Raw genomic sequence first — 55,940 nt, forward strand, 5'->3', positions numbered from 1 at the left:
ATATTATGTGTTGCTCTCGCTTACGGATATTATATTATCATGGCATATTAATTTACGTCAATACTTTTTCAAAAAAAATCATGAAATTTTAAATTTCATGATTTCCGTCTACTGGACATAATTCCGCTGCAAGCTGTACAAAATATTGTGTGCCATTTATGAGTGCTTTTTCATCTAAACGAAATTTTGAATGATGTAATGGATATGGATCGCCGAGTGCTTTATTATAAACCCCTAACAATTGCATTGCGCCTGGTACGACTTCTGTATATGCAGAAAAGTCTTCAGCGATAAACAAAGGTTCTTGAATAGGCACCGTCTGTTCCACACCGACAACCGCTTCAGCTGCTTGTTTCGCAAAATGTGTCGCTTCTTCATCGTTGATGACAGCCGCACACCCTAAATCCCACGTAATAATCGCAGTTGCCCCGTGCATTAAACAAATGTTGTGCACGATTTTTTCAAGCTGTTCACGTGACGCTACACGTACACGTTCGTCGTGTGAACGAATCGTACCACCAATTTTCGCAACATCATCAATAATATTCGGTGCTTGTCCGCAATGAAACATCGTCACCGATAAAACAGGTGTATCAAATGTTGGCATTTTGCGTGATACAATCGTTTGTAAAGCTGTCACGATTTCTGTACCGATAATAAGCGGGTCAATCGCTTTATACGGTTCTGATGCGTGTCCACCTTTCCCTTGCACAGTAATTGCAAAGTCATCGCCCGCTGCATTCATTTTCCCTGAACGAATCGCAATTTGGCCTGTCTCATATTCCGGGTGAACGTGTAGCGCAAAAATGTAATCAACGTTATTCATAATGCCTTGCGCAACTAAATCAACGGCTCCACCTGGTGCGACTTCTTCACCGTGTTGAAACACAAAACGGAGTTCCCCCGCAAATGCTTGCCCGCGTTCACTTAACACTTTTGCTGCGCCGAGCAACATCGCTGTATGCGCATCATGCCCACAAGAATGCATGACCCCATCATGTTTTGACTGAAACGGTAAATCGGTATCTTCTTGTATCGGCAACGCATCCATATCTGCACGAAAGGCAACTGTTTTCCCTGGTCTTTTTCCTTTTAATACCGCCAGTACACTCGTCGGCGTTAAACGCGTAATGTGAAAATGAGCCATTTGTTTTAATTGTTGTTCTACGTATTGTGCCGTCTTCACTTCTTCATATGAAAGCTCTGGATACATATGCAAATGACGACGCCACGTAATAATCTGTTTTTGTAAATCTTCCACGAATACCACTCCTAAAACGGTCCATAGTTTGTAAATTGTGCAATCAATAATAAAATAATAGAAGCTATTGTCATAATTAGACAGTATGGCCAAATCCATTTTAACCATTTCGTATACGGAATGCCTGCAATCGCTAAGCCCGCCATCAACACCCCACTCGTCGGGAAAATCATATTTGAAATCCCATCACCTAATTGGAAAGCTAATACGGCTGTCTGACGCGTCACACCAATCATATCAGCAAGTGGTGCCATAATTGGCATCGTGAGTGCAGCTTGCCCGCTTCCAGAAGGTACGAGGAAGTTCATTACCATTTGAATGAATAACATTCCAACTGCATTTAGCCACGATGGTAAATTGCCAATGAGTCCAACGATAAAATGTAAAATTGGATCAATGATTTGTGCATTTTCAGAAATGACTAAAATTGCTTGTGCAAAACCGATAATGAGCGCACCACTCACCATATCTTTTGCACCATCAACAAAACTATCACCCATTTCGCCTAGTTTCACAGAACAAATAAAGCACATAATAATCGCTGTCACTAAAAATAGCCCGCCAATGACGCTAATATACCATTGATATTTCATAACACCATAAATCAATAATCCAAAGTTTGCTAATAATACGAGTAACGCGATTAAATGACGGGTGTCCATTTTGTAGTTCAGATCGACTTCAAATTGATCTTCTCGATTAAATTTACCAAACACACCTTTTGAAGGATCTTTTTTTACTTTTCGAGCATGAATGACGATGTAGCTAACGGTAATGATATAAAAGACGATAAATGCGACAATGCGCAACCACATACCCGAATACATCGGTAATTCGGCAATCGTCTGCGCAATCGCTGTATTAAACGGATTCGTAATACCCGAAGCAAATCCTGTCGCCATGACGCCGAGCATCACCGTAGCAAAACCCGTTAATGCATCCATTCGGAGCGTAATCATCAATGGCACGACGATTGCAATATAGACGAGTGAATCTTCAGCAGCGCCAATAAGCGACCCTAACATGGCAAATACAAACACGAGCAACGGTAATAAAATCATTTCTCGCTTCCCGAATTTTGCAGCCATTTTTTGAATAAATGCATCAATCGCGCCTGTTTTTTTCATCATGCCAAGCGCACCACCGAATAAAAATACGAATAAAATGATTTCAGCACCTTTAACGAGTCCTAAATGAAAACTTGAAATGACGCCTATTGCATCAATTGGATTCGATGCGACTGTTTCATAACTTTCTGGATTCACTAATGTGCGTCCATCTTTTTCGACACGTTCATATTGTCCTGATGGTAACACATACGTTAAAATCGACATCGCAAAAATAATAGCTACCATTAAAACGAATGGATGTAAACTTTTTTTCTCTTTTTTTGTTTCCCCCATTGAATCACCCTTTCTTTTTATCTTTTTTACCCTATTTTGGAAAATTACACACAAAAAAAAGGACGAGGTTTCCCCCGTCCTTTTCGATGCCATTTATGCAGTTGGTTCTGTGAATGAGCGTTGTGCTAGTTCATCATCTAACATAATGACCGCATTTGAATCTTTGCGAATACGTTCTAATTTTGCAATTAACGTATCGAATGTTGCTTCTTCTTCGACTTGCTCGTCGATGAACCATTTTAAGAAGGCCATCGTCGCATGCTCACGCTCATCTAATGCGATATCTGATAATTCATAAATACGGCGTGTTACTTCTTTTTCGTGTTTTAACGCTGTTTTAAATGTATCTAATAAAGATGTAAAGTCATTTTTCACTTCTGGGAAAGCGTGAATTGTGACACGATAACCCATGTCACTTAAGAAATTATAAAATTTCATCGCGTGGAAGCGTTCTTCTTCCGCTTGTACTAAGTAAAAGTTTGCGAAACCATCATAGTTTTCATCTGTGCAATAAGCAGCCATTGCTAAGTATGCATGTGCTGAATAAAATTCAAAATTTAATTGGTCATTTAATGCTTTGTGTAGTTTTTCTGATAACATCAAAATGCCTCCTCTTCTATATCTCTACGGTTATTATACCCTAAATTACATAATTCATACATCAAATAAAATAGACAGATTTTTCACGTTCTCTATTCTGCTATACTAAAAAGAACGATTATAATTAGAGGAGTTATCATTTTATGATTACATTAGCGATCCATACGGCAAATCAATGGCGTGATAGCGTTTGTCATATTAGTTTAACAAAGGTGAAAGATGATACAATCATCGATACGCTTGATACGTATATTCACGCTACAGAGTTTGACCCTTTCTTTACGAGCCTACATGGGATCACAGCGCAAGATGTTCAACATGCCCCAACATTTGCGAAATTTGCGCCGATTTTAACGCAGTGGCTTACAAATGAAGATGTCGTTGCCTTTTATGCCCCTTACGAATCTCAAGTGTTGCACGATGTTTACGAAGCGCACGATTTACTGGCGCCTACTTGTCAAATGTATAGTGTACAACCAATTGCTAAAACGACGTATCCATCTGTCACACCAACACTTCCCCAATTTGCACTGCATATCACGAAACAATTAGCGCCGACAGAAAGTGAAATGCTTGCTCATATATTATGTGAAACGAAATGGCAACTGAGCGACTTTGTAGAACAGACGCCTGACGTAGCACATACAATAACGTCCCTTATTGGTGAAACAGTCGTGTTTACAGGTGGTCTAGCGGGTATGACACGTTCTACTGCTGCACGACTTATTCGTCAACAAGGTGCAATGTTTAGCAACACAATAACGAAACATACGACAGTACTTGTCGTTAGTGAAACGAGTATGTCTCGCTACGAGCAAACTGGTCATGAAAGCACGAAGTTACGCCGTGCGAAGCAATTGCAAGCGCAAGGACAAAACATTCGCATTATGAGTGAAGCTGAGTTCAAACAGTTGCTCTAAACAAAAAGAAGCTTCTTTTTTTATGTATTACATTGTATGACTTGTCATCATTTTCACGTAATAAATGGCGATACGATTTGGATCTTCATCTGCGCTATCTAGCCATTCAACGATACAAGAAACGAGTGTCGCTGCAGCTGATGCAGATAAATAATGTGCGGGGATATCTTCACTTAACATCATATAAGGGTGCGGACAACGCCCTTCTTTAAACCAGCTTTTAATAAGTGCTGTTAATGCATTCGTGAATGATAAACCTTTTCCTTTCGCCAATAATATTTGGAATAATTGACGGTGTTCACTAATGTACGCGAAAAGATTAATTGTATATTGTAAAAGTTCATGACGTTTTTGATATTCGAGAGAAAATTCAATTTTTGTTTGAAGAACACGTTTTTCTAAATTTATTAATGCCTCTGTTTGGATTAATTGAAGCAATTCATCTTTATCTTTAAAATGCAAATAAAATGTACCACGATTAATACCTGCTTTTTTCGCAATTTCGGCAACGGACACTTTTGCAAAATCTTTATCCATTAATAGTGCTAGTAACGCATATTGGATGTTAACTTTCGTCGATGTATTTACTGTATCATACGAGTTCATACCATCCCTCCTTTTTAAGCGTAAATCATAAAAACATAAACATTACTATTAATATCGGTTGTTCTTATCTTTTTTTTACTACAAACAGCCTAAAACAACTACTTTCTTTAAAAAAATAACATGTTTGGACACTCTACTTTAGACAGATGTCATCTATGACTAACTTATTACGTAGGACTAAACGATTTGTACTAGTCATAAAACAGTTATAATATGCAAAAATATACTAAATTGCATGCTAGAAATAACAAAAATTCCATCAACATGCTATTTAAGTACAGTATTTGTCATTTTAACAGAAAAAAGAGACTGGGACATAAGTGTAAAAACACGATCTCAAATGAGCATAAGAAAAACCGGAATCGCGCTGTGGCGCGGTTCCGGTTTTTTTTTGCGAACGATAAAAAAAGAAAATGAAATGTTTTGTCCCAGCCTCTTTTGCGTTTATGATTTAATCGCTGTTAATTCTTTTGCATGAAATCCTACTGCTTTACTCATTTCGATAAATTGTTGCTGTTGTGTTGTATCTAAAACTTCAAAAATTTGTGCGACCTTTTTTTCATGTTGTGGGAATATTTCTTTCATAAATGTAATCCCAGATGCAGTAATTGTCGCGAACGTTACACGTCGATCACTCGGACAAGCGACGCGTTCTACAAATCCTTTTTTCTCTAGTTTATCTACAACGTACGTAATACTGCCACTCGTAATCAGAATTTTTTCACCGATTTTTTGAATCGGTTGTTCTCCCTTATGATAAAGCAATTCTAGTACTGCAAATTCTGTCATATTAAGGCCATACTTTTGCATATCTTTGCGGAGTACTTCTTCGATAGACTGAGACGCACGTAGTAAGACTGTCAATGACTTTAAAGTCTGTTGTGACATAATAAGTCCCCCTATATCTTCAAAGAAAACATCTTAATTTAAAGACATTATAACAAAATATTTAATGATGGTCAACGAACAGAAAAAAACCAGTTATAAAGTACAACACCCTATAACTGATTTTGTTGAAATTTATTGAATATTCAATGCTTTTAGTAATTGTTCTACACATTCTTCGATTGTATATTGTTCTGTATCTAATACGATTTCAGGATTTTCTGGTTCTTCATACGGTGCAGATACGCCAGTGAAATTCGGAATTTCCCCACGTTTTGCTTTTTCGTATAAACCTTTTGGATCGCGTTTTGAACAAGCATCTACTGAAGCTTTTACGTATACTTCGATGAATTCTCCATCTTCTACTAGTTCACGTACAACTTGGCGGTCTGCACGATAAGGTGAGATAAACGCTGTTAAAACAATTTGACCGCTGTCGATGAATAATTTTGCTACTTCACCGATACGACGAATGTTTTCTTTACGGCTCACTTCATCGAAGCCTAAATCGTTATTTAAGCCGTGGCGAATGTTATCACCATCTAGTACGTATGCTTGTTTATTACGTTCAAATAATGCGCGGCTAAATGCATTTGCTAACGTTGATTTACCAGATGCTGAAAGACCTGTGAACCAAACGATTGCACTTTTTTGTCCTGATTTTGCTTCGCGTTCTTGTTTTGTAACTGAGGCTTGGTGCCAAACGATATTTTCGACCATTATGCTTTTACCTCCACTTGTTGCATGCCTTTAATTAACACTTCAACAACTTCTTTACGGCTGAATTCTTTTGGTGGTACTTGACCTGAACGTAACATTTCACGCACTTTTGTACCTGAAAGAATGATGTGATCTTCTTTACCGTGTGGGCAAGTTTTTGTTGTTGCCATGCCGCTGCAAGCGTTGCAATAGAAGCTATGCTCGAATTTAAGCGGTTGGATGCCTAGTTCTTCCGGTGTGAACTCATTGAAGATTTCTTGTGCGTCATACGTACCGTAGTAATCGCCAACACCTGCGTGGTCACGACCAACGATGAAGTGTGTACAACCATAGTTTTTACGTACTAATGCGTGGAAGATTGCCTCACGAGGTCCAGCATAGCGCATTGCTGCTGGGAAAATACCTAAGTGAACACGGTTTGAAGGATAATAGTTTTTCAATAATACTTCATAGCTTTCCATACGAACGTCAGCTGGAATATCATCTGATTTTGTTTTACCAACTAATGGGTTTAGGAATAAACCATCGATTGTTTCAAGTGCTGCTTTTTGAATATATTCATGCGCACGGTGAACCGGATTACGTGTTTGGAAACCGACAACAGTGTTCCAACCTTTTTCTGCGAACGTTGCACGTGTTTCTTGTGGTGTGAATGTATAAGCTTCAAATTCTGGTGTTTGGTGTTTAATTAACACAACTTCACCGCCGACATATGTATCTGGACGATTTAACATTTGTTTAACGCCTGGGTGTGCTTCATCTGCTGTACGATAAACGTTTACCGCTTCTTTTTGTTTATCTGGTGTGTAAATTGATGAAATTTTAATCGTACCGTATACTTCACCGTCACGTACTAATGTAGCTTCATCGCCGATTGCTAATGCTTTTAATTCGTCATCTGCTACTGGTAAAGCGATTGGAATCGACCATACTGTACCGTCTGCTAAGCGCATGTTTTCAACAACGCTTGTGTAATCTTCTTCATTGAAGAAACCAGTAATTGGGCTATAACCACCGATACCGATTAATTCTAAATCACTTTGTGCGATTTCATCAATCGTGATTGATTTTGTAATTGCTGTTGTGTCGTAGTTTGGATTGAAGCGGTTTACTAATGTACCGCCGTGTGCTGAAATTGTCATGAATATATTCTCTCCCCGTCATTTATATCTGAATATTACAAAAATTAACCGTGTAGACCACACTCTGTTTTGCCTTGCCCTTGCCATCTACCTGAACGTAAATCATCTACTGTCCATGCCGGTTTTGTACATTTTTCGCAACCAATACTTGGATAACCTTGATCGTGTAAAATGTTGTATGGTAAATCATGTTTTGATACATAGCGCCATACGTCTTTCCATGACCAATGAATTAATGGACAAACTTTAATCGACTTAAACTTTTTATCTTCGTTAATAAAATTTGTGTTGGCACGCGCGCCACCTTGCTCACGGCGTAAACCAGAAATCCACGCTGTCGCGTCTGATAGTACTTCTTGTAAGCCATCTAACTTACGTAATTGGCAACATTTATTCGGATCAACTTCCCATAACTTATCACCATATTGTGCTGCTTGTTCTTCAAGCGTTAATGCCGGTTGCTTCATTTCAATACGAAGCGCTGGATATTTCGCTTTTACTTTTTCAATTGTTTCGTATGTTTCTTTAAAATGAACATTCGTATCTAAAAATACGATTTTGGCATCTGGTTTCACTTTTGAAATTAAATCAATTAAAACGATTCCTTCGATGCCGAAACTACAACCGTAAACAATGTCTTCGCCGTACTCATTATAAGCCCATTTTAAAGTATTCAGTGCCCCTTTATATACTTCATCTACTTCAAAATCTGGCAAATCTGTTTGGTTGATTGTGTCAAACGTTAACATATCGTTTCACCTCTAATTGTATTAAAAAAGACACTACAAAGAATAAACGCACAAATGTCGCCTAAATGATTTGTAGTGCCTCCAGTTGTCTGGTCAGCATATCTATTCGGTTCATCATGATGAATTGCTCAAAGTATAAACCATTCTTTTCCGAGTTGTCAACTTGTATTTATGAAAAAACTTTCCAATTCATAGTTGACTTATCGGAAATAAACTTTTAAAGTATATCTAAAGCAATTACATATGGAAGCTGATCAGACGACTGAAGGCTACAAAAGTACATGTATTCAATTTACTGCGTATATGTCCTTTTGTAGCCTTCTGTCATTTTATACATACTTAAGGATGTGAAAATTTATGAAAAAACGCTTATTCGGTGTTGCGGCGATTTCACTTTCATTATTACTAAGTGGTTGTTCTTCAAGTGATGATCAAGCAAACGCAGATACCGTCAACCTACTAAATGTCTCTTATGACCCGACACGTGAGTTATATGAAGATGTCAACGCAGCGTTTCAAAAAGAATGGAAAGCAGAAACAGGGCAAACAGTTAAAATTCAACAATCACATGGCGGTTCTGGTAAACAAGGGCGCGCTGTCATCGATGGCTTACCTGCAGATGTTGTTACATTGGCACTCGCCTATGACATCGATGAAGTTGCAAAAAATCGTAGCTTAATTGATGACGGCTGGGAAGATGCTTTCCCGGATCACGCTTCACCTTATACGTCAACAATCGTTTTTCTTGTCCGTAAAGGCAATCCGAAAAACATTAAAGATTGGGACGACCTCGTCAAACGAGATGTATCTGTCATTACACCAAATCCAAAAACATCGGGTGGTGCACGTTGGAACTACTTAGCAGCTTGGGGCTATGCAGCGAAGCAGTACAACAATGATAGACAGAAAATTGAGAATTTTATGAAAGATCTTTACGGAAATGTAAAAGTACTAGATTCAGGCGCACGCGGTTCTACGACAACATTTACAGAACGCGGTATTGGCGATGTGCTCATTTCATGGGAAAACGAAGCGTATCTTTCGTTAGATGAGCTTGGTGCTGAAAACTATGAAATTATCACACCTTCGATGAGTATTTTAGCAGAACCACCCGTTGCGGTCGTAACAAAAAATACGAAGCGCAAAGGTACGGAAAAAGTCGCAAATGCTTATTTACAATTCCTTTATACGAAAGAAGGACAAGAAATTGCGGCTGACAATTACTACCGACCACGCGACAAAAAAATTCTTGCACAACATGCAGACCAATTCCCAGCAATTGATATGATATCAATTCGTGATTTCGGTGATTGGGATCAAGCGCAAAAAGAGCACTTTAGCGATGGTGGTACGTTCGACCAAATTTACACGAATAAATAAGAGGTGACTTTTTATGACGCTATCACAACCTGTCAAAACGAAGCAAAAGCCTAAAAAGATGACCGTCCTACCCGGCTTTAAGCTTACGATTGGCTATACGATTTTATACATCAGTATTTTAATTTTATTACCTTTATCTACACTTCTTTGGAATACGATGCAATTGTCTTGGGCAGACTTTTGGGCCGTTATTACCGATGAACGTGTCGTAGCATCTTATAAAGTCACATTTGGTACAGCGCTCGTTGCTGCTATTATCAACGTGATTTTCGGTACGATGATTGCTTGGGTACTCGTAAGATATGATTTCTTCGGTAAAAAATTAATCGACGGACTCGTTGACTTACCATTTGCATTACCGACGGCTGTTGCCGGTATCGCTTTAACATCTTTATATGCACCAAATGGCTGGATTGGCCAATTTTTACCGTTCCAAGTCGCTTTCACGCCGATCGGTATCATCGTTGCATTAACGTTTATCGGGTTACCGTTCGTCGTTCGTACTGTGCAACCGGTATTAGAAAACGTCGGTGCAGAAGCAGAAGAAGCGAGTGCTTCATTAGGAGCAAATCGCCTACAAACATTTACAAAAGTCATTTTCCCAGAATTAATTCCAGCAATTTTAACGGGATTCACTTTAGCATTTTCTCGTGCGCTCGGTGAATACGGTTCAGTCGTCTTCATCGCTGGTAATATGCCGATGGAAACGGAAATTACAGCGTTAATGATTATGACGAAGTTAGAACAATATGATTACGCAGGTGCGACTGCTATTGCGATCGTCATGTTAGTTGCTTCATTCGTGATTTTATTCGTTATGAATACGATTCAATGGCTCGTAAGCCGCAAATATACTGTGTAAGGAGTGAAACAGATGGTCATTTCTATCGATCAAACGAAAGAAAAAGTGAAAAATGAACCGACCGCTTTAAAAGAACCTTGGCTTGTCCGTTTCGGGTTAACAGCAGTTTCAATTCTTTTTCTATTTATTTTCCTCGTCATGCCATTAGCTGTCATTTTTATTTCAGCATTCCGAAAAGGGTTTGACGTCTACTTAGCATCTATTACCGAACCAGACGCTTGGAGTGCCATTAAATTAACGTTATTAGTTGCGGTCATCGCTGTCCCACTGAATACGATTTTCGGGATCGCTGCTGCTTGGTGTATTACGAAATTTAGTTTCAAAGGACGCAACTTATTAATTACGATTATCGATTTACCGTTTGCTGTCTCTCCTGTTATTGCAGGTTTAGTCTTTATTTTAGTATTCGGGGCACAAGGACTATTTGGCGAATGGTTTTTAAATCACGATATGCCGATCGTTTTCGCATTACCAGGTATTTTACTCGCTTCTCTATTCGTCACAGTACCATTCGTAGCACGTGAGTTAATTCCATTAATGCAATCACAAGGTACACAAGAAGAAGAAGCCAGCGTATCATTAGGGGCAAATGGCTTCCAAACATTTTGGCACGTCACATTACCGAATATCAAATGGGGTTTACTGTATGGCGTCATTTTATGTAATGCCCGCGTCATGGGAGAATTCGGTGCTGTGTCAGTCGTATCAGGCCATGTTCGTGGTTTAACGAATACAATGCCACTACATATCGAAGTGCTATACAACGAATATCAATTTACAGCAGCATTTGCTGTTGCATCATTAATGTCAATATTAGCGATTTTAACGATTATTATTAAAAATATCGTCGAATGGAAAACATCGCATCGTTAAGGGGGTCTTTACATGAGCATCACAATTCAAAACGTAAAAAAACAATTCGGTGATTTTAAAGCAGTCGATGACGTATCAATCGATATCGCATCTGGTGAATTAATCGCCCTACTAGGTCCTTCTGGTTCTGGTAAAACATCATTACTCCGTATCATCGCTGGCTTAGAACAACTAGATGAAGGTGCGATTTTATTCGACGGTGAAAATATTACGAGCATTCATGCGAAAGAGCGTAACATCGGTTTCGTCTTCCAACATTACGCATTATTCCGTCATATGACTGTATTTGATAACGTCGCTTACGGATTAAAAGTACGTCCTCGTAAAACACGTCCATCTAAAAAAGAAATTCGCGAAAAAGTGATGACACTATTATCACTTGTTAAATTAGATCATTTTGCAGATCGCTATCCGAACCAGTTATCTGGTGGTCAACGTCAACGTGTCGCTTTAGCACGTGCACTTGCGGTAGAGCCAAAAGTGTTACTACTAGATGAACCGTTCGGCGCACTAGATGCAAAAGTACGTAAAGATTTACGTCGTTGGTTGCGCAAAATGCATAATGAGTTCCACGTAACGAGCATTTTCGTGACACATGACCAAGAAGAAGCACTAGACGTTGCAGACCGTATCGTTGTCATGAATAAAGGCCGCATCGAACAAGTCGGACCACCTGAAGAAGTATACGACCATCCAAATAGTCCGTTCGTATACGACTTCTTAGGTAACGTCAATTTATTTAAAGGCCGTATGCAAAACGGTCAACTCGTCAACGGTAATTATGCTGTCAATGTCCCAGATGCTTCTACAACATCACAAGCCGAAGCGGTCGGCTATGTTCGTCCACACGATATTCATATCGAACGTACGAAAACATTTGAAGATGCTGTCCCAGCGAATATTATTTATATCCATGCGATTGGGCCAATCGTCCAAATTGAACTACACCGTGATGATATCGACGAATATTTAGAAGCCGAGTTACCGAAAGAACAATTCCGCACACTCGATTTAAAACGTGGCGAACAAGTTTACATTCGCCCACGCCAATTAAAAGTATTCGTGCCAGAAGATTTTTCAATTTAATCACATAAAAAGAGGCTGGGACAAAATATTTCACTTTCCTTTTTTAGTGTTCGCAACAAAAAACCGGAACCGCGCCACAGCGCGATTCCGGTTTTTCTTATGCTCATTTGAGATCGTGTTTTTACACTTATGTCCCAGCCTCTTTTTTATACTTGCATATTTAACAATGCTTCTAATTGTGCAACGAGTGCACGCGTTTGAAGCGTTTGCGCACATTTTTCACGTGCGTAACGTATTCCCATTAAATGATCTTCTTCTGAAAAATCAGCTACTGCATCTGTCACATAAAATGGTTGGATATCTAACATAAATGCTTCTGCTGCAGTAAGCATACAGCCAATATGTGCATAAATACCACAAATGATTAATTGATCTCGTCCCCAAACCTCTTTCATTAATTCTTCTAAATTGCTTTTCTTAAAAGCGCTATAGCGCCATTTTGCGAGAACGATATCTTTTTGCGTCGGTGCAAGCGCTGGTGTAATGGCTGTAATCGTATCATCTGCTACAAGACCTGTCCCCCAAAAATCTGTCAGCAATGCGCGCTCTGCTAACGGTTGGTCACCGGGCTGCGCTGTATAAACGATTGGAATATTTAATTGATGGCATAATGCTCGAATACGTTGAATGTTTGCAATCAATTCGGGAATCGGTGCTTTCGTTTGATCATAATAGCTTAAAAAATATTGTTGCATATCGTGGATTAGCAATACACTTCGATTTGCTGCTACTTCCCATTGGATTCGTTCATTTTGTTCTTCTACATGTGGCATATGATACGGTTGAATTTTTGGAATACTCATTTTGATATTACCCCTTTCGATTGTTGGTCGTGTATAGCATGAAGCATCGTTTGGAATTTAGCACCTGTTTCTGCAGCTTCGGCCGATGGAGAGGACGTATCAACAATACCTGCTCCTGCATAAAGCGTCATACCTGTTGCATGCACTTTCCCACAGCGAATTGCGACGACCCATTCACCATCTCCGTGTCGATCCATATAACCGACAATCCCCGCAAAATAGCCGCGGTCAAATGGTTCAATTTGTTGAATCGTTTCAAAAGCAGCTTGGCGTGGCTCGCCACAAACAGCAGGTGTCGGGTGCAACAAGCGAGCGAGTGAAAGTGACGACATAACTTCTTTCAATTCCCCTTCAATCATCGTAGATAAATGAATCATCGTATCCGTATAAATAATAGATGGCGTTGCCGGCACTACGAGTGTTTTTGCAAATGGCTCTAGCACACTTTTCACCATTGAAACGACAATTTGATGTTCATGTAAATCTTTTGCAGAAGCTATCAATTCTTCAGCTTGCGCGCGGTCTTTTTCCACATCAAATGTTCGTTTACGTGAACCAGCGATTGGATTTGCAACGAAATGTTGTCCGAATTTTCGGATTAACAGTTCTGGACTTGCGCCAATAAATCGTTCCCCGTTCGCTAAAGGAATGGCATACGTATAGCCTTTCGGATGATGTGTCGCTAAATATTGCAATATTGCTTTATATGGTATTTCATCTGCTTCAATTTCTAGCGTACGCGCAAGGACAACTTTTTGTAACGTACTTTGTTGCATACGCGATACTGCTCGTCGTACCATTTGTTCAAAAGTTTTTTTCGGTGGATAAGCTTGCACACGCGTTGCTGCAATCGTTGCTGCCGGCGCTTCTTCCCCATTGAATTGCGCGCGATTATTTATCTCGACATTGTCACAAAGGTGTAGCGCCGGAGATTGATGATGATCAAATGGTAAAGCGCCGATCACGAGCGTATGAGGTGAAGCTTTTTCGAAAGCTTGTCGTAACGTTTCTTCTAGTTTATCTAGCGATGAAACATGTAACGGCACCGTTTGTTTACCAATCATCGTTTTCATCGGCGTTTGAAAAAATAAATCTGTTTCCTCTAACGTAGCAATTTTTTGTTGTAATCGTTGCATCATAATTCCTCCTATACGCCTAATGTAGCGCCACCATCGACGACGATGTTAGCCATCGTCACGTGATTCGCTTTTGACGATAATAAAAATGAAATGACTTGCGCAATGTCTTCAGGTTCTGCGATTTTTTGCAATGGAATTCCGACTTTATAGCGCGCGAGATTGCCTTCAATGACAGACTTTTCTCCTGTATCGTCATGCCACATTCCTGTTTGCATTTGCGTACGCGTGGACCCCGGAGACACGATGTTACATCGGATATGGTACGGTGCTAATTCTAATCCGAGCGATTGACAATATCGAATAACTGCGGCTTTTGATGCACCATACGCTCCAATATCTAATCTCGGCGTCGACGCAGCATTAGAGCCGACAACGACGATAGCACCTTCTTCACGTTGCTTCATATAACGTCCGACTGCGGTCGTCGTATGAAAAACACCTTTCACATTCGTATCAAATAGACGATTCCAAGCATCTTCTGTACAAGTTAATAAATCACCTACTTCTAGCACCCCTGCAATGTGAGCAAGCGCCACAATCTCACCGATTTCTCGTTCGATCGTATCGATTGTGCGTTGTACGTCATTTCTTTTTCGAATATCGACACAAAAAGTCGTCACGTCCTGCAAAGTTTTTAATGCTTGTTCATCATAATCTAGCACAGCGATTTCATCGTATGCATTACGTAGTAACGAAATCGTTGCACGTCCAATACCTTGTGCGCCCCCAACAATGACACATACTTTTGTCATGATTTATCCCTCTTTCCTTTTTGGTAAAAATACGTACATACATGCGGCGATACAAGCCGGTATCGCAAACAATATGTAATGCCAATAAGATGCAACTTCAGCCGCTAACAACAAACCACCGATAGAAGGACCGATAATCGCACCGATGCGCCCAACAGATAATGCCGCACCTAAAGCAGCACCTCGGCTACTGGCGTCGTAATAAGAAGCATTGCATGCATTATTTAAATTTTGTGCACCGATTGATGCCGCACCACTAATAGCAATCAATATATATAGCCATGGCGATGAAAAATGACACATTAACAACAGCAATGACAGCGCACCCGCAGCATATAAAATAGTTTGTACACGTTTACTACCGAAGCGGTCAGCACATCGTCCTCCGACTAATGAGCCGATGATCGCACCTAAATTTAAGACGAGTAAAAAAAGAATACTCGACGTAATGCCATAACCTTCTGCGCGCATCATTTGTGGCAACCACGTACTTAACCCATATACGAGCAATAACCCCATAAAACAAATGGTCCAAAACGATAAGGTAATACGGCGATATTGTCGTGTAAATAACACGCGAAGTGGTGATTTAACACGTTGTTTGACCGTAATTTGTAAGTGCGTCGTATCGATATGCAAGCGTTGTAGCACGTGCTGCATTTCTTCACGATCCGTCGCCGCTAAAAATGGTAATGATTCCGGCAATGATTTCATCATAAAAGGCAATAGTAACAGTGGTAATGCACCAACGATAAATAACCCTTGCCACCCTGTATGAGGCATCATATACATCCCTAATAGTGCGACTAAAATGCCTCCTATTGAATAACCGCTAAACATAATGCCTACGAATTGATTTCGTAAATGTTTCGGTGCGTATTCAGCGGTGAGTGCGACGACGAGGGGTGGAATCCCACCTAACCCTAAGCCTGCGATAAAGCGGCAAACAGCAAAAGTTGTCATGCTTGTCGCAAATGCATTTACGAACGTAAATACGCTAAATAGTATGACACAGCAAGCGAGTACTTTTTTGCGTCCAACGTGGTCAGCCGCAACTCCCGCAACAAATGCGCCAATGAGGCTACCGATTAACGTTAGACTCGCAACAGAACCTAACATCACCGTTGAGATACCCCACTCTTCATGAAGAACTGGAATGACAACGCCTAAAATCGACAAATCATATCCATCAAATAAAATGAGAAACATTGTCCAAGCAAGCACCGTCACATGTAGCTTACCGACACGACTTTTTTCAATTAATGTTTCCGTTGAAACTTGTTGCATATGTAACGCTCCTTTTAAAATGTTCATATTGCGGCCGCTTCGATTGCGTACAACAAACAGTAATCGTAAATGATGCTAGCACTGTATGATAAATGTATGGTTTTAACCGAATATGACCTGTATATAAGCGATTTCGCGCTAAATACATTGTAGACAAATCATAATTCAGCCCGCATCCGCACCATTTTCCGTAAGCTTCTTTCATCGTCCAAATGTCACTAAAAGATGTGCGGCCGCTTCGAATACCTACTTGTTCAAATGGATGAAAAAGTGACACAATGTCCGCAATAGCTGGCGTTTTATCATGCTCACAATCAACACCAATTGCTTGATCGGATATTGCAACTACTACAAATCCATCGCTATGTGCAACACTAAAATGTGTCTCACTTACAGGACAATACGGTTTTCCAAGTGTCGTATAAGCAATCGTTGGACCGATAAGTTGTTGAATCATTAGCCCTGCTAGCAAACTACTTTGACGATCTATCGATGCTTTAAAACGCTTCGCTTTTTCGACGCGTTCCATTGGCAAACATTGCAACATCCATTGATAGTCTTGTGCGGTCCATTCCGACACATGACTCGTATATACAATTGTCATTTTCTTTCTCCTCTATGATTGTTGAATAAATGATGGCCAATGTGTTTCAACGAAAGTATCACATGCTTCTTTCTGCTCTGGTCCAAAAACAATTTGCCATCCGCCAGGAACAGTTACATATGAAGGCCACAATGAATATTGCAGCGCATCATTTTGGAGTACATAAAATAAAGCATCACTTTTTTCAAACGGATTATACATGAATCATCTTTCCTTTCTGCTGTAAAAACTGGGCTAAATGTTGACCAATTGTACGAATTGGTACGGGTTGACACATATCTTTATGACGGCAAGCGACTTCTTCTATATGAAGCGTCCCAACATACGGTTGCCAAATCATCGGATCGACTTTTTCAAACCACTCAGGTAAAATCGTTGATTGGTAAAACATCACTTCCGCTTCACAGCGACGTGGCTCGTGCGCACGTAATAACGTGATGGAATTCATATACGTTTTCAACAAACGTTGTAACGTATCGACCGAAAGACTTGCCAATGCGCTGCCTTCTCTTTTCAATAACGCGATGACATTGTCAAGGGTCATCTCCCCTTCTATAAGTTCTACATCTAACCCACCGAGTGCTAATAACGCTTCGACAGCCTCTTCTTCTAATGTTTGGTCACCTAGTTGATGATGCACTGGATAAGCATCTAAAATAATGAGCGTCACACATTCATGTGCTGCCTCTAATTGGCATGCCATTTCTTGTACGACATTTCCTCCGAGTGACCAACCGAGTAACGTATACGGTCCTTTCGGTTGAACATTGCGTAAAGCATCAACATAACCTTTCGCCATTTCTGTTAATGTGTTCGGTCTCGTTACCTCTTCGGCGATGCCGACTGCTTGTAAGCCATATAAAGCTTGTTCGGGTGCTAAATGTTGCATAAAGCCGGCATAACACCAGCTCAAACCACCAGCAGGATGCACACAAAATAGCGGCTGTTCAGATGCGGTTGGACGCAATGGAAGTAAAGTTTGCAATGAATGTTGTTCATCAAACGTCGTTAAATTGGCGCAAATTTTTGACACGCTCGGTGCTTCAAATAAATGCCCGATTGATAACGTCACATCAAACGTTTGTTTAATTTTCGTCATCAGCTGAACCGCTAATAATGAATGCCCACCGACTTCAAAAAATGAATCGTGAATACCAAGCGCATCATTTTGTAATGTTTCTCTAAACAGTTGTAACATTACCTCTTCTGTCGGATTCGTCGGATGATCTTCTGAAGTCGCAAATTGCGGCTGTGGCAATGCTTTTACGTCTAATTTGCCATTCGGTGTTAATGGCATTTCTTCTAGTGCAACATATGCATTTGGCATCATATAATTCGGAAGGAGCGTAGCCAAATGTTTGGTTGCTTGTTGCACGTCCCATTCATCAGCAACGACATACGCAATCATTCGCACGTCATCGTCACTATATTGCTTCGTCACTGCAATTGCTTCATGTACGTATGGTAATTGCAATAAAGCACTTTCGATTTCATCAAGTTCAATACGGAAACCACGAATTTTCACTTGATGATCAATCCGACCGATATATGCCAAGTTTCCATCTGTCGTCCATTTCGCTAAATCACCTGTACGATACATTCGAGAACCGTCTTGTTTAAATGGATTTGCAATAAAACGCTCTGCTGTCAGTGCAGGTCTACCTAAATAGCCATGCGCAAGTCCATCGCCCGCTACGTACATCTCTCCGATGACCCCTGCAGGTACTGGACGTAGCGCTGCATCTAGTACGTAAATTTCTAAATCAGGAATAGCTTCTCCAATTAAACTAGCCTGTTTTTGTTGAACGATATCGCGATTCAAACGTTGATAAGAGACGTGCACCGTCGTTTCTGTAATACCATACATATTAACGAGCGTCGTCGTTTCACCGTATTTGTCATACCATGGGCGAATACGTTCAAAACTTAATGCTTCGCCACCGAAAATAATATAGCGAAGTTGCAAACGTCTTGACGCTGTCGCATCTGCTATCAGTAATTGATAAAAAGCAGATGGCGTTTGATTCAATACGGTGACGTTTTCCGATATGAGTAATGCATGAAATTCACTCGGTGTACGACTCACCTCATATGGCACAATAACAAGTTTCCCACCTGTTAATAATGCACCCCAAATTTCCCAAATCGAGAAATCAAACGCATACGAATGGAAGAACGTCCAGCAATCATTTTCATTAAATTGATACCAATGTGCCGTCGCATCTAACAACCGTAAAACATTGCTATGTGGAATGACAACGCCTTTCGGTTTCCCTGTAGAACCCGACGTATAAATAATGTATGCCGGATCTTCTGGCACGACACATTTATCAAGGTTCGTCGCCATGTATTGCGCATATGGAATATCATCTAAAGCGATTTGTTGTGCTGTTGGAGTCGTTTCAACAATCGTCAATATAGGCTTTGCACTTTGTAAAATATACGCCACACGTTCTTCCGGATATTGCGGATCAATTGGTACGTATGTCGCCCCTACTTTTAATATCGCTAATAATGAAACGAGCATATCGTACTGACGTGATAACACTAACGCCACATGATCATGACGCTCGACACCTTGTGCTTCTAAATGACGTGCTAACTGATTGGCGCGCTCATTTAATGCAGCATACGTATAACGTTTTTCGCCATCAACGATTGCGATACGGCTAGCATGTTTCATCGCTATCGCTTCAAAGCGTTCTACAATCGTCATTGGTGTAAATTGAGCAGGCTGCGGAGTAGATTGTGTACGTAACGCTTCATATTCTCCGCTTAACAATAACGATACGTCTTCAATGCGTTGCGCTCCGTTTTGCATTTGTTGTATCACTTGTTCAAATCGTGCCATTAATTGCACGATAATTTTTTTACTAAATTTTGATGGGTCATATGATGTTAGCATTTTTAACGTTTGTGCATCGTTCATTACTTCCACTGCTAATGATACTTTTGACGTCGCTGTCGGCATTAATCGTACGGGTAATGTACGACCGTCTAACGTCAACGTTAATTCCGGGTTATTTTGCATCGTCATCATGACGTCGAATAACGGATTTTTCGCTGATGTACGGTCTGGATTCACACGTTCAACGACACGGTCAAACGGAACAAAGTCATATGCATACGCTTTTTCGTTCATTTGATGCGTCGCTGTGATCGCTTCTACAATCGTCTCGCCCGGTGTAAATTGATAACGATACACAACTGTATTCATCATTAATCCAATCATTTGTTGCAATGGCGCAATCGGACGCCCATTCGTTGGTGAGCCAATCGTAATGTCATCGCCTGCGCCCATTTTATGCAGTACGATACTAAACGCCGTTTGCAATACCGTATAAAGACTGACACCTTGTGCTTGCGCAATACGTTGTAACGTATGGAATGTTTCAGGCTTTAACGTATACCATTCATAATCTCCTGCTACTTCTGTAGATGATGCTTCAACCGGTAGCGTGATTTCTGTCGGTACATCTTTTAATTGTTGTCCCCAATAATCTAATCCTTTAGTTGCATATGACGTTTCTAATAATTTGCGTTGCCATTCTACATACGAGGCGTACGATAATGGTGTTGTACGTGGTTTTAACTGCTCATACGCAAAGGCCAAATCTTTTAAAAATACCGATAAGCCATAGCCATCAATCGCAATGTGATGCCACAAAAATTGAATCGTATCGTCGTAAACAAATACTTTTACACTTAATTCCGTCGCTAAATCAAATAACGTATGCGCATCATCGTCAATGTTTTCTCGTGATGAATGAATGATTGGTATTTGTTGATCCGTATAGCGTTGCATCGGCACACCATCTACTAGTTCATATACCGTACGTAAAATCGGATGTTGCTGTTGTAAAATGGCGAGTGCTTGCACTAATCGCGCTTCATCTAAAGACACGTTTTCAATAATGAGTGGAATGTTGTACGTAGCAGATGGCTGTGTATGTTGCATAAACCACATCCCTTTTTGCGTCGCACTTAACGGTACGTACGCAGATGAAGGTACTTGTTCAAGGACCGGCCAAATTGCTGTAGATTGTGCGTCATCGATTGCTTTTGCCAACGTGCGAACAGTCGGTGCCGCAAAAATCGTAGCGATCGTAATATCGCAACGCCAAATGTCACGGATGCGCATCATTAACGCTGTCGCTAATAATGAATGACCTCCTAAACGGAAGAAATGACTATCCGCGTCAACTGCTGACAAATTTAATATTTCTTCATATAGCTTTGCTAGTTGAACTTCTGTTTTTGTAGATAAGGCGGCGCCTGCTGTCGATAATGCAGGCATCGGTAATGCTTTACGGTCGATTTTGCCGTTGTTTGTCATCGGCCATTTATCCATCGCTACCCAATATGTCGGAATCATATACGCTGGCAACGTTTTTTCTAATAGCATCGTATACTTATCTACATCAATTGCATGAGCACTCATAACATACGCGACGAGTTGATCAGTATCGTTTATTTTTTGTGCGAGCACAAGCGCTTCTTGAACCCCTTGTATAGCAGTCAGTGCACGTTCAATTTCTTGCAATTCAATGCGGAATCCACGAATTTTCACTTGGAAATCCGTACGACCGATATAATGTAATTGCCCATCCACCATTTTCACAACGTCACCCGTTTGGTACATACGTGTGCCATCATTCGTAAATGGATTCGCAATGAAACGCGATGCGGTTAATGCTGGTCGATTGTCGTATCCTTGTGCTACACCCGCGCCTGCAATATATAAATGTCCTTCCGTCCCCGGCAGTACAGGTTGTAAATCATCGTCTAAAATATAAATAGCTGTTTGAGCAATCGGTTGGCCAAGTGTAATCGCTGCAGCTTCTTTAATCGGTGCAACCGTTGACCAAATTGTCGTCTCTGTTGGACCATACATATTAAATACCAATTGTGTGTGCGCCAACATTTTCTGTGCTAATCGTTCTGGTAATGCTTCACCGCCAACGAGCGCGACAACGTTATGTAGCGATGCCGGCATGTAATCGACAAGCATTTTCCATAAACTCGGTGTTGCTTGAATCATGTTGATATGATATTGATCGATGAGCATTTTTAACGCAAGTGGGTCGTGCACTTGTGATGCGGTCGACAACACTACTTTACCGCCAACTGTTAACGGTAAAAAACACTCTAACATCGAAATATCAAAGGCATTTGTCGTTACTGCTAGTAGCGACGTTGCATCAGATACTGGCAATACATCTTGCATACCGATTAAAAAGTTTGATAGCTGCGCGCGTCCGACAACGACGCCTTTCGGATTTCCTGTAGAACCAGACGTATAAATTTTGTAAGCGATATCCGATGCTACAAGCGCCACATCTTCATAGCGAGGACTATGTTGCCACGGTGATGACGTCACATCTAACTGTGGAACATTTAAGGCGACGTCACCTTCACAAAGTAACACTTTCGCCTGTGCATCTTGTACGATGTATTGAATACGTTCGAGTGGATATACAGGATCAAGTGGAATATAAGTTGCACGAATTTTCAGAACTGCAATCATACAAGCGATCAATTTTGGCGTTCTCGGTAAATAAAGTGCGACATCATCTCCTGGTTGCACGCCTTGTTGGCATAGCCAATAAGCAATCCGATCACTTTCCTCATCTAATTGCGCATAAGTAACCGCATACTGTTCAGATTGAATCGCAATTTTTTCTGGATACTTGCGGACTTGTCGGTGGATTTGTGTAAGGATATCCGGTTGTGATACGAACGGTGCAAGTGCCATTACATCGGTTTGTAAATAACGATATAATGGCATCTGTTGTTCATGTAAAATGGTTGTGTAATAAGATAACCACATCGATAATGTCTGTTCATCATAAATCGCACTATTCCCTAGTAATTCACAACGCATGCCATTCGCTGTTGCAAATACATTGAATGATAAATCATCAATGACACCGATTGATAATTTATGCGTTTCAGCTTGCGCACAACCGAATGTTAATACTTCATAAAATGGCATAAAATTAAATTGTCCTGTACAAATACGTTCATCATAAGCAAATCCCGCATCCCGACGAATATGTTCAAAACGATATAAACTATGTTGTTTAATACGTGCTTCTTCACGTTGAATTAATTTTGCTACATCAATTAACGTCATCGTTGGCGATAGTTCAATTTGTAGTGGCACCGTATTCATTTGTAAACAAGGCACCGTCGCAGCGGCGTGACCGAAGCGATTCATAAACGGCACATTGATCACAACCGATGTTTTATGCGTCACTTTATACGTTAAACAAGCAAAAGCGGCCATCAAATAATGCTGGGGCATTAATTTTTCAGCAAAACTTCGTTGTTGCCATCGTTGAACATCTTCTGCTTTAAAATCCGTCACTGCTTGATGAACATGGCCATCCAATGTAACCGGTCGTTGAGAAAATGTCGCCAATTCATCGTCTAATCGTAAATATTGTTGCCAAAATTGTTTGTCTTGCGCATATTGTTCATGCTTTGTATAAGCTAATTGCTCGGCGACAACGCGTTCATAGTCACCGAAGACACTTAACAACTCTCGCTCTTCTAACAATGCTTCATATTGTTGCGCCGCGGCGCGATAAATCAACTGATAACCAAAGGCATCAATCGCTATATGATGTACTTTGAAAAAGAAATGAACGTCATGTGTGTTGTCGTTACATACGAACGCCGCTTCGAACAATATCCCATTCTCAATATGTAATGGCGCTGTTAAACGTTGTTTCATCCAAGCAATGGCATCCGTCGTATGAATGACTGGAATATGTATGTCACGAGGGACCGTTTGCTGATACACCTTTCCGTCTCGTTCAACGAATTGCTGTTGTAATGACTCAACTTGGGTCAATGTTTTCTCAAAAGCTAATCGTAAGACACCTAATTGTATGTCTCCTTTAAATGTCACATATTCTGCTGTTATAAAATTTGTATGCTCCGGATTTAATTGGTGTGCATACCACATCGTTTGTTGTGCATCTGTTAGTAGTTGCATATGATTCGCTCCTATTTCACGACGCATGCAAGCCATTCTGCAAGCGTCGGTTTTTGAACAAGTTCCATAAACGTGACGTTACTTCCTTGGGCACGGAAAGCTTCAACAGCCATCATCATTCGCATTGAATCCATCCCAACGTAGTGAAGCGGTTCATCGTGTGGTATTTGTTGAATATCACCATCTACGTATTCATTCATAATCATTAAAAATTGTTGTTCACTCATTTTTTACACCCCTACTATTTGTTCGATTTTTTGACGTAATGCTTTTTTATTTACTTTTCCTAATGCTGTTTGTGGGAAAGCGTCGATCCATTCGATACGGTCTGGTATTTTATACGTAGCGATTCCACGATGAGCAAGAAAGTCGATTAATGCTTTCTTATCAACGGCTTGATGCTTCACAATAAAAGCACACGTTTTTTCCCCTAAAAAGCGATCAGGCATCGCGACGATTGCTGCATCTTTTACAGCCGGATGCGCTAATAAATGATTTTCAATTTCTTCTGCGGCAATTTTCTCTCCACCACGATTCACTTGATCTTTATCGCGACCTGTCACTGTAATATAGCCATCTTCATCGACTGAGACGATATCGCCTGTTCGATAAAATCCATCTGCGGTAAAAGATTTCGCGTTATGCGTTGGTGCCTTGTAATAGCCTTGAATTGTATACGGTCCGCGCGTGAGTAAAAAACCTGACGTCCCAATCGGTACTTCGCGGTCTTCTTCATCGACGACTTTAATTTCATCGAATGGTGATAATGGCTTTCCTTGCGTCGTCACGATTCTTTCGATTGGGTCATCTAGTCTCGTGTAATTCACGAGTCCTTCTGCCATCCCAAACACTTGCTGTAATCGACAACCGAACGATGGCTCAATTTGCTTCGCTACTTCTACACTTAATTTCGCCCCACCAACGAGCATTACACGTAAGCTCGATAAATCATCAGTGCGCATTTTTTTAGCAAATAACCAATGAATTGCAATCGGTGGTACGAGTGCAACCATCGTAATACGCTCTTGAGCAATTAACGGAAACGCTTCGTCTGGGCTCGCTGTTTGACTCATTACAATCGTTCCACCTGCGTATATGACACCTAGTATCCCCGGTGAACTCATCGGATAATTGTGGGCAACCGGTAATACGACTAAAAAATTTGTATCAGCTGTCACGCGACAAATTTCATTACTTTTTTTGAGCGTATATATGTATTCATCATGTGTACGAGGAATAAGTTTAGAAAGACCCGTCGTACCTCCAGAAAGCTGTAAAAAAGCGACATCGCTGCTCGTTGCATCTATATGTGTATAGCACTGTTCGCTAAATAACGTATCATATGATGTAAATGTCGTTTCACCTACAACGATGACATGTTGTAGTGAAGCCACTTCTGCTTTCACACGATGCGCAATTGTTTCATAATCAAATTGATCATACGTACGTTGCGTAATGTATGCTTTCGCCTCTGAAAATGCACAAAAATATTGAATTTCATTGTAACGATGCGCAGGCAACGCAAATACTGGTAAAGCACCGATAATGAACAATGCAAAAATCGTTTCTACAAATGCAATCGTATTAGGCAACTGTACGACAACACGATCTTCTTTCTCGATGCCTAACGATTTCAAACCAGCCGCTAATTGCTGACTACGCTGCCATAACATTTCATATGTACATTGACGTGTTCCTTCTTTCACAGCAATGTGTTGTGGATGGCGTAGCGCTTGGTCTGCTAGCAATTGCGCTAATGTTTTCCCTTCCCAACAACCTTGCTCACGATAAAATGTTGCACGCGCTTCTGGCCATGGTGTAAAGCCTTCTAACATAGTATTACCTCCTAATTTCATTGAGAATCATTTTCATTTGGGATTTGAACTCAGTATATGCCTCATTTTAGGAGGTGGTCAATAAACTCTAATCGAAATCATACAAATTACTCAAAATGACTTTTTCTCCTTTTTCATCCTTTTCGTCATGACGAGCAATAGCGTAAAAAAATGTATAAACTAGCGCTTTCCAACATGCATGAGTATGCGATTTTACGACCTGTACATATGCAGACAATTACGTGGCTAGATATCAAAAATACGTTCCGATAAATATCCATTTTTATTTGTATAAAACATTGTCATATCAATGTTTTTTCGCACTTAAAAAAATTCAAAAGATAAATGTCCATATCGTAATTTAGAGTCTTTTGATATAAAAATTTGATAGCGAATCATTTATGTCATTTTTCCTTAAATCTCCATATAAAAAGAAAAACCAATTTTTCTGGATCAAAATCATCAAGAAAAATTGGTTTCTATTATTAACGCCACATCATCTTTGCACTCATATGTGGCACTTGATTATGTTCTACTTCATCTACAAGCTGCATCACACCAGGAATTTCATGATGATGCCAAACGAAATGTTCTGGTGTCATACCGTGTGATAAATTAATACGATCGAGTTCGGTCATCATTAGCTTTTCTTGCAAACTTTCATCTGTCGCAACTGCTTTTTCAAGTTGTGCATTGCAGTAAGCGATTTGCTTTTTGTTTGCCACTTTATATAATTCTGACGGCAATCTCACTTCAAATACAGCTGTAAACTGTGGAAATGATGAATCGTCTTGTCGGGCTACATATGCCGGCTTCGTTGCGGGCGCGACATCTTCATCTACATCAAATGCTGTCCCCGCTGAACCAGCTACGACTGTTTTACCGAGTGACTTTAATCCATTCGTTGCACGAGGACGATCTTTGTAAGCAACACCTTTCACGATTTCTACACCTTGTTCTGTCACATTTGTGAGCGTACCAGCGATGTCACGTACGACATAATCACCCGCTTTTTTCAAATCGCCTAGCCCTTTTTCAACGTGCAATTCGTTACGACGAACGAGTCCAGAACCTGCTGTTACGGTACCATCAACGACCGTACCTGCTAGTTTCACCGTATTCCCCGTTGCTTGGCCAAGTAATGGTGCAACATCTTCTACCCATTTACCTGCTTCTTTTAACGGCGTTAATTGAATACCTTTTCCTGCAAGTGATACACCTGTTTTAATAGAGCGATCGACGACATTTCCTAATCCTTTACCGAGACGTTTTCCTAAATCCATGAAATCCCCCCTAGCTTGATTTGTTACCTCTATTTTACAACAGATGAAATTTAAATACATAACGAAAAGAAGAGGTGACGAGTTACCATCACCTCTTCTTTCTATGAACAGTTATACTTCTGCTGGGACAAATTGTTCGACGATAACACTATTGACTGCGTTAATATAAGCTTCTGCACTCGCGCGAATGACGTCTGTATGCGTCGCTTTCGCAATGTACGTTTTATCGCCGTATTTCACTTGTATTTTCACTTTACCAAGCGCTTCTTTACCACGTGTCACGCTTGAAATTTTATATTCCATCATTTCAAAATCAACGTCGATTACTTCTTTTAATGCTGTATAAAGCGCATCAATTGGACCGCTACCGACCGCACTTGATTTATATACTTCTTGACCTTTTGATACTTTAATCGTCGCTGATGGGAAAATCGGGTTACTAATTACTTGAATGTCATCTAATACATAGAAATCATCTGCATGCTGTTCGAACGTCACCGCTTTGTCTGTACGGCGTAAATAATCTTCAACAAGAATGAATAAATCGTGATCGTACACTTCTTTTTTCGCATCGGCTAGCGATAAGAAATCTTCAAATACACCTTCAAATTGTTCATCCGTAATATCAATTGAAAGATTTTGAATCGCATTTTTCACTGCGTGACGGCCAGAACGCGCTGTCAGCACTAGTTCCATATCGTCTAAACCAACTTCTGTCGGATGAATAATTTCATAAGCGTCACGAGATTTTAATAAACCATCTTGGTGGATACCTGATGAATGCGCAAATGCATTATCTCCCGTAATTGCTTTATTCACTTGAACATCTAATCCCATTAAGCTAGAAACGATTTTAGACGTATTCATAATTTCTTTCTTATTTACATTCGTAAATGCATCATAGTAATCACTACGTGTCGATAACGCCATGACGACTTCTTCAAGTGCAGCATTACCGGCACGTTCACCGATACCATTCACCGTACATTCCACTTTATCTGCACCATTTTTGACAGCTTGTAGTGTATTCGCTGTAGCCATTCCAAGGTCATTATGACAATGCACGCTTAACAATACATCTGGATTGACGTTTTTAATACGATCGTTCAGTTTATAAATTAACTCACCAAATTGTTCTGGTACTGCCCAACCAACCGTATCTGGCACGTTGATCATCGTCGCACCTGCTTTAATGACCGCTTCAATCGTTGACCATAAGTATTCAAAATCCGAACGAGATGCATCTTCTGTAGAATATTGCACTTGTGGTAAAAGCGTTTTCGCATATTTCACTGCGTCTACACCTATTTGTAAAATTTGCTCTTTCGATTTGCTAAATTTCTTTTCAACATGAATATCAGATGTACCTAGCACCATATGAATCATCGGATTTTCCGCATATTTCACTGCGTTATAAACGGCATCAATATCTCCTTTGACAGCACGAGCAAGTGCGGTAATCATCATATCATCTGTATGCCCAACTTGCTGTGCAATTTGTTTCACGGCTTGGAAGTCTCCTTCTGACGATGCCGGGAATCCTGCTTCAATAATATCAACTTGTAATTTTTTTAACTGCTGGGCCACCTCTAGCTTTTCATAAATATTTAGCTTTGCACCAGGTACTTGTTCTCCATCACGTAACGTTGTATCAAATAACCAAATTTTTCTCGACATCGTTCAACACTCCTCTTCCGTTTTCACATTTTTATAAACAAAAAACACCTCGCCTCTACAATAGAGACGAGGTGTTAACTCGCGGTACCACTCTAATTGAGCGAATGTAATATATCGCTCCACTTTATGAGCTTTTGAAAGCTCCATACGATAACGGGTATGACGCGCTTATCCTACTAATTTTTCAGATAATGTGCTCCCGGACGAGTTCAAAGTGCTTTCTTGCTAATTCTCACCAACCATTAGCTCTCTGAAAAGAAAGTTCACTTTTACTACTTCCGTTCTTTGCATGTAATATATTAGCTTGATATCATCATAGCGGTAAGTATTTTGAATGTCAACAATTTTCAGAAAAATAATAATAAATTATTTTCTCGTCATCGTCGGACGATCATTTTGCCACGTAATATCAACAGGCATTTGCACGAATTCTGACATCGTTTCTGACGTTAAAATTTCTTTCGTATCTCCCGCTGCGAATACTTTTCCATCTTTTAATAAAAGCGTTTTCGTAAATTGCGGTAAAATCTCATTTAAATGATGCGTCACGTATAACATCGTCGGACCATTTTCTAAATTCCCAATACGTTCAATCGTATCTAATAGTTGTTCTCTTGCAACGAAATCGAATCCTGTCGCTGGCTCATCTAAAATAAGCAACTCCGGCTCACCCATTAAGGCGCGTCCTAATAAAGCACGTTGTTTTTCTCCTTGTGATAATACGCTGTACGGTTGATTTGCGAAATCATAAGCGCCTAACTCACGTAAAATTTGAATCGCACGTGTACGCATCTCATCTGTTACTCGTTCGTATAAACCGATTGAAGCAAATGCACCACTTAATACAATTTCAAAAGCGTTATCATCTTCGTGCAACATTTGTTGAAGCCCTGCAGAAACGATACCAATTTTACGACGTAGTTCATCTCCTAAAATAGATTGACCGAATGTACGTCCACAAACTTCGACTTCGCCGGTAGACGGTAAATAATATGCACATAGCATATTCAATAGCGCTGTTTTCCCAGCGCCGTTCATACCATACACCGCCCAGTGCTCACCTTTTTCGACGTCCCAGTTAATACCGTCTAAAATTTGTTTACCTTCTCTACGAAGCGTAATATCTCGTAAATGAATGACCATGAAAATCCCCCTTTTTCTTTTCTAAAATTAGCGTACATCTGCTATTTTAAAAAATCAATGATTGCACAAAAAAGACGGTGCGCATTTGCACACCGTCTCTCTCATTCATTGATTAGCCAATTAAGTTATGTTTTACAACTTCGTACGCTTGGCAAATATCCATCATGTCTTCTTCAGAAGCTTCGATCATACCAGAAGCAATATCGTAAAGGCTAGCTTCGTCGTTCATTGCTAAGTCGTTTAGTAATTGGCCTTCCATTTGGTCTACATATTGTTGAATTGAATTGTTCATCATCTGTATCATTCTCCTTTTGTTTTCTGTATTATTATTTAACATCATCTACGATGTAACGTTCCTTCTTGTTACCTACATCATACAAGGTCTCTCATTTAAAATCTACTATTTTCGCTCGAAAAAATTTGACTTTGTGACACAAATATGTATATTACATTTTTTAGCCCTTTGATAACGTTTTCTTGTTATTTAAACCACTTTTTCTATAATTATTTTGAAAATTCCTTCCATATTTCCTAGTAATGATTTACTGTATGTCGAGGTTATCAATCAATGATGCAATTCTTTAATTGTCAGAATAAATAAATTAAATATCACATTTTTGATATATAACAGATTATCTTTAATTGCTATCTGTTATATTTTTTTAATGTTTTTATAGACTAGCGAGTACTATTTATTCAAAAAAAGGACACAAAAAAACGGATGTTATTAAAACATCCGTCTTTGAACACTATCCTAAGAACGCTTTTAACATCCATACGTGTTTTTCTAACTCTGTATGAATACCTAACAGTAAATCTGATGTCATTTCATCGTTTGCTTGTTGCGCTACTTCCATACCTTTTGTTAAATCTTCTAACAAACCTTCAAAGTCTTTTGTGATCGCAGCGACCATTTGTTTTGCATCTTCTTCGTAAGTGCCTTCTTCAATCGTTGAAAGTGCTAAATGCTCTTTCATTGTAGCAACTGGTTCACCTTTTATCGCTAAAATACGTTCTGCAATGACGTCAATATGCGCCCCTGCTTCTGTATACAGTTCTTCAAATTTCGCATGAAGTGTAAAGAAGTCGCTTCCTTTTACGTACCAGTGATAGTTGTGCAGCTTCACGTATAAAACGCTCCAGTCTGCTACTTGTTTGTTTAATACATCAATAACTTGTTGATTCATATCCAAAACCCCTTTTTTTAACTGATACTATACTGTTCCACAAATTACGCATCAAAAACATAAAATGACACACAAGCTAGTTCAAAATAGCGTATTTCCACAAAAAATAGTGAATACAGCATTTATTCATTAAATTTTTAACACGAATTTTTTTTACAACGATTCCACCGAGGTCTCATATGCAATATTTTAAATTCAGTCTTAACTGCTCATTGTCAAAAAATTAGACTTCAACGATAATGAGGGTATAATTAACAATTTTAGGAATAGATTTTTACTTTAAATAGATAGGTCGTGTTATGAAATGAAATATGTTTTATGTTATTTACTCATGTTTGGTGCTGTTGTCACTACAATGCCTCATCAATTAACAGCGGTTGCCGCAACAGAAAGCACTACAGAAGGCGTCGCTGTAACGAACAAACCGATTGAAGTAGATATTGTCGACGAAAAAAACCAAACTGTCGTGCGCTCATTTACGCTCAAAGAAAATAAAGTAGTCACACTGAAAGCGCCGATGTCTCAATTAGGAACACCTATTACGATTCATCATAAACGTCAACCAGCAGGTAAACTATTCGTTACAAAAGCAACAAACTTTACGTATTCAAATCGCGTTAAAACAATTACTACTGCTCAAAAGAAAAAGTTGGATCAGCTTGAAATCAAATGGCGACAAAACTTGACGAAAAATCAGGCTGTGTCGTTGAAAGATTACGCAGCGAGTGGCTTTATGGCAATCAACGGTTCGTTACGCGGCATTGAAAAGCCAACACCATATACAGACAACCGCATTAAAGCAATCGATCATGCACTTGCAAAGTTTCAAAACCCTTATGCGGTTACGCTTTGGCGTGGTACAAAATTAAAAACATTTAAATACGGTTTAGCAAAAGGTAAACTGCATATCGGTGCGCGTTATAGCGACCAAGGCTATTTATCTACCTCACTTATAAAAGAAGGAATTCTCGGTTTCGGGACGAATGCCGTCGTTAAAGTGCAACTGCCAAAAGGTAACTATGCAGCACCGCTTTATAAAATATCAGATTATGAAAATGAACAAGAGATGTTATTAAAACGTGGCACAAAATTTATCGTTACTGGAATTGAAAAAAAGACCGATCAAACATGGATTACCGTTCATGTGTTAAAAAATTAAGTACTAGTCTGAGATATTGTGTTAAAAATGGGTAGCCTTATGTAAAAGGAGTAATAAAACAGTAGACAAAAAAATAGACAAATGGGTATATATGTATAAAATGATATCTCGTTAAAATCAGGTGAAAGGATGCTAAGGAATGAAGCGGGCTTATAAGCTGGAAATAAAACCAACTGACCGGCAACGTGAAAAACTTATCAGAACTTTTGGTGTATGTCGTTATGTCTACAACATGTATATTGCAACAAATATAACTGCCTATAAAGAAGGCAGACCCTTTATGAGTGGATATGATTTTTCAAAATGGTTAAATAATGTGCACGTGAAGCAGCGTCAACAAGATTTGTGGATTAAATCCGTATCAAGTAAGGCTGTTAAACAATCCATCATGAATGCAGAACGTGCGTATAAAAACTTTTTTAAAGGGCTGAGTAAATATCCTCGTTTTAAGAAAAAGGCACGTCAAGATATAAAAGCTTACTTTCCCAAAAATAATCAGACCGATTTTGAAGTGAAACGCCATCAAATCAAAGTGCCGACGCTCGGCTGGGTAACATTGAAAGAATATGGTTATCTTCCGAAAGATGCTGTCATCAAAAGCGGTACAGTATCACAAAAAGCTGACCGATTCTATATTTCTGTTTTATGCGAAGTGCCTGAGTGTTCTAAGCAAACATATGAATCAGAAGGTATTGGTATTGATTTAGGGATCAAAGATTTTGCCATTATGAGTAACGGTAAGGTTTATAAAAATATCAATAAAACAGATAAAGTAAGAAAGCTTGAAAAACGATTGAAACAAGCTCAACGGAAATTGAGCAGAAGTTATGAACAAAACAAAAAGGTAGGTGAAAACTGCTACTTTAAAAATAGACAAAAACAAATTTGTCGCGTACAAAAGTTACATCAGCGTCTAGCGAATATTCGAGAAAACTACCAGAAGCACATTGTGAATGACTTGGTAAAAACCAAACCAGCATTCATTACACTAGAAGATTTAAATGTTCGAGGTATGATGAAAAACAGACACTTATCAAAAGCGATTGCACAGCAAGGCTTCTTCAATTTTAGAACGAAGTTGCAAATGAAGTGCGAAGCGTATGGCATTGAATTGCGCCTTGTGAATCGCTTTTATCCGAGTTCTAAATTGTGTAGCGTCTGTGGTCATAAAAAAGTAGATTTAACATTGAAAGAACGCGTTTATGAATGCACGAACTGTCATAAAGTGTTAGATCGAGACTTGAACGCTGCCATGAATTTAAAACAAGCTACACAATATGAATTGCTCGTGTCAGTTTAAATGAATATAGTACGGTGGGCTACATCGGAATTGAAGCCTGTGGAGAGTGACACGAAACGTTAGTAGGGAGCAAGTGCCGAGGACGCATTCTGAGAAGCAGGAAAAAGCTAGATGTATACTTTTGTATATGTTTTTAGTAGCAGGCACTAACTATATGGATATGACACCACTTATTTCGAGTCACATTATTGCAACAGGCTATGACGAATCATCTAACACATTACGCATTCAATTTAAAAATGGCACCTATGATTACGCAAACGTTCCAAAAGAAGTGTACGAAGCATTTTTAAAAGCCCCTTCTCATGGGAAATATCATATGAAAAATATTCGGGGTCAATATACATTCGAAAAAATAAAAATAGCTGATAATGAAGAAAAAGCAGAACACCGAGATGTGCACATAACGCCTCATCAAGACGGTGGTTGGCAAATTAAAATTGCAGGAAATGAACAAGCGTTTCGCGTCGTCGATACGCAACAACTTGCCATTCGTATCGGTCGTGCACGTGCTAAGTTAGAACGTGCTGAATTAGTGATTCACGGGAAAGACGGGCGTATTCGTCAAAAAGATAGCTATGGTAACGATCCTTATCCACCAAAAGGGTAACGCCCTACTTTACAAAGAATCTTTTAAAATAGCTTCTCCTGCGGGCAATATTTTGACTGTATTCAACGAAATCATTTGAATTTCCCCACCATCTTTTTGAATATGAGCGTCACGAATTAAGTTTTTTCGTTCTAACGTTTCAACGACTTGTGCAATCGTTGCTAAATCTACTTCGGTATTCGCGTAAATAGGCGCTATCTGTTTATGAGCGTCTTCTTTCTTTTGATATAGTGCTAATAATATAGACTTTTCAATGTCTTCTTTATGCATAAGTATCATCTCCTTTATGAACGTTATCCTTTATGTATGTACCCAACTACGTTCATGCTAATCCATTTATATGCACACAAAAAAGCCCCCGATTGCTCGGAGGCTTTCTTTTTTATGAAATTACGAGAACGCATTAACCTTTATAAAGGAAGTCAAGCTAAGTTCGCAAACGTCGTGTTTGCAACGCTTGACTAGCCTTCATCCTGTCGGCTAATTAAGCTTCTAATAATAAATCTTCTGGGTTTTCGATTAATTCTTTAACCATTTTTAAGAAACCAACAGATTCTTTACCATTGATGATACGGTGGTCGTAAGAAAGAGCCACGTACATCATTGGACGAACTTCAACTTCACCGTTTACAGCGATTGGACGTTGAACGATGTTGTGCATACCAAGGATTGCAGCTTGGTCGCCGTTGATGATTGGTGTAGACATTAATGAACCGAATACACCACCGTTAGTGATTGTGAATGAACCGCCTTCAAGGTCAGATAAAGCTAATTTTTTGTTACGTGCTTTAACAGCTAAATCAGCGATGTCGCCTTCGATTTCAGCGAAGTTTTTGCGATCAGTGTCACGTACGTTTGGTACTACTAAACCGTCTGGAGTTGAAACAGCGATACCTACATCGAAGAATTTGTTGTAGTGGATTTCATCGCCAACGATTTTAGCGTTTACAGCTGGGTATGCTTTAAGTGCAGCAGTTACAGCTTTAGTGAAGAATGACATGAAGCCAAGTTTAGTACCGTTGTGTTTTTCCATGAAAGCATCTTTTTTACGTTTACGAAGTGCCATAACATTAGTCATGTCGATTTCGTTGAATGTAGTTAACATTGCAGTAGTTTGAGATACTTCAAGTAAACGAGTAGCAGCAACTTTTTGACGACGAGTCATTTTTACTACTTCTACGCGAGATTCGTCTGCAGCTGGTGCAGCTTTTGGTGCTGGTGCAGCAGCTTTTGCAGGTGCAGCTGGAGCTGTACCGTGAGCAGCAACGTCTTGTACGCGTACGCGGCCTTGAGGATCAACTGGGTTGATTGCAGCAAGGTCGATACCTTTTTCACGAGCTAATTTACGAGCAGCTGGAGAAGCGATTACACGGTCGTTTGAAGAAGTTTCTTCTACTACTGGTGCAACTGGTGCTGGTGCAGCTTTTTCTTCTTTTGGAGCTTCTTCTTTAGCAGGTGCTGGTGCAGCTTTTTCTTCTTTAGCTGGTGCAGCAGCTGGAGCTGAAGCAGAACCGTTTGGATCAACGCGTGCGATAACAGCGCCTACTTCTACTACGTCGCCTTCTTGTGCTAATACTTCTACAAGTACGCCAGCTTCTTCTGAAATGATTTCAGCATTTACTTTATCTGTTTCTAATTCAACGATGAATTCGCCTTTTTCTACAGCGTCACCTACGTTTTTAACCCAACGTACGATTTCACCTTCTGTGATAGATTCTGCTAATTCTGGTACGATAATATCGATCACTTTAATTTCCTCCTGTTCGGTCTTCCCGAAAATTATTTAGATAATGAGTCTTCGATTACGATTGCTTGTGCAGCTTTATATGCGTCAGCTTCGCCTTCTGCTGGAGAAGATAATGCTGGACGGCCGATATATTTAACTTCTTGAGCATCTGTAGCTAACTCGCGTAAGTATGGATCTGCAAGGAACCATGAACCCATGTTTTTAGGTTCTTCTTGAGCCCATTTGATTGTTTTAGCATTCGGGAATTTCGCGAATACTTCAGCAATTTCTTGTTCTGGGAATGGGTAAAGTTGTTCAACACGTACAAGGTGTAAGTGGTCGAAGCCTTCGCCGTCACCGATTTTTTCAGCAAGGTCAATTGCCATTTTACCTGAAGCAAGTACGATGTTTTCCACTGCATCAACGTTTTTACCTGTAGTTGGGTGTTCGATGATTTTTTGGAATTTACCAGTAGTTAATTCTTCAACATCAGCAGCTACGATTTGGTTACGTAGAAGTGATTTTGGAGACATCATAACTAATGGACGAACTTCGTCTGTGCCAAGGATAGCAGCTTGTTGACGTAATAAGTGGAAGTAGTTTGCAGCGCTTGAAAGCATAACAACTGTCCAGTTATTTTCAGCTGATAATTGTAAGAAACGTTCTAGACGAGCAGATGTATGTTCAGAACCTTGACCCTCTGCAGAGTGAGGTAATGATAATACAACACCTGAACGTACGCCCCATTTAGAGCGAGTTGCAGAGATGAAGTTATCGAACATCACTTGCGCCATGTTTGCGAAGTCACCGTATTGTGCTTCCCAAATTGTAAGAGCGTTTTCGTTTTGTAAGTTGTAACCGTATTCGTAACCTACGATAGATGCTTCAGATAATGGGCTGTTGATCGCTGTGAATGAAGCTTTCGCGCCTGAAATACCGTGAAGTGGTGTGTATTCATTACCGTTTTTCTCATCGTGTAATACTAAGTGACGTTGAGAGAACGTACCACGTTGTGCATCTTGACCAGTAATACGTACTGGGTGACCATCTTGAATGATTGTACCGAAAGCAAGTGTTTCAGCGTGACCCCAGTCGATTTTACCTTTACCTTGGAAAGGATCTTGGCGACGGTTTAAGATTTTCTTTAATTTTTTGAACACGTTGAATCCTTCAGGGAATTGAAGTAATTCTTCGTTCATTTTTTCTAAGCGTTCGCGTTCAACACCAGTTTCAACGATTTCGAAACCTTTTGCTACTGCTTCAGGCATTTCTGAATGAGCGTGTTGGCCAGCGCCTTGTTCTTTAATGTAGTCAAGATCAGCTTGTAATTCAGCTTTAATATCTTTTTGAAGTTGTGCAACGTGTTCTTCAGTTACAACGCCTTCAGCGACTAATTTTTTACCGTATAATGCACGAACTGTTTCATGGTTGTGAACGATGTTGTACATTGTAGGGTTTGTGATCATTGGTTCATCCATTTCATTGTGACCGTAACGGCGGTAACCGATTAAGTCGATTAAAATGTCTTTACCGAATTTAGCGCGGTATTCTACTGCGAAGCGTGCAACTTGTACAACTGCTTCTGGTTCGTCAGCGTTTACGTGGATTACTGGTACTTCGTAACCTTTTGCAGGGTCTGAAGAGTAAACTGTAGAACGAGAGTCGAAACGTTCAGTAGTGAAACCAATCATGTTGTTAGCGATGATGTGGATAGAACCGCCTGTACCGAAACCTTTTGTACGAGAGTAGTTCATTGTTTCAGTTACAACACCTTGACCAGCGAATGCTGCATCACCGTGTACTAAGATAGCAAGTGCTTTTTTAGCGTCTTGTTCTGGTGTACCTGGTTTAGAAGTGTCGTCTTGTGCAGCACGAGTTTGACCAGTTACAACTGGGCTAACAACTTCTAAGTGAGATGGGTTGTAAGCAAGACCGATTGTAGTGCCTTTTGGTGATTTGTAAGTAGCACCTAAATGGTACTTCGCATCATTTGACCAACCAGTTGTTACTTTTAATGAACCGTCTTCAGGAACGAATAGTTCAGCAGGAACGTGAGCGAAATCAGAAAGCATCATTTTGTATGGTTTGTGAACGTTGTGAGTTAACACGTTTAAGCGACCACGGTGAGCCATACCGATTTGGATGTTTTTCGCGCCATTGTCTTCTGCGCCTTTGATAATTTCTTCGATTAACACAACTAGTGCATCAACACCTTCGATAGAGAAACGTTTAACCCCTACGAAAGTTTTGTGTAAGAATTGCTCAAAGCCTTCAACTTTATTTAACATGTCTAAAACTGCTTTTTTATCGTCAGCTGATAGTGGAGCGTTTAATGCGCCGCTTTCAATTTTAGATTGGATCCAAGCGCGTTCGTCTTGACCGACAACTTGATTGAATTCGTAAGCGATTTTGTCAGTGTAAATAGCTTTTAAGTAATTAATAGCATCTAAACCATTTTTAACGTTTGCAGGTACGTTATTAAGAAGTACTGATGCGTCAATCGCACGTAAGTCAGCGTCTGATAAATTGTAAGCGCTAGCTTCAATACGAGTTGTATCTAATTCTTGGTTGTGTAGAGGGTAAATATCAGCTGCTAAGTGACCGTGTTGACGGATTGCATCTGCGTATTGTACCGCTGCTAATACTTTTTGGATATCGCCTGTATTTGCCGCTGCTGTTGTAGTTGCTGCTGTTGCAGTAGTGTCTACAGGTGCACCGTATTGTTCGAATAAAGCGACAAGTTCTGCATCTACTTCTTCTGGTGAAGTTAAGTAAAGATCATACATATCCATTACATAACCAAGGTTAGGACCTGAGAAAGCAGACCAAGGATTGCTGTTTGTCATGAGATTACCTCCAACTATTTTGCCTAAGTGGCACTTCGATTAAATCAAAAAATCCACTATATATTATTTTACCATTTGTACGTATAGGCATATTAAGCCACTACAATACAAACGCTTTCACACTTCAATCTTACTACTCCTCACAAAAAATTCAATAATTTAATTCAAAACTAGCATATTTTCTCTTGAAAGACTTATTTCGTTTAGAATTAACCGGATTCTTGCAGGAAAAAAAGAGGCAGTGAAATTGTGAAAGTTGTACCTTCGTTTAATACGCTAGAAACTTTCATTTTTCCATCGTATTTCTCAATGAGCATTTTAACGATGCTTAGGCCAAGACCCGTCCCACCGTGTTCTCTAGAACGAGCTTTATCGACGCGATAAAACCGTTCAAATATGTGCTCTAAAGATTCTGGTGACATCCCTATCCCATTGTCTTCGATTACGATTGTGCAATTGTTAGAATCAAAAGTCAAGTAAATGTTAATGCGAGGTATAGAAGAATTGTATCGAATCGCATTTTGAACTAAATTGTGCAAAATTTGACGATACGCATTTTCTGAAATCGCAACGCGTTGCATACGATCGTTTTCATTATTATAATGAAGGTTTATTTCACTATTTGGTGAAATTGTTTGCAATTCATCAATGACATTTTCAGTTTGTACTACGACTTCTACCGCACTTGTGTTGTCTTTCGGTTCCCGTCTTGCTAATGAAAGTAATTCTTCTATTAACTGTTTCATACGATGCACTTCTGTAATCGATGTTTCTAATGATTCTTCTAACACATCTGGTTCATCTTTTCCCCATCGTTGAATCATTGATAAATGTCCTTCTAACACTTGAATCGGTGTGCGCAACTCATGACTCGCATCAGCAATGAAACGTTGTTGTTGCAAAAAAGCACTTTCCAATTCTGTCATCATTTGTTTATATACTCGTACAAGATCCCCAATTTCGTCTTCACTTTCTACAGTTACTTGAATCGGTTCTTCAAATTGATGCGCTGCAACACGTTTCATATCTTTCGATAAACGCTTAATCGGTTGCAACATTATCGAAGCGAGAGCCGCACTAATCAACCATGAAGCAATTAACGCAATAACGCCCATCAATAGCATCGCTGTTAATAAATATTGCATTAACGACTGGAGTGATTTTAATGGGTGCGTTAATTGTAAATAGCCTTGAAAACTTCCTAATTGTAAATGCCCTGTTGCGACGAAACTTTTTTCACCATCTACTTTTACTTGCTGTATCGTATAGCCTGTCGCTGGCACGCTCGTTGGAATCTCCGGTATTTCTTCACTTGTATCATTTAGTCGTAAAATTTCAATGCCATCGTGATTTAAAATACGTACTGTTTGATTTTTATCAATAATCGAATTCATAAGCCCTCGATTGCGCTCAATTTCATCTAATGTAACATTTGTGCCTCTCGACTCGAAAAAGCTCGTTAAATCATCCATAGAACGGCTTACCGAACTCTTTTCTTCGTTCAACAACCAACTATGAATACCGACGTAAAACACACAACAGACGATTGTAAAGCTAATAAACAATACAGTTGCCGACATAAACGCCCATTTTTTCCGAAGTGACAAGCGACGTACTTGCTGTTGCCACTGTCTCATTCGCGAATCACATACCCGACGCCACGTACCGTTTCAATCATATTGGGTGGCAATTTTGCACGTAAATGACGAATGTACACATCGACGACATTCGTCTCTACATCTGTATCATACCCCCATACAGTGTCTAAAATGATTTCTCGCGTACATACTTTGTTTTTCGCACGCATTAATAATTGTAGTAAATCAAATTCGGTTTTCGTTAAGTTCAATGGCTGACCATCGACAGTCGCGGTATATCCCGCTTCATCTAATATGACATTTCGAATTGATAATGTAGGTGTTGCAATCGTCTCTACGGTTGATCGTCTCAATGAAGCGCGAATGCGCGCCAATAATTCTTCAATGGCAAACGGTTTAACGATATAATCATCTGCACCTGCATCTAATCCTGCTACACGGTCCATCACAGCATCTCTTGCTGTAATTAAAAGAATAGGGACCGAAGATTGTGCACGCACTCGGCGGCACACTTCAATCCCATTTAATTCCGGTAGCATCACATCAAGTAATATTAAATCAAATGTCTGTTTTAATGCCGCGTCTAAACCATTGCGTCCGTCATAACATACTGTTACATCATATCCTTCATGCTTCAGTTCTAATTGTACGAATCGTGCAATGCTTTTTTCGTCTTCGACTAATAAAATCGACTTACTCAAAGTCCTGCCTCCTATTAAATTCATCTTGCTCTGCAAAGCGGTATGAATTTTTACCGTTTACATTTTTCGCTAAATACAATGCCGCATCCGCTTTCTCCAATAACTCTTCTACTTTACGACCATGTTCTGGATACGTAGCAATGCCGATAGAAGATGTCGGTGAAAAATGATCGCCGTTAATTTCCCAGCCTGTAGACAATATTTTTTGAACGCGATTGATTGTATTTAAAATTTGTGCGTCACGCTTTGTCGCATTCCTTGTCATACGCGTTAAGACGACAACGAACTCATCGCCACCAATTCGGCAGACAAAATCGCTATCGCGCACGCTAGATTTTAATGCCCGGCCAAACTGACGGATAAATTCATCCCCTACATCATGGCCATATTGATCGTTAATCGCTTTAAAATTATCACCATCGATATACATGACAACGATTGACTGGTTCAATGCTTCTGCCTCTTCTTCAATATTTGCCGATTGCAGCGACAAATAACGTCGATTCGGTAACATTGTGAGCGCATCATGATAAGCAAGGAAGCGTAGCTCATCTTCTTTTTGTTTACGCTCGGTAATTTCTCGAGCAATCGATACAAATTGGTAAACTTCTTCTCGAATTGGATCTTGCACACCTGTAATGTAAGCTTCTGTCCAAATCGTTTCACCGTTGCGTGCTTTCATCTCAAGTTCGATATTTAACTCTTGTTCCTCCGTTATAACATTTCGCATTTCTCGACATAATAACGCTCTACTTTCATCTGCTAAAATGTCGGTATAAAACTTGCCGATTAATTGATCTTTTGAATATCCTAAATAGCGTTCATGATTCGGCGATACATATAAGATAATACCATCTTCGTTTGCAATCGAAATAAAATCATTCGTATTTTCAGTGATCAAATTAAATGTTTTTTCAATGCTTTGTAGACTTGATAATAGCGCACGACGTTCTGTAACGTCGACACAAACGGAAACAAAGTTTTTAATATGGTCATCTTTATCTCTCACAGGAACAATCGTCGTATGCGCCCAATAATGTGTCCCTTTTTTAGAACGGTTACAAATCTCACCTTTCCAAATTTCGCCACGATTAATCGTATCCCATAACTGCTTAAAAAATACATTGTCGTGTTGACGAGAGTTTAGCAACGATGTCTTTTTACCGATTAATTCACCTGGACTATAGCCTGCTAAATGTACATAGCCATCGCTCACATATTCAATGACGCCATCTATATCGGTAATACAAAAGTTCGTTGCAGATTCCAGCGCTTGTTTATAACTTTCTAGTAAAAAACTCGTTTCTTTTAACGTATCTTCTAAATGTTGCGCATCTGTTTGCTCAATCCATTCAAATGAAATGGCGACGAGCTTTTTTTCCATGATGATCGGCATGACGACAACTTTGTATTGAATTTGAGAGCCGTCATATACCCCATGCATACGAATTGTTTCTCGTGTACTTCCATTTTTTAAACGTTGTACACATTCTGATAGACGTTTTAATACACTACGTTGATGTTCATTATAGGCTTTTAACTGCTGCCCTTTTTTGATTTTATGTTCCGTATCAAATACTTTTGAAAATATTTTATTCGCTTTCAACACAACGCCATCTGGTGTGATGACGATCATTGGATTGTGCTGTTTTAAAAACAATGTCGATAAAAAATGTTGTTCTTCTTCTAACACTTTATGTGTGGACATTTCTTTTGAGATTGCTAACAGATAGGTAGCATCTAACATGTTGACCGGCCAAACTGTCGTTTCATTTGTATATTTTGCATCTGCAAACAAATAAAAATCACGATATGTCACTTGACGGTTTTCTGTAATGGATTGCTCATAATAATTTGCAACCGTTGCAATTGTCTCTTCACTTAAATGAACTTCTTGTAACGTTTTCCCGATTGGGGACGTATCAAATATTTCTAATGCTACAGGATTGACGTAAACATATTCATATATCGAAGGTTCTCGACGCTTCATCAAGAAAACCATTTGATCACAATGTTCATATAGTGCCGTCATTTGTGCCTCAATAGACAGAACACTCATATTTTAATGTCTCCCTTTTCTGATCTCAAACTTATGCGAATACTGCTAATTTACTCGCTGTGTAATCAACAAGTGCCTCATAAGCTTGTTGCTCTTTTGTATCTTCTAACTTTTGTAATACCCACTCGTCTTGTTGTGGTGTAAATGTATAGTGCGCTGTAAATGTCGCATTCCCAATAAGACGTAAACGATAATCCCCATTATCATTCTGTACTTCACATTTTACGAAGCCGCCTGGGTTAAATACAGTAATCGTACCTTCTCCTACTAAATGTAGTAACGTCGCTACTAACGCAGAGGCTGTCATTGCCGTACCGCAAGCGTTTGTAAAACCGACGCCACGTTCAAACGTACGAACATAAATCTCCTGCTCTCCTAATGGATACATATAACTCACGTTGACCCCATCTGGCGTATAGTCATTTTCTCCATTGAGCATCGTTGCTAATTGTTGTTGATGTTGTTTTGATGTAATCATTTCTTTTGGCACTAAACCAATTAAATGTGGATTTGGCACAGATACTGCTGTAAAGCGAATGTCCGTTGAAAAAGTTGGAATGCATTCGTCAATCAGCGTTGTTTGTGCGTTATATTGCATTGGTAAAGATGTTAAATCAAATGATACAGGTGCAATTTCTACTGCATATGTCGGTACATCATTCATTAATGATGGCTCACGTGTCACGAGTAAGTTTGCTTTCATCGTTTCGATGATACATTCATCTACACCTTCACGCTCTAACACGTAGCGTGCGACACAACGTAGGCCGTTCCCACACATCGAAGCCTCAGAACCGTCCGCATTAATAACACGCATTTTCGCAGTTGCAACGTCTGAAGGGGCAACTAAGAGTAGGCCATCTGCACCGCCATCATTACTTTCGCGGCATAACCATTCACCAAATTTAAACCAATCCATCGATGCTTCATCTTTTGTTTCATATAAATAAAAAGTATTGCCTGAACCGTGTACTTTTAATAAATTTTCTCCCATTGTTTACCCCCTACTTTCCTTATATACAATCATAATCGTAAATGGCGTTTCATACAACTAACTTCCTTCTCGCTTATAACAGAAAAATACTGATTTTTACAATTTTCTATATCCTTATACAAAAAGAACGATTTTATTTTTTGAGTTAATAGACCTATTTTTATCAAAAAGCAGTCATTTTTAATTTTTTTGATGTCTTTTGGTATATTTCTTGCAGATGACGGGTATATATCATTGTCGGACTTCCTGTATCGACACAGTTTTAAAAGAAAAGCGCTATTACAAAACAATTACACATTATCGTCACAAATTGCTATTTTAAACAAAAAAACTCTATTTGAACTATTCCAAAAAACGATATTTTTCTATATAGTTAACTTACAATCCAATAGAATTTTAGAAGGCAATTGGTGCGCCACTAACTAATGTTAGGCTTAGTAGGTTCGATTCCTGTCCTGAAATTTTTCATTGTGAAATTTTTTGATGATGATTCATCTTAAAGGAGGCGTTCTTTATGTTAAAAAAACGTGAACTTCACGAAAGCGCAGAATTATTCGAGTTAATGACTCATCCAGAAGTGTTCCCTTACGTACGGCAAAAAGCTTCTTCAGCAGAGGAATATGCTTTTATGACACGGCAAGTAATGGTAGAGGAACATTTCGGAAAAACGGTATCACGTACGATTACCGACGATTGGGGAAAACCAATTGGCGTCATTACACTGTTCGACGTTGCAGATGGCGCTGGTTTCTTAGGCACTTGGATTGGCAAGCCATACCAAGGCAAAGGATACAACCAGCGCGCAAAAATCGAATTTTTCAAAGAGTTGTTTTTCGAACTCGGCTTTCAAACGGTCTTCATGAAAATTAGAAAAGTGAACAAACAATCTCAACGTGCCGCACAAAAATTAGGCTACGTGACTGATGCACGCGAAACACACCCAATGTTGTATGCGCAAGTCAATAGTGGAGACATTCCTTTCGAGTTATTTAAAGTCGACAAAGATAACTTCTACTTATACCTTGCAACACATCAAAACGAGGAGGAACAAGCAATCTAATGGATACCACAAGTCAGATTATACCGACCTAAAGGCAGCTCAGTAGCAATACGCGACGGAGCTGCCTTTCATATTGCCTGCTAATAAAAAAAGAGCCGCGCATGGCGACTCCATCGATGATTATTTTTTTGCGTATTGTAAGATCAATTGCATCATATCATCTGGTAATTTTGGTTTTTCTGCTTCTTGCATCGTTTGTTTTAATTGTGGCTCTGCATCACGTAATTCGTGTACCGCTTTTAAGAACGATTCTTTATTCACAGACTCTTCTTCTAATACTAAAGCTAATCCTTGTGATTTAAATAAACGTGCATTTAAAATTTGGTCACCGCGTGATTGTGCCGCAGAAAGTGGAATTAATAACATCGGTTTTTCAAGTGCAAGGAATTCAAAAATTGAGTTTGAACCAGCACGAGAAATGATGTAATCCGAGGCGTATAGTAAGTTCGGTAATTCTGTCGTTACGTAATCAAACTGTTTGTATCCTGCAAGACGGTCTAACTTCGGTTCTAAATTACCTTTACCACATAAGTGAATAATATTGTACGTTTGTAGTAATTCTTCTAAGTTGTCACGAACAGCGTCATTAATGAATTTCGAACCTAATGAACCACCCATGATCATAATTGTTGGTTTACCGTTTGTAAATCCGCAATATGTAAGACCTGATTCGCGGTTACCTGAAAATAGTGCTGGGCGGATCACTGAGCCTGTGCACGTTGATTTTTCACTCGGTACATATTTTAATGTTTCTTTAAAGACAGTGAAGATGTGTGAAGCAAATGGCAATGCTAATTTATTCGCTAAACCAGGCGTTACGTCTGATTCATGCGCGACAACGGGAATGCCGGCCATTTTTGCTGCCATTACGACTGGAACAGATACGAAACCACCTTTTGAAAAGACGATTTGCGGTTTAATCTTACGTAATAGCGCTTGTGCTTGTGCTAAACCTTTCAATACGCGGAACGGATCTGAAAAGTTTTTCGTTGAGAAATAACGACGTAACTTACCGCTTGAGATCGCGTGGTATTCGATTTGTGGGAATGCTTGAGGAATGATTTCTTTCTCAATCCCCATTTTTGAACCGATATAATGAACTTCATATCCTGCTTCTAGGAATGACGGAATAATCGCTTGGTTAAGTGATACGTGGCCTGCTGTACCGCCACCTGTGAAGACGATTGTTTTCTTCATAATATTATATAACTCCTATCAATTGAAACGTATCTATTTAATAACCTCGTCATTATACACTACTTCAAAAAAAATGCACGACTTCTGACAAAATTATTATGACAAATTTCATTGTAGCACACGTCGTGGCGTAAAAAAAAGAGCCGCATGTCGCGACTCTTCTAGGAATTAATGATTACCAAGCATCGGAATTTCATTCACGCCATCACCAATAATGACTAGATTTGGCTCCATTTTCATGTATTCTGGCATCCATTGTGTAAGACCATATGCGTATTGGAAAAGCATTGGATGACTATTGCCTGCAATCGGCACATACCCTTTCATACGATAAATCGTTTCTGGTAATGAGCGTACCCAATCTTCTACTTCTTCCATCGTGTATGACTCGCCTTCTTCAAAATGCAGTAAACGCGAGCTTAAATGTAAGTGATGACCAATATCTGCTTTTTTTACTTCTCCTGTAGCCGTTGCTTCCATTTTTTCAAAATAGCCGAATGGAATTTTCGCATTAACGGTTTGTAAAATCGGCGCATGACCATTGAAGCTTTGTAATTCATATGTCACTTGTGCCATTTCTGATTCTGTTAATAAATCTGATTTATTCGCTAAAATTAAATGTGCATGGCGGATTTGTTCTAAAAATAGTGAACGTGTTTGTGGCGTCATTTCATTACGATGTAACCAACGTTTACTATCCGCGATTGTCACGATTCCTTTAATGTTTAAGTCTTTTGCAAATAATGGGGAGTACACTGCGTCTAATGCTTCTACTGGATGCGCAGCACCTGTCGTTTCAATTAGTAAAACGTCCCATTCTGACTCCGCTAATAATGATTGTACTTGCGCTTCTGTTTTTTCAGCGCCTGAACAGCAAATACAGCCGTTCAACATTTCTTTTAGTGGTACGCCTTCTTCTACCGCTTGCGAGTCAAAGTTTAAGCTACCTAATTCATTCATAATAACGGCTGGTTTTAAATCGCGTGCTTTTAATTCACCGATAAAGTTCGCAAGTAATGTCGTTTTACCGCTTCCTAAAAACCCACTTAATAAATATACGTCTTTCATCATTTATCCCTCCAAAGGGAAAAGGAGCCGCAAGCGCAGCCCCTTTTCGTCCATTATTTCGCTTCTTTTAATACGAGATCTTTCGCTTTTTTCAGCTGTGGATCGTCTTTTTGAATTTTATTACGTAGCGCTGTCATTAATTCAGTTGTTGTGTCACCTTTTAATACGCCATCTACGTCTAAATTATGCGTTTGTTGGAATGCTTGTACAGCTAGAGCTGTTTGATAATCATAAAGACCATCTACTGTACCTACATTATAGTCAAGTGCTTCTAACATTTGTTCTGCTACTTTAACGGTATCAGAAACATCGCCTTGTTTTAATGTTTTTTCTGTATCAATGTAAGGTAGGCTCGCATAAGATGGATATTTCACTTTCACATCTGGCTGAATACCTTTTTCATGAATCCAGTGACCATCTGGTGTTAACCATTTTGCAGTCGTATATTTCAACGTTGCGCCGTCTGATAAGTTTTCGACTGTTTGCACAGTTCCTTTGCCGAACGTTTTTTCACCAACAATTTTGACATTTGCTGATTCACTTAATGCACCCGCTAAAATTTCAGAAGCAGAAGCGCTACCGCTGTCGACTAAAATCGTCATCGGTACGGTTACTTTACGACCGTCTTGTGCACTTGCTGATTCTTTTTTACCGTTGCGGTTTTCAACTTGTAGGACCGTTTTACCTGTATCGATAAACAGACTTGCAATATTGATTGCAACATCTAAACGACCACCTGGGTTTTGTCGAACATCAAGGACTAATCCTTTCATGCCTTTCGCTTCCATGTCATCTAATTTCTCAAGTAACTCTTTATACGTATCATCTGAGAAACTTGTAATTTGAATGTGCGCAATTTTGCCTTTTGTCATTTTCGCATAAACCGTTTCCACTGGAATCTCGTCACGTGTTAACGTAAGTTTATGCATCGTTTTTTCATCACCGCGTTGGAATTCAATTTTCACTGTCGTTCCTTTTTTACCACGGATTAATTTTACAGCTTCGTCCGCTGTTTTGCCGACAATCGATTTACCGTTTACCGTTTTAATAATATCGTTCGGTTTAATACCTGCTTTTTCAGCAGGTGAGTTTTTAATCGGTGAAACGACGACAATTTGACCATCTTTTTCTTGAATTTCTGCCCCAATACCTTCGAAGCTTGAAGAAATTTGGTCATTAAATTGCTCGGCTTTTTCTTTTGGCATATATGTAGAATATGGATCTTTTAATGCACCCATCATTCCCTCCATAGCGCCTTCTACCATTTTGTCTTCATCGAGCTCTTTATAGTATTTACTATCTAGCTCATCATAGACGTCTAATACTTTTTGGAATGCTGGATGTGTATTCGTTCGAACTTCTACGACTTTATCCTCTCCAAATGTTAGCGCTAAAATGGTTAAACCCGACGTACCGATAATTAGTACAATTACGAGTATAATGAGCGTAAAAGGTTTCATACGAATATATTTTTTCGCTGGTTGTACCTCTTGCTCATCATTTTGCGAATGTTTCTCGTCCAATATTTTCACCACTTTCACTATTCAAGCGTTCGCACACTACGTCTATTTTAGCAGTATTATTGGCATCCGAAAAGGAAACTAACCGAAAAATGTATATAACTAAAAAAAACAGTCTTCTACCATTTTGTAGGACGTATTCATGCGTTTATTATCAAAAAAAAGACGCCTCTATAAAAGAGACGTCTTCATATGATGATTACTCAGCGATTGCAGCTTCTAATGCAACAACCATCATTTCTTTGAATGTTGATTGGCGTTCTTCAGAAGATGTTGCTTCACCCGTAATTAAGTGGTCAGAAATTGTTAATACTGATAATGCTTGTGCACCGTATTTTGCAGCTAATGTGTAAAGTGCTGCTGATTCCATTTCAACTGCTAATACACCGTAGTCAGCTAATAGTTGGTTTGGATTTTTCTCACCGTAGAATAAATCTGCAGTGTACACGTTACCAACGCGTAAGCTTAAGCCAGCTTCTTTACCTGCGTTGTATGCTTTTAATAATAAATCGAAGTCTGCGATTGGTGCGTAATCGATACCACCAAATTGGATTTCGTTCATTTTAGAGTCAGTTGTCGCACCTTGCGCAAGTACAACGTCGCGTACTTTTACGTCTTCTTTAAGCGCACCAGCAGTACCGACACGGATTAATTTTTTACAGCCGTAATCTTTTAATAACTCTGTTACGTAAATAGAAATTGATGGTACACCCATACCTGTACCTTGTACAGAAACACGGTGACCTTTGTAAGTACCTGTGTAACCGAACATGTTACGTACATCATTGTATTGAACTGGGTTTTCTAAAAATGTTTCAGCGATAAATTTCGCACGTAATGGATCCCCTGGTAGTAAAACGATATCAGCGATTTCGCCTTGTTGTGCATTAATATGAATACTCATTGAATTCATTCCTCATTTCATTCGTTTTGGAAAGCCTTTTCAAAGCTAATTAGATTGTACTAGAATGTCTGACCTCTGACAATTAATATGTTAAGGTTCTAACAAATATTTCTCTTCATACATACCCCATAAGTCGTCAAACGTAACGGCATTTAAGTCATCGCTTGCTAATTGTTCAATATATAAAGAAAGCGGTTCAAACGTATCGGCTTGTTTTGGGAAGCTATGATCGTTAAACATCGCTTCTGCAAAAGTACCGTAAGCATCATCTGCACCACGGAACGTTAACACGTATAAATAAAAACTAGGTCTCATATGATTCGCCCCTTTCCTGTTATTTTTGCTAAAAATGTATATTTAATCACGATTGCTTACTGTATAATTAGTACTACAAAGGGGGAATATTTATGACAATTGTAGCAAATGACACATCTAGCGATACATCAATCGCAGCGAAACCTTCACCAAAAATAAATGCATTTCATTTCATTTCATTCGGTGGCGCATCGTCACGACATTCTTCGCCTTATGTATGTTACTCGTAGCGATGTTGATGTTAACGTATCACAATTTAGAAACGTTAAAAGATGAATTGAAAATGTTTAATGATGAAACGTTAAAAACTCAATTACAAGTCAATAGCTTATCCGGTACACTCGCGGAAATGACAGCACTCGCTCAAACGTATGTCATTACAGGCAAAGAAAGCGATGCCGCACTTTACAATGATCAGAAGCAAGCATTTGACGAACGTATGTCACAACTCCAACAAACATTTAAACATGCTCCTACTGAAGCGAAACATCTTGAAACGATTTTAGCGTATTATTCCACTTATGTGAATACAACAAAACAAGCGATGGATATTCGTCAATCAGAAGGTTTAGAGGCTGCGCAGTCATATGTCACGCGTGGTAGCGGTCAAAAAGCGATTAACAACGTTAATCAGCAAATTGATTATATGACAGCATCGCTGAATAAACAAAGCAAAGCGAAATTAACGAGCCTAGAAAAATCAACAACTGTATCAGAAGTCATTTTCTTCTCTTTAACATTACTCGCAATCATTGTGTTATCAATTACAGGTTTTTTCTTATTTACTTCTATTAAACGAAACACATATCGCATTCAGCGTACGATCGTTGATATGGCCAATAACAACGGTGACTTAACGCGTCGCATTCATATTTCGACGAAAGATGAGTTTGCACAAATCGGTCAGAGTACAAATCACTTAATCGAGGCAATCGGTCATCTCGTTGAGCGAGTCGACACACTTGCTAATGAAGTCGCAACGAGTGGCGAACAATTAAAAACATCTGCCTCAAAAAGTACAGACGTTATGCAAGCACTCGCTGATTCTTCTACAACGATTGCGACGAGCAGTGATCAAACGATTACCTATATGAATGAAGCCGCCGCTAAAATGGATGTACTCCATCAAGCAGCGACAGATTTAGCAACAAATACAGCAGATGTGAAACAAAGTTCTGCAGCGATGATCGGTGTGGCGCAAACAGGTTATCACGCTGTTCAGAAATCTGCCAATATGATGATGGATATCGAAGAAACGATTGCACAAACGACTGAAACCGTTCAAAAACTTGGCGAACGTTCGTCTCAAATCACCTCTATTATTCAGACAATTACGAATATTGCTGATCAAACAAATTTATTAGCATTAAATGCCTCCATTGAAGCTGCACGTGCAGGTGAAGCTGGTAAAGGCTTCTCTGTTGTCGCAGATGAAGTACGTAAGCTTGCCGCTTCTTCGCAAACAGCGGCAAATGAAGTCGCGCAAATGATCGTAGCCATTCAACAAGAAATCGAAACAATCGTAGCACAAAATGATGACGGTGTTGAAAAAGTCATTGCGGGCGTAACGGTTACAAATGAAATGACGACTTCCCTATCGTCAATTGTTGAACAAACAACAAATACATTAGCTATTATTGATGATATGGCGCAAAAAATTCAATTATTTGAAACGCATAGTCATGACGTGACGCAATCGTTTATCGAAGTAAATACGATTGCTGAAGAAAATGCCATTCAAGCAGAAGCAAACGCCAAAGCAACGGTTGAAGGCGCCAAATCGATTGACTATATGTATGATGCGATTGATGACTTATCTGACCAATCACATGCGCTGCAACAGATGGTGAGTACTTTTAAAATTCGCTAAAAAACATGCAACTTTTCTAATTCCGACGACGTCCTTTAAATCGATTGACCCACTAAACGTAAAAACGCTACACATAAAAAGCATTTAGTGGTACTATTGCCTAACGGGAGATGAATTTACAATGAAATTAACAAAATACGCATTATCTTTAGGCGTTTTAACAGCCGGTACATTATCAGCTGCAACACCATCATTTGCAGCAAAAACAACTGCAGAAGCAACTTTATCAGGTAAAATTTTAAACCCTGTTACCGTTCGTGAAGGTGCAGACGTCAAATCAAAATCACTTGGTACACTTAAAAAAGGCGATAAAGTAACCGTTTATTCTACAGACAAATATGGCTGGGTAAAAATCCAATTTAACAATAAAAAAGCTTACATTTATAAAGATTATGTTAAAGTAAGCGACGCTAAAACAACGTCTACTAAAAAAGAAACAACAAAAAAAGACACTACATCTGCCAAAGATACAACGTCTTCAACTACTAAAAAAACAACGACAAAATATATCCAACAACCAGGTGCGAACGTTCGTTCAAAAGGCAACGTTACAAATTCTAAAATTTTAGGTACATTAACACCTGGTACAAAAGTTTCAGCATATAACACATCAAAAGATGGCTGGGTAAAAATCAGCTACAAAGGCGGCGTAGGCTATGTTTATAAAGACTACATCGGTGCTAAAAAACCTTCAAAAACAACAACTACTACAAAACCTTCAACTTCTACAACGACAGCAACACCTGCAAAAACAGGTTACAACGTCCAAGTAGGTAAAACTTACACATATACATTAAACGGTTCTAAAGTGACGCTTTCTAGCAAAGGTAAAAAAGCATCTGGTTACACTGTATGGACATTAAAAGATAGCAAAACGAAAAAATCTTCTACTGTATATATGAAGGAAGTCGCTGGTAAAGGCTTATACTACAAAAAAGCTGGCGAAAAAGCCGTTCAATTACTAGGCTACCCATTCGCAGTTGGCGATACTTATAAAAACGGTTCAACTACTTATAAAGTAGCGGCTGTCAACGTTTCTGTAAAAACAACTGCAGGCACTTTCAAAACAGTGAAAGTTAAAGCTGGTAATGAAACATACTACATCGCACCAACAACTGGTGTTGTGAAAGTAACAAAAGGTTCTAAAACAATTTTCAAATTAACAGCAATTAAATAATTGCGACTTTTTAAGAGCATTGCGCTACGGCGTAATGCTTTTTTTGTGTTGTTCCATCTTCTTATTCTTCTGATTTTTGTCATTTTTCTGAATTTATATTGTCACACGTAAAATTTAGTGTTAGAATTCCATTAATTGATTATATCTTATTAACTTAATAGGTTTTCTTATCGAGAGAAGCTAAGGGACGTGGCCCGTTGACGCTTCAGCAACCCCATTGGAAGGTGCTACATCCACGAAGACATAGTCTTGCAGATAAGGAAGGTTGACACTACGCCCCTTTCTACTGCATAGATTGGGGCGTTTATTTTTTTATAAAGGATGATGACAATGACAAATATTGAAACGAAATTAGCACAGCTAGGCAATAATTCAGATGAGCGCACAGGTGCCATTAACGCACCGATCTATTTATCTACCGCTTATCGCCATCCAGGCCTTGGACAGTCAACTGGATATGATTACACACGTACGAAAAATCCAACACGCGATATTTTAGAAGCTGGGATTGCAGATTTAGAAGGCGGCGATGCAGGTTTTGCCTGTAGCAGTGGTATGGCAGCTGTCGGCTTAGTCTTTTCTTTATTTAAGTCTGGCGACGAAGTCATCTATCCGGACGATTTATACGGTGGCACGTACCGTTTAGCGAAGCAATACGAAAAACAATACGATATTAAAGCGCATTTCAATCCATTTACGAATATTGATGAAGTCACAGCATTAATTAACGACAAAACGAAGGCGATCTTTATCGAAACACCGACGAATCCGTTAATGCAAGAAATTTCTATTCGTGATTATGCAAAATTAGCGCACGATAACGGCTTATTATTAATCGTTGATAATACATTTTTAACACCTTACTACCAACGTCCGATTGAGCAAGGTGCAGATATCGTTATGCACAGTGCGACAAAATATATCGGCGGTCATAATGACGTTTTAGGCGGACTCGTTGTCACAAAAGGTGAAGAACTAAGCGAAAAACTATTTTTACTACACAATGCGAGTGGTGCTACATTGAGCGCATTTGATAGTTGGTTATTAATTCGTGGTTTAAAAACGCTACATTTACGTATGAAACAACATACGAAAAATGCCCAAGCACTCGTAGCATTTTTAAATGAACAACCTGAAGTAAAAGATGTATTATATGCTGGACTTGGCGGTATGATTTCGTTCCGTTTACAATCGGCCGAATGGGTACCGAAGTTTTTAGAAGAAATTGAACTAATTGCATTCGCTGAAAGTCTTGGCGGTGTCGAAAGCTTTATTACTTATCCAACGACGCAAACACATGCAGATATTCCAGAAGAAGAACGCAATACACGCGGTGTAGATGCTTCTCTATTACGCTTCTCTGTCGGCTTAGAAGACATTGATGATTTAAAAGCGGATTTAGCACGTGTATTCGCTTCATTAAAAGGAGTGGTTATTTCATGACTAACAACAACGAAAATTTCGAAACAACTTTAATTACAGCATCAACACGCGGGGACTATGAAGCGAAAACGGGCGCCGTGAACATGCCGATTTACGTTTCATCTACGTTTGACCAAGAAAAATTTGATAGCTTCGGCCCGTACGACTATAGCCGTTCAGGTAACCCGACGCGTCAAGCACTTGAAAATACAATCGCAGAACTTGAACACGGTACACGCGGTTTTGCATTTGCCTCAGGCATTGCAGCAATCGCCTCTGCCCTACTAACACTTGAAGCTGGTGACCATATTGTCATTACTTCAGAAGTGTATGGTGGTACGTATCGCTTCGTCACAAAAGTATTAACGAAATATAACATTACACATACATTTGCAGATTTCACAAACTTAGCTGAAGTAGAAGCTGCCATTCAACCGAATACGAAAGTGTTATATGCAGAAACGCCTGCCAATCCATTACTAGGAATTACAGACTTAAAAGGGATTATTGCCATTGCGAAAAAACATAATCTTTTAACATTCGTCGATAATACATTTATGACGCCGCTTTATCAAAAACCGTTAGACCTTGGTGCTGACGTCGTTTTACATAGCGCGACAAAATTCCTCGGTGGTCATAGCGACATTATCGCCGGTCTTGCCGTAACGAAAGATGAAGCGATTGGTGATGCGATCTACTTCATGCAAAACTCAATGGGTGCAATTCTTGGCGCACAAGATTCATTCTCACTGATTCAAGGTATTAAAACGCTAAATGCTCGTTTAACGTTAGAGAGCGCTTCTGCCGCAAAAATTGCGGACTACTTAGTAGCGAATGAGCACGTAACGGCCGTTCATTACCCTGGTTTATCAACACACCCAGGACATGATATTCATTTCGATCAAGCGACAAGCGCTGGCGCTGTTTTATCATTCGAATTACCATCAAAAGAATTTACGAAAGTATTCGTTGAAAATGTACAAATCCCAATTTTCGCGGTCAGTCTCGGTGGTGTCGAATCGATTCTGTCATATCCAGTGACAATGAGCCACGCAGCCATTCCGAAAGAAGAACGTGATAAACGTGGGATTACAGAAGGTCTACTACGTTTATCAGTCGGCCTAGAAAACGTTGACGATTTAATTGCAGACTTTGCACAAGCTTTCGAAAAAGCAGTAGAAGTAACAGCTGTAAAATAATCAGCATATAAAAAA

General features: G+C 39.4%; 48 protein-coding genes, 1 riboswitch and 1 other annotated feature. Of the genes, 14 read left to right on the forward strand and 34 right to left on the reverse strand.

Going from position 1 to position 55,940, the window contains the following annotated elements:
• Positions 1–88: 88 nt before the first annotated feature.
• The 3 genes from KMHG_RS00530 to KMHG_RS00540 form a co-directional block, all read right to left on the reverse strand.
• Positions 89–1,261, reverse strand: a complete 1,173-nt coding sequence (locus tag KMHG_RS00530; protein ID WP_010285847.1) for a M20 metallopeptidase family protein — start codon at positions 1,259–1,261, stop codon at positions 89–91.
• Between the two features lie 11 nt (positions 1,262–1,272).
• Positions 1,273–2,664: a YfcC family protein gene (locus KMHG_RS00535; protein ID WP_010285849.1), complete on the reverse strand. Its 1,392-nt coding sequence runs from the start codon at positions 2,662–2,664 to the stop codon at positions 1,273–1,275.
• 93 nt (positions 2,665–2,757) lie between these two features.
• Positions 2,758–3,264 (reverse strand): ferritin, encoded by a 507-nt coding sequence (locus tag KMHG_RS00540; RefSeq protein ID WP_010285851.1) that lies wholly within the window; start codon positions 3,262–3,264, stop codon positions 2,758–2,760.
• Positions 3,265–3,407: 143 nt separating this feature from the next.
• Here KMHG_RS00540 and KMHG_RS00545 point away from each other — a divergent pair, with 143 nt between their 5' ends.
• Complete coding sequence (locus KMHG_RS00545) at positions 3,408–4,184, forward strand: BRCT domain-containing protein (RefSeq protein ID WP_010285854.1); 777 nt, start codon at positions 3,408–3,410, stop codon at positions 4,182–4,184.
• Between the two features lie 27 nt (positions 4,185–4,211).
• On the opposite strand, the gene KMHG_RS00550 is transcribed toward KMHG_RS00545, so the two are convergent.
• From KMHG_RS00550 to KMHG_RS00570, 5 genes are all read right to left on the reverse strand, one after another.
• Positions 4,212–4,790 carry a TetR/AcrR family transcriptional regulator gene (locus tag KMHG_RS00550; protein ID WP_010285870.1) on the reverse strand — a complete coding sequence of 193 codons (579 nt, stop codon included), beginning with the start codon at positions 4,788–4,790 and terminating at the stop codon, positions 4,212–4,214.
• 444 nt (positions 4,791–5,234) lie between these two features.
• On the reverse strand, positions 5,235–5,678 hold the full coding sequence (locus KMHG_RS00555) for a MarR family winged helix-turn-helix transcriptional regulator (RefSeq protein ID WP_010285879.1): 444 nt from the start codon (positions 5,676–5,678) through the stop codon (positions 5,235–5,237).
• Positions 5,679–5,810: 132 nt separating this feature from the next.
• Positions 5,811–6,395, reverse strand: a complete 585-nt coding sequence (cysC, locus tag KMHG_RS00560; protein WP_010285880.1) for an adenylyl-sulfate kinase — start codon at positions 6,393–6,395, stop codon at positions 5,811–5,813.
• On the reverse strand, positions 6,395–7,537 hold the full coding sequence (gene sat, locus KMHG_RS00565; RefSeq protein ID WP_010285883.1) for a sulfate adenylyltransferase: 1,143 nt from the start codon (positions 7,535–7,537) through the stop codon (positions 6,395–6,397). The genes cysC and sat overlap by 1 nt, the downstream gene beginning before the upstream one ends.
• A 44-nt stretch (positions 7,538–7,581) precedes the next feature.
• The gene (locus KMHG_RS00570; protein WP_010285885.1) at positions 7,582–8,286 is read right to left on the reverse strand and encodes a phosphoadenylyl-sulfate reductase; all 705 of its coding nucleotides are present in this window, start codon (positions 8,284–8,286) and stop codon (positions 7,582–7,584) included.
• A 357-nt stretch (positions 8,287–8,643) separates the two neighbouring features.
• Between KMHG_RS00570 and KMHG_RS00575 the strand changes: the two genes are divergently transcribed.
• From KMHG_RS00575 to KMHG_RS00590, 4 genes are read left to right on the forward strand one after another with little or no spacing between them, the layout of a single operon-like run.
• Positions 8,644–9,666, forward strand: a complete 1,023-nt coding sequence (locus tag KMHG_RS00575; protein ID WP_010285887.1) for a sulfate ABC transporter substrate-binding protein — start codon at positions 8,644–8,646, stop codon at positions 9,664–9,666.
• A 13-nt stretch (positions 9,667–9,679) separates the two neighbouring features.
• Positions 9,680–10,528, forward strand: a complete 849-nt coding sequence (gene cysT, locus KMHG_RS00580) for a sulfate ABC transporter permease subunit CysT (protein ID WP_010285888.1) — start codon at positions 9,680–9,682, stop codon at positions 10,526–10,528.
• 12 nt (positions 10,529–10,540) lie between these two features.
• The gene (gene cysW, locus KMHG_RS00585; RefSeq protein ID WP_010285890.1) at positions 10,541–11,401 is read left to right on the forward strand and encodes a sulfate ABC transporter permease subunit CysW; all 861 of its coding nucleotides are present in this window, start codon (positions 10,541–10,543) and stop codon (positions 11,399–11,401) included.
• Between the two features lie 12 nt (positions 11,402–11,413).
• Positions 11,414–12,487: a sulfate/molybdate ABC transporter ATP-binding protein gene (locus KMHG_RS00590; protein ID WP_010285892.1), complete on the forward strand. Its 1,074-nt coding sequence runs from the start codon at positions 11,414–11,416 to the stop codon at positions 12,485–12,487.
• Between the two features lie 146 nt (positions 12,488–12,633).
• Here the strand turns inward: KMHG_RS00590 and KMHG_RS00595 are convergent, their stop codons facing one another.
• From KMHG_RS00595 to KMHG_RS00660, 14 genes are all read right to left on the reverse strand, one after another.
• Complete coding sequence (locus KMHG_RS00595; protein WP_010285894.1) at positions 12,634–13,290, reverse strand: isochorismatase family protein; 657 nt, start codon at positions 13,288–13,290, stop codon at positions 12,634–12,636.
• Entirely contained in the window at positions 13,287–14,426 is a 1,140-nt protein-coding gene (locus KMHG_RS00600) for an isochorismate synthase (RefSeq protein ID WP_010285895.1), read from the reverse strand. Before KMHG_RS00600 ends, KMHG_RS00595 begins: the two co-directional genes overlap by 4 nt.
• An 11-nt stretch (positions 14,427–14,437) precedes the next feature.
• A complete protein-coding gene (locus tag KMHG_RS00605) occupies positions 14,438–15,181 on the reverse strand; it encodes a 2,3-dihydro-2,3-dihydroxybenzoate dehydrogenase (protein ID WP_010285896.1) in 744 nt (247 codons plus the stop codon).
• Positions 15,182–15,184: 3 nt separating this feature from the next.
• Positions 15,185–16,468, reverse strand: coding sequence for an MFS transporter (locus KMHG_RS00610; protein WP_010285897.1), 1,284 nt, complete (start codon positions 16,466–16,468; stop codon positions 15,185–15,187).
• Positions 16,437–17,072 (reverse strand): 4'-phosphopantetheinyl transferase family protein, encoded by a 636-nt coding sequence (locus tag KMHG_RS00615; protein ID WP_010285898.1) that lies wholly within the window; start codon positions 17,070–17,072, stop codon positions 16,437–16,439. The genes KMHG_RS00610 and KMHG_RS00615 overlap by 32 nt, the downstream gene beginning before the upstream one ends.
• 12 nt (positions 17,073–17,084) lie before the next feature.
• Entirely contained in the window at positions 17,085–17,273 is a 189-nt protein-coding gene (locus KMHG_RS00620) for an MbtH family protein (RefSeq protein WP_010285902.1), read from the reverse strand.
• A complete protein-coding gene (locus tag KMHG_RS00625; protein ID WP_010285906.1) occupies positions 17,266–24,075 on the reverse strand; it encodes a non-ribosomal peptide synthetase in 6,810 nt (2,269 codons plus the stop codon). The genes KMHG_RS00620 and KMHG_RS00625 overlap by 8 nt, the downstream gene beginning before the upstream one ends.
• A gap of 11 nt (positions 24,076–24,086) precedes the next feature.
• Positions 24,087–24,302, reverse strand: coding sequence for a phosphopantetheine-binding protein (locus KMHG_RS00630; protein WP_010285907.1), 216 nt, complete (start codon positions 24,300–24,302; stop codon positions 24,087–24,089).
• Positions 24,303–24,305: 3 nt separating this feature from the next.
• Positions 24,306–25,910, reverse strand: a complete 1,605-nt coding sequence (locus KMHG_RS00635) for a (2,3-dihydroxybenzoyl)adenylate synthase (RefSeq protein WP_010285910.1) — start codon at positions 25,908–25,910, stop codon at positions 24,306–24,308.
• Between the two features lie 485 nt (positions 25,911–26,395).
• The gene (locus KMHG_RS00640) at positions 26,396–27,193 is read right to left on the reverse strand and encodes an HNH endonuclease (protein ID WP_010285913.1); all 798 of its coding nucleotides are present in this window, start codon (positions 27,191–27,193) and stop codon (positions 26,396–26,398) included.
• A 111-nt stretch (positions 27,194–27,304) separates the two neighbouring features.
• Positions 27,305–28,870, reverse strand: a complete 1,566-nt coding sequence (locus KMHG_RS00645; RefSeq protein ID WP_010285915.1) for a 2-isopropylmalate synthase — start codon at positions 28,868–28,870, stop codon at positions 27,305–27,307.
• 59 nt (positions 28,871–28,929) lie between these two features.
• Positions 28,930–29,165, reverse strand: a binding site (T-box leader).
• A gap of 71 nt (positions 29,166–29,236) precedes the next feature.
• Complete coding sequence (locus KMHG_RS00650; protein WP_010285916.1) at positions 29,237–30,013, reverse strand: ABC transporter ATP-binding protein; 777 nt, start codon at positions 30,011–30,013, stop codon at positions 29,237–29,239.
• 112 nt (positions 30,014–30,125) lie between these two features.
• Positions 30,126–30,308: a hypothetical protein gene (locus KMHG_RS00655; protein ID WP_010285918.1), complete on the reverse strand. Its 183-nt coding sequence runs from the start codon at positions 30,306–30,308 to the stop codon at positions 30,126–30,128.
• Positions 30,309–30,762: 454 nt separating this feature from the next.
• Positions 30,763–31,200, reverse strand: coding sequence for a Dps family protein (locus tag KMHG_RS00660; protein WP_010285920.1), 438 nt, complete (start codon positions 31,198–31,200; stop codon positions 30,763–30,765).
• Between the two features lie 304 nt (positions 31,201–31,504).
• Here KMHG_RS00660 and KMHG_RS00665 point away from each other — a divergent pair, with 304 nt between their 5' ends.
• The 3 genes from KMHG_RS00665 to KMHG_RS19500 all read left to right on the forward strand — a co-directional run bounded on the left by KMHG_RS00665 (position 31,505) and on the right by KMHG_RS19500 (position 34,269).
• Entirely contained in the window at positions 31,505–32,359 is an 855-nt protein-coding gene (locus KMHG_RS00665; protein ID WP_010285924.1) for an ADP-ribosyltransferase, read from the forward strand.
• A 139-nt stretch (positions 32,360–32,498) separates the two neighbouring features.
• Positions 32,499–33,659 carry an RNA-guided endonuclease InsQ/TnpB family protein gene (locus tag KMHG_RS00670; RefSeq protein ID WP_010285926.1) on the forward strand — a complete coding sequence of 387 codons (1,161 nt, stop codon included), beginning with the start codon at positions 32,499–32,501 and terminating at the stop codon, positions 33,657–33,659.
• A gap of 154 nt (positions 33,660–33,813) precedes the next feature.
• Positions 33,814–34,269, forward strand: a complete 456-nt coding sequence (locus tag KMHG_RS19500) for a KTSC domain-containing protein (RefSeq protein ID WP_010285930.1) — start codon at positions 33,814–33,816, stop codon at positions 34,267–34,269.
• 9 nt (positions 34,270–34,278) lie between these two features.
• Here the strand turns inward: KMHG_RS19500 and KMHG_RS00680 are convergent, their stop codons facing one another.
• From KMHG_RS00680 to dapF, 7 genes are all read right to left on the reverse strand, one after another.
• Complete coding sequence (locus KMHG_RS00680; protein WP_010285932.1) at positions 34,279–34,539, reverse strand: hypothetical protein; 261 nt, start codon at positions 34,537–34,539, stop codon at positions 34,279–34,281.
• A gap of 214 nt (positions 34,540–34,753) precedes the next feature.
• Positions 34,754–36,016 carry a 2-oxoglutarate dehydrogenase complex dihydrolipoyllysine-residue succinyltransferase gene (gene odhB, locus KMHG_RS00690; protein ID WP_010285935.1) on the reverse strand — a complete coding sequence of 421 codons (1,263 nt, stop codon included), beginning with the start codon at positions 36,014–36,016 and terminating at the stop codon, positions 34,754–34,756.
• A gap of 32 nt (positions 36,017–36,048) precedes the next feature.
• Positions 36,049–38,841 (reverse strand): 2-oxoglutarate dehydrogenase E1 component, encoded by a 2,793-nt coding sequence (locus tag KMHG_RS00695; RefSeq protein ID WP_010285937.1) that lies wholly within the window; start codon positions 38,839–38,841, stop codon positions 36,049–36,051.
• Positions 38,842–39,050: 209 nt separating this feature from the next.
• Positions 39,051–40,478, reverse strand: coding sequence for a HAMP domain-containing sensor histidine kinase (locus KMHG_RS00700; RefSeq protein WP_026021958.1), 1,428 nt, complete (start codon positions 40,476–40,478; stop codon positions 39,051–39,053).
• The gene (locus tag KMHG_RS00705; protein ID WP_010285941.1) at positions 40,475–41,140 is read right to left on the reverse strand and encodes a response regulator transcription factor; all 666 of its coding nucleotides are present in this window, start codon (positions 41,138–41,140) and stop codon (positions 40,475–40,477) included. Before KMHG_RS00705 ends, KMHG_RS00700 begins: the two co-directional genes overlap by 4 nt.
• Positions 41,133–43,199, reverse strand: coding sequence for a sensor domain-containing diguanylate cyclase (locus KMHG_RS00710; protein WP_010285951.1), 2,067 nt, complete (start codon positions 43,197–43,199; stop codon positions 41,133–41,135). The genes KMHG_RS00705 and KMHG_RS00710 overlap by 8 nt, the downstream gene beginning before the upstream one ends.
• A gap of 31 nt (positions 43,200–43,230) precedes the next feature.
• Positions 43,231–44,193, reverse strand: a complete 963-nt coding sequence (gene dapF, locus KMHG_RS00715) for a diaminopimelate epimerase (RefSeq protein ID WP_010285952.1) — start codon at positions 44,191–44,193, stop codon at positions 43,231–43,233.
• 514 nt (positions 44,194–44,707) lie between these two features.
• On the opposite strand from dapF, the gene KMHG_RS00720 reads away from it, so the two are divergent.
• Positions 44,708–45,253 carry a GNAT family N-acetyltransferase gene (locus tag KMHG_RS00720; protein ID WP_010285953.1) on the forward strand — a complete coding sequence of 182 codons (546 nt, stop codon included), beginning with the start codon at positions 44,708–44,710 and terminating at the stop codon, positions 45,251–45,253.
• A gap of 120 nt (positions 45,254–45,373) precedes the next feature.
• Here KMHG_RS00720 and murG read toward each other — a convergent pair whose 3' ends face one another.
• From murG to KMHG_RS00745, 5 genes are all read right to left on the reverse strand, one after another.
• On the reverse strand, positions 45,374–46,453 hold the full coding sequence (gene murG, locus KMHG_RS00725; protein WP_026021959.1) for an undecaprenyldiphospho-muramoylpentapeptide beta-N-acetylglucosaminyltransferase: 1,080 nt from the start codon (positions 46,451–46,453) through the stop codon (positions 45,374–45,376).
• A gap of 165 nt (positions 46,454–46,618) precedes the next feature.
• Positions 46,619–47,518 carry a CobW family GTP-binding protein gene (locus KMHG_RS00730; RefSeq protein WP_010285955.1) on the reverse strand — a complete coding sequence of 300 codons (900 nt, stop codon included), beginning with the start codon at positions 47,516–47,518 and terminating at the stop codon, positions 46,619–46,621.
• 53 nt (positions 47,519–47,571) lie between these two features.
• Complete coding sequence (locus KMHG_RS00735; protein ID WP_010285960.1) at positions 47,572–49,041, reverse strand: lmo1851 family serine protease; 1,470 nt, start codon at positions 49,039–49,041, stop codon at positions 47,572–47,574.
• Positions 49,042–49,237: 196 nt separating this feature from the next.
• The gene (deoD, locus tag KMHG_RS00740) at positions 49,238–49,942 is read right to left on the reverse strand and encodes a purine-nucleoside phosphorylase (RefSeq protein WP_010285961.1); all 705 of its coding nucleotides are present in this window, start codon (positions 49,940–49,942) and stop codon (positions 49,238–49,240) included.
• Positions 49,943–50,032: 90 nt separating this feature from the next.
• The gene (locus KMHG_RS00745; protein ID WP_010285964.1) at positions 50,033–50,257 is read right to left on the reverse strand and encodes a YozE family protein; all 225 of its coding nucleotides are present in this window, start codon (positions 50,255–50,257) and stop codon (positions 50,033–50,035) included.
• Between the two features lie 92 nt (positions 50,258–50,349).
• On the opposite strand from KMHG_RS00745, the gene KMHG_RS18965 reads away from it, so the two are divergent.
• The 5 genes from KMHG_RS18965 to KMHG_RS00770 all read left to right on the forward strand — a co-directional run bounded on the left by KMHG_RS18965 (position 50,350) and on the right by KMHG_RS00770 (position 55,925).
• A complete protein-coding gene (locus KMHG_RS18965) occupies positions 50,350–50,487 on the forward strand; it encodes a hypothetical protein (protein ID WP_154647353.1) in 138 nt (45 codons plus the stop codon).
• 8 nt (positions 50,488–50,495) lie between these two features.
• The gene (locus KMHG_RS00755; protein WP_238984656.1) at positions 50,496–52,127 is read left to right on the forward strand and encodes a methyl-accepting chemotaxis protein; all 1,632 of its coding nucleotides are present in this window, start codon (positions 50,496–50,498) and stop codon (positions 52,125–52,127) included.
• A 121-nt stretch (positions 52,128–52,248) separates the two neighbouring features.
• The gene (locus KMHG_RS00760) at positions 52,249–53,304 is read left to right on the forward strand and encodes an SH3 domain-containing protein (protein WP_010285966.1); all 1,056 of its coding nucleotides are present in this window, start codon (positions 52,249–52,251) and stop codon (positions 53,302–53,304) included.
• Between the two features lie 164 nt (positions 53,305–53,468).
• Positions 53,469–53,566, forward strand: a riboswitch (SAM riboswitch).
• A 62-nt stretch (positions 53,567–53,628) separates the two neighbouring features.
• On the forward strand, positions 53,629–54,747 hold the full coding sequence (locus KMHG_RS00765; RefSeq protein WP_026021960.1) for a methionine biosynthesis PLP-dependent protein: 1,119 nt from the start codon (positions 53,629–53,631) through the stop codon (positions 54,745–54,747).
• Entirely contained in the window at positions 54,744–55,925 is a 1,182-nt protein-coding gene (locus KMHG_RS00770; RefSeq protein WP_010285969.1) for an aminotransferase class I/II-fold pyridoxal phosphate-dependent enzyme, read from the forward strand. The genes KMHG_RS00765 and KMHG_RS00770 overlap by 4 nt, the downstream gene beginning before the upstream one ends.
• Positions 55,926–55,940 lie beyond the last annotated feature (15 nt).

Source organism: Kurthia massiliensis, from assembly GCF_000285555.1.
Lineage (GTDB): Bacteria > Bacillota > Bacilli > Bacillales_A > Planococcaceae > Kurthia > Kurthia massiliensis.

Excerpts from the sequence above, each read along its gene's own strand:
- KMHG_RS00535 (WP_010285849.1), bottom strand. The coding sequence starts at position 2,664 with ATGGGGGAAACAAAAAAAGAGAAAAAAAGTTTACATCCATTCGTTTTA.
- KMHG_RS00540 (WP_010285851.1), bottom strand. The coding sequence starts at position 3,264 with ATGTTATCAGAAAAACTACACAAAGCATTAAATGACCAATTAAATTTT.
- KMHG_RS00545 (WP_010285854.1), top strand. The coding sequence starts at position 3,408 with ATGATTACATTAGCGATCCATACGGCAAATCAATGGCGTGATAGCGTT.
- KMHG_RS00550 (WP_010285870.1), bottom strand. The coding sequence starts at position 4,790 with ATGAACTCGTATGATACAGTAAATACATCGACGAAAGTTAACATCCAA.
- KMHG_RS00555 (WP_010285879.1), bottom strand. The coding sequence starts at position 5,678 with ATGTCACAACAGACTTTAAAGTCATTGACAGTCTTACTACGTGCGTCT.
- cysC (WP_010285880.1), bottom strand. The coding sequence starts at position 6,395 with ATGGTCGAAAATATCGTTTGGCACCAAGCCTCAGTTACAAAACAAGAA.
- sat (WP_010285883.1), bottom strand. The coding sequence starts at position 7,537 with ATGACAATTTCAGCACACGGCGGTACATTAGTAAACCGCTTCAATCCA.
- KMHG_RS00570 (WP_010285885.1), bottom strand. The coding sequence starts at position 8,286 with ATGTTAACGTTTGACACAATCAACCAAACAGATTTGCCAGATTTTGAA.
- KMHG_RS00575 (WP_010285887.1), top strand. The coding sequence starts at position 8,644 with ATGAAAAAACGCTTATTCGGTGTTGCGGCGATTTCACTTTCATTATTA.
- cysT (WP_010285888.1), top strand. The coding sequence starts at position 9,680 with ATGACGCTATCACAACCTGTCAAAACGAAGCAAAAGCCTAAAAAGATG.
- cysW (WP_010285890.1), top strand. The coding sequence starts at position 10,541 with ATGGTCATTTCTATCGATCAAACGAAAGAAAAAGTGAAAAATGAACCG.
- KMHG_RS00590 (WP_010285892.1), top strand. The coding sequence starts at position 11,414 with ATGAGCATCACAATTCAAAACGTAAAAAAACAATTCGGTGATTTTAAA.
- KMHG_RS00595 (WP_010285894.1), bottom strand. The coding sequence starts at position 13,290 with ATGAGTATTCCAAAAATTCAACCGTATCATATGCCACATGTAGAAGAA.
- KMHG_RS00600 (WP_010285895.1), bottom strand. The coding sequence starts at position 14,426 with ATGCAACGATTACAACAAAAAATTGCTACGTTAGAGGAAACAGATTTA.
- KMHG_RS00605 (WP_010285896.1), bottom strand. The coding sequence starts at position 15,181 with ATGACAAAAGTATGTGTCATTGTTGGGGGCGCACAAGGTATTGGACGT.
- KMHG_RS00610 (WP_010285897.1), bottom strand. The coding sequence starts at position 16,468 with ATGCAACAAGTTTCAACGGAAACATTAATTGAAAAAAGTCGTGTCGGT.
- KMHG_RS00615 (WP_010285898.1), bottom strand. The coding sequence starts at position 17,072 with ATGACAATTGTATATACGAGTCATGTGTCGGAATGGACCGCACAAGAC.
- KMHG_RS00620 (WP_010285902.1), bottom strand. The coding sequence starts at position 17,273 with ATGTATAATCCGTTTGAAAAAAGTGATGCTTTATTTTATGTACTCCAA.
- KMHG_RS00625 (WP_010285906.1), bottom strand. The coding sequence starts at position 24,075 with ATGCAACTACTAACAGATGCACAACAAACGATGTGGTATGCACACCAA.
- KMHG_RS00630 (WP_010285907.1), bottom strand. The coding sequence starts at position 24,302 with ATGAGTGAACAACAATTTTTAATGATTATGAATGAATACGTAGATGGT.
- KMHG_RS00635 (WP_010285910.1), bottom strand. The coding sequence starts at position 25,910 with ATGTTAGAAGGCTTTACACCATGGCCAGAAGCGCGTGCAACATTTTAT.
- KMHG_RS00640 (WP_010285913.1), bottom strand. The coding sequence starts at position 27,193 with ATGGATTTAGGAAAACGTCTCGGTAAAGGATTAGGAAATGTCGTCGAT.
- KMHG_RS00645 (WP_010285915.1), bottom strand. The coding sequence starts at position 28,870 with ATGTCGAGAAAAATTTGGTTATTTGATACAACGTTACGTGATGGAGAA.
- KMHG_RS00650 (WP_010285916.1), bottom strand. The coding sequence starts at position 30,013 with ATGGTCATTCATTTACGAGATATTACGCTTCGTAGAGAAGGTAAACAA.
- KMHG_RS00655 (WP_010285918.1), bottom strand. The coding sequence starts at position 30,308 with ATGATGAACAATTCAATTCAACAATATGTAGACCAAATGGAAGGCCAA.
- KMHG_RS00660 (WP_010285920.1), bottom strand. The coding sequence starts at position 31,200 with ATGAATCAACAAGTTATTGATGTATTAAACAAACAAGTAGCAGACTGG.
- KMHG_RS00665 (WP_010285924.1), top strand. The coding sequence starts at position 31,505 with ATGAAATATGTTTTATGTTATTTACTCATGTTTGGTGCTGTTGTCACT.
- KMHG_RS00670 (WP_010285926.1), top strand. The coding sequence starts at position 32,499 with ATGAAGCGGGCTTATAAGCTGGAAATAAAACCAACTGACCGGCAACGT.
- KMHG_RS19500 (WP_010285930.1), top strand. The coding sequence starts at position 33,814 with ATGGATATGACACCACTTATTTCGAGTCACATTATTGCAACAGGCTAT.
- KMHG_RS00680 (WP_010285932.1), bottom strand. The coding sequence starts at position 34,539 with ATGCATAAAGAAGACATTGAAAAGTCTATATTATTAGCACTATATCAA.
- KMHG_RS00695 (WP_010285937.1), bottom strand. The coding sequence starts at position 38,841 with ATGACAAACAGCAATCCTTGGTCTGCTTTCTCAGGTCCTAACCTTGGT.
- KMHG_RS00700 (WP_026021958.1), bottom strand. The coding sequence starts at position 40,478 with ATGAGACAGTGGCAACAGCAAGTACGTCGCTTGTCACTTCGGAAAAAA.
- KMHG_RS00710 (WP_010285951.1), bottom strand. The coding sequence starts at position 43,199 with ATGAGTGTTCTGTCTATTGAGGCACAAATGACGGCACTATATGAACAT.
- dapF (WP_010285952.1), bottom strand. The coding sequence starts at position 44,193 with ATGGGAGAAAATTTATTAAAAGTACACGGTTCAGGCAATACTTTTTAT.
- KMHG_RS00720 (WP_010285953.1), top strand. The coding sequence starts at position 44,708 with ATGTTAAAAAAACGTGAACTTCACGAAAGCGCAGAATTATTCGAGTTA.
- KMHG_RS00730 (WP_010285955.1), bottom strand. The coding sequence starts at position 47,518 with ATGAAAGACGTATATTTATTAAGTGGGTTTTTAGGAAGCGGTAAAACG.
- deoD (WP_010285961.1), bottom strand. The coding sequence starts at position 49,942 with ATGAGTATTCATATTAATGCACAACAAGGCGAAATCGCTGATATCGTT.
- KMHG_RS00745 (WP_010285964.1), bottom strand. The coding sequence starts at position 50,257 with ATGAGACCTAGTTTTTATTTATACGTGTTAACGTTCCGTGGTGCAGAT.
- KMHG_RS18965 (WP_154647353.1), top strand. The coding sequence starts at position 50,350 with ATGACAATTGTAGCAAATGACACATCTAGCGATACATCAATCGCAGCG.
- KMHG_RS00755 (WP_238984656.1), top strand. The coding sequence starts at position 50,496 with ATGTTAACGTATCACAATTTAGAAACGTTAAAAGATGAATTGAAAATG.
- KMHG_RS00760 (WP_010285966.1), top strand. The coding sequence starts at position 52,249 with ATGAAATTAACAAAATACGCATTATCTTTAGGCGTTTTAACAGCCGGT.
- KMHG_RS00765 (WP_026021960.1), top strand. The coding sequence starts at position 53,629 with ATGACAATGACAAATATTGAAACGAAATTAGCACAGCTAGGCAATAAT.
- KMHG_RS00770 (WP_010285969.1), top strand. The coding sequence starts at position 54,744 with ATGACTAACAACAACGAAAATTTCGAAACAACTTTAATTACAGCATCA.